The sequence below is a fragment of the Marinilabilia salmonicolor JCM 21150 genome, from assembly GCF_000259075.1.
GTDB classification, from domain to species: domain Bacteria; phylum Bacteroidota; class Bacteroidia; order Bacteroidales; family Marinilabiliaceae; genus Marinilabilia; species Marinilabilia salmonicolor.
In genome coordinates, this window is sequence record NZ_AJKI01000040.1 from 1 (window position 1) to 57671 (window position 57671).

The 57671-nt window shown below is 43.8% G+C and carries 56 protein-coding genes and 1 pseudogene (1 of these 57 running past the window's edge); 38 read left to right on the forward strand and 19 right to left on the reverse strand.

All coding sequences use genetic code 11. The annotated features are described in order from the left end of the window. The first annotated feature begins 75 nt into the window (after positions 1–75). The 10 genes from W7W_RS0116330 to W7W_RS0116375 all read left to right on the forward strand — a co-directional run bounded on the left by W7W_RS0116330 (position 76) and on the right by W7W_RS0116375 (position 8865). Positions 76–1272 (forward strand): DcaP family trimeric outer membrane transporter, encoded by a 1197-nt coding sequence (locus W7W_RS0116330; RefSeq protein ID WP_010664757.1) that lies wholly within the window; start codon positions 76–78, stop codon positions 1270–1272. A gap of 4 nt (positions 1273–1276) precedes the next feature. Then, positions 1277–1453 carry a hypothetical protein gene (locus tag W7W_RS23585; protein WP_157202502.1) on the forward strand — a complete coding sequence of 59 codons (177 nt, stop codon included), beginning with the start codon at positions 1277–1279 and terminating at the stop codon, positions 1451–1453. 413 nt (positions 1454–1866) lie between these two features. Beyond that, the gene (locus tag W7W_RS0116340) at positions 1867–2322 is read left to right on the forward strand and encodes a DUF4268 domain-containing protein (protein ID WP_010664758.1); all 456 of its coding nucleotides are present in this window, start codon (positions 1867–1869) and stop codon (positions 2320–2322) included. Between the two features lie 56 nt (positions 2323–2378). Next, positions 2379–3080: a class I SAM-dependent methyltransferase gene (locus W7W_RS0116345; RefSeq protein WP_010664759.1), complete on the forward strand. Its 702-nt coding sequence runs from the start codon at positions 2379–2381 to the stop codon at positions 3078–3080. Positions 3081–3180: 100 nt separating this feature from the next. Next, a complete protein-coding gene (gene rsgA / locus W7W_RS0116350) occupies positions 3181–4107 on the forward strand; it encodes a ribosome small subunit-dependent GTPase A (RefSeq protein WP_010664760.1) in 927 nt (308 codons plus the stop codon). A 332-nt stretch (positions 4108–4439) separates the two neighbouring features. Beyond that, the gene (locus W7W_RS0116355; protein ID WP_010664761.1) at positions 4440–5591 is read left to right on the forward strand and encodes an ATP-binding protein; all 1152 of its coding nucleotides are present in this window, start codon (positions 4440–4442) and stop codon (positions 5589–5591) included. 372 nt (positions 5592–5963) lie between these two features. Then, the gene (locus tag W7W_RS0116360; RefSeq protein WP_010664762.1) at positions 5964–6542 is read left to right on the forward strand and encodes a YceD family protein; all 579 of its coding nucleotides are present in this window, start codon (positions 5964–5966) and stop codon (positions 6540–6542) included. A gap of 14 nt (positions 6543–6556) precedes the next feature. Continuing rightward, entirely contained in the window at positions 6557–6742 is a 186-nt protein-coding gene (gene rpmF / locus W7W_RS0116365; protein ID WP_010664763.1) for a 50S ribosomal protein L32, read from the forward strand. Positions 6743–7051: 309 nt separating this feature from the next. Beyond that, positions 7052–8056 carry a beta-ketoacyl-ACP synthase III gene (locus W7W_RS0116370; RefSeq protein WP_010664764.1) on the forward strand — a complete coding sequence of 335 codons (1005 nt, stop codon included), beginning with the start codon at positions 7052–7054 and terminating at the stop codon, positions 8054–8056. Between the two features lie 134 nt (positions 8057–8190). Next, positions 8191–8865: a hypothetical protein gene (locus W7W_RS0116375; RefSeq protein WP_010664765.1), complete on the forward strand. Its 675-nt coding sequence runs from the start codon at positions 8191–8193 to the stop codon at positions 8863–8865. 188 nt (positions 8866–9053) lie between these two features. Here the strand turns inward: W7W_RS0116375 and W7W_RS22380 are convergent, their stop codons facing one another. From W7W_RS22380 to W7W_RS0116390, 3 genes are all read right to left on the reverse strand, one after another. Beyond that, positions 9054–9683 (reverse strand): DUF459 domain-containing protein, encoded by a 630-nt coding sequence (locus W7W_RS22380; RefSeq protein ID WP_010664766.1) that lies wholly within the window; start codon positions 9681–9683, stop codon positions 9054–9056. A 25-nt stretch (positions 9684–9708) separates the two neighbouring features. Further along, positions 9709–10803, reverse strand: a complete 1095-nt coding sequence (locus W7W_RS0116385; protein WP_010664767.1) for an acyltransferase family protein — start codon at positions 10801–10803, stop codon at positions 9709–9711. A gap of 308 nt (positions 10804–11111) precedes the next feature. Further along, positions 11112–11600 carry a DUF7004 family protein gene (locus W7W_RS0116390; RefSeq protein ID WP_010664768.1) on the reverse strand — a complete coding sequence of 163 codons (489 nt, stop codon included), beginning with the start codon at positions 11598–11600 and terminating at the stop codon, positions 11112–11114. A gap of 318 nt (positions 11601–11918) precedes the next feature. Here W7W_RS0116390 and W7W_RS0116395 point away from each other — a divergent pair. The 3 genes and pseudogenes from W7W_RS0116395 to W7W_RS22960 form a co-directional block, all read left to right on the forward strand. Beyond that, a pseudogene (locus W7W_RS0116395) lies at positions 11919–12374 on the forward strand (DUF7149 domain-containing protein); the annotation flags it as partial. A gap of 62 nt (positions 12375–12436) precedes the next feature. Continuing rightward, the gene (locus W7W_RS0116400; protein ID WP_010664770.1) at positions 12437–13225 is read left to right on the forward strand and encodes a polysaccharide deacetylase family protein; all 789 of its coding nucleotides are present in this window, start codon (positions 12437–12439) and stop codon (positions 13223–13225) included. 509 nt (positions 13226–13734) lie between these two features. Further along, complete coding sequence (locus tag W7W_RS22960; protein ID WP_029510645.1) at positions 13735–15726, forward strand: tetratricopeptide repeat protein; 1992 nt, start codon at positions 13735–13737, stop codon at positions 15724–15726. On the opposite strand, the gene W7W_RS23930 is transcribed toward W7W_RS22960, so the two are convergent. Further along, positions 15689–16942 (reverse strand): hypothetical protein, encoded by a 1254-nt coding sequence (locus W7W_RS23930; protein ID WP_234408293.1) that lies wholly within the window; start codon positions 16940–16942, stop codon positions 15689–15691. The genes W7W_RS22960 and W7W_RS23930 overlap by 38 nt on opposite strands. Next, a complete protein-coding gene (locus W7W_RS0116415) occupies positions 16929–18251 on the reverse strand; it encodes a DUF4270 family protein (protein WP_010664773.1) in 1323 nt (440 codons plus the stop codon). Before W7W_RS0116415 ends, W7W_RS23930 begins: the two co-directional genes overlap by 14 nt. Before the next feature lie 295 nt (positions 18252–18546). Here W7W_RS0116415 and W7W_RS0116420 point away from each other — a divergent pair, with 295 nt between their 5' ends. From W7W_RS0116420 to W7W_RS0116445, 5 genes are all read left to right on the forward strand, one after another. Beyond that, complete coding sequence (locus tag W7W_RS0116420) at positions 18547–19575, forward strand: Kelch repeat-containing protein (RefSeq protein WP_025006631.1); 1029 nt, start codon at positions 18547–18549, stop codon at positions 19573–19575. Positions 19576–19652: 77 nt separating this feature from the next. Beyond that, positions 19653–20804, forward strand: a complete 1152-nt coding sequence (locus W7W_RS0116425; RefSeq protein ID WP_010664775.1) for a sensor histidine kinase — start codon at positions 19653–19655, stop codon at positions 20802–20804. Then, positions 20801–21523 (forward strand): LytR/AlgR family response regulator transcription factor, encoded by a 723-nt coding sequence (locus W7W_RS0116430; protein WP_010664776.1) that lies wholly within the window; start codon positions 20801–20803, stop codon positions 21521–21523. The genes W7W_RS0116425 and W7W_RS0116430 overlap by 4 nt, the downstream gene beginning before the upstream one ends. Before the next feature lie 364 nt (positions 21524–21887). Further along, positions 21888–22115 (forward strand): hypothetical protein, encoded by a 228-nt coding sequence (locus tag W7W_RS0116440; protein ID WP_010664777.1) that lies wholly within the window; start codon positions 21888–21890, stop codon positions 22113–22115. A 24-nt stretch (positions 22116–22139) separates the two neighbouring features. Beyond that, positions 22140–22508 (forward strand): hypothetical protein, encoded by a 369-nt coding sequence (locus W7W_RS0116445; protein ID WP_010664778.1) that lies wholly within the window; start codon positions 22140–22142, stop codon positions 22506–22508. A 231-nt stretch (positions 22509–22739) separates the two neighbouring features. Here the strand turns inward: W7W_RS0116445 and W7W_RS0116450 are convergent, their stop codons facing one another. Continuing rightward, complete coding sequence (locus W7W_RS0116450; RefSeq protein ID WP_010664779.1) at positions 22740–22931, reverse strand: hypothetical protein; 192 nt, start codon at positions 22929–22931, stop codon at positions 22740–22742. 552 nt (positions 22932–23483) lie between these two features. On the opposite strand from W7W_RS0116450, the gene W7W_RS0116455 reads away from it, so the two are divergent. The 3 genes from W7W_RS0116455 to W7W_RS0116465 all read left to right on the forward strand — a co-directional run bounded on the left by W7W_RS0116455 (position 23484) and on the right by W7W_RS0116465 (position 26429). Further along, positions 23484–24299: a DUF3108 domain-containing protein gene (locus tag W7W_RS0116455; protein ID WP_010664780.1), complete on the forward strand. Its 816-nt coding sequence runs from the start codon at positions 23484–23486 to the stop codon at positions 24297–24299. A gap of 164 nt (positions 24300–24463) precedes the next feature. Further along, positions 24464–25033 (forward strand): elongation factor P, encoded by a 570-nt coding sequence (gene efp, locus W7W_RS0116460; RefSeq protein ID WP_010664781.1) that lies wholly within the window; start codon positions 24464–24466, stop codon positions 25031–25033. Between the two features lie 163 nt (positions 25034–25196). Then, positions 25197–26429, forward strand: coding sequence for a PP2C family protein-serine/threonine phosphatase (locus W7W_RS0116465; RefSeq protein ID WP_010664782.1), 1233 nt, complete (start codon positions 25197–25199; stop codon positions 26427–26429). Between the two features lie 311 nt (positions 26430–26740). On the opposite strand, the gene W7W_RS0116470 is transcribed toward W7W_RS0116465, so the two are convergent. The 6 genes from W7W_RS0116470 to W7W_RS0116495 form a co-directional block, all read right to left on the reverse strand. Then, positions 26741–27274, reverse strand: coding sequence for a hypothetical protein (locus tag W7W_RS0116470; protein WP_010664783.1), 534 nt, complete (start codon positions 27272–27274; stop codon positions 26741–26743). A gap of 61 nt (positions 27275–27335) precedes the next feature. After that, positions 27336–27809: a DUF4252 domain-containing protein gene (locus W7W_RS0116475; RefSeq protein ID WP_010664784.1), complete on the reverse strand. Its 474-nt coding sequence runs from the start codon at positions 27807–27809 to the stop codon at positions 27336–27338. Positions 27810–28169: 360 nt separating this feature from the next. Further along, on the reverse strand, positions 28170–29588 hold the full coding sequence (locus tag W7W_RS0116480; protein WP_010664785.1) for a PspC domain-containing protein: 1419 nt from the start codon (positions 29586–29588) through the stop codon (positions 28170–28172). A gap of 113 nt (positions 29589–29701) precedes the next feature. Then, a complete protein-coding gene (locus W7W_RS0116485) occupies positions 29702–30664 on the reverse strand; it encodes a PspC domain-containing protein (protein ID WP_010664786.1) in 963 nt (320 codons plus the stop codon). Then, the gene (locus W7W_RS0116490; protein WP_010664787.1) at positions 30661–30999 is read right to left on the reverse strand and encodes a PadR family transcriptional regulator; all 339 of its coding nucleotides are present in this window, start codon (positions 30997–30999) and stop codon (positions 30661–30663) included. Before W7W_RS0116490 ends, W7W_RS0116485 begins: the two co-directional genes overlap by 4 nt. A gap of 11 nt (positions 31000–31010) precedes the next feature. Further along, on the reverse strand, positions 31011–31250 hold the full coding sequence (locus W7W_RS0116495) for a hypothetical protein (protein WP_010664788.1): 240 nt from the start codon (positions 31248–31250) through the stop codon (positions 31011–31013). 339 nt (positions 31251–31589) lie between these two features. On the opposite strand from W7W_RS0116495, the gene typA reads away from it, so the two are divergent. Together typA and W7W_RS0116510 are read left to right on the forward strand one after the other, a co-directional pair. Next, complete coding sequence (typA, locus tag W7W_RS0116505) at positions 31590–33392, forward strand: translational GTPase TypA (RefSeq protein WP_010664789.1); 1803 nt, start codon at positions 31590–31592, stop codon at positions 33390–33392. Positions 33393–33827: 435 nt separating this feature from the next. Next, entirely contained in the window at positions 33828–34040 is a 213-nt protein-coding gene (locus W7W_RS0116510) for a YgaP family membrane protein (RefSeq protein ID WP_010664790.1), read from the forward strand. Between the two features lie 17 nt (positions 34041–34057). Here the strand turns inward: W7W_RS0116510 and W7W_RS0116515 are convergent, their stop codons facing one another. After that, entirely contained in the window at positions 34058–36085 is a 2028-nt protein-coding gene (locus W7W_RS0116515) for a thioredoxin domain-containing protein (RefSeq protein ID WP_010664791.1), read from the reverse strand. Between the two features lie 413 nt (positions 36086–36498). Here W7W_RS0116515 and W7W_RS0116525 point away from each other — a divergent pair, with 413 nt between their 5' ends. Next, positions 36499–39855 carry a sensor histidine kinase gene (locus tag W7W_RS0116525; protein ID WP_010664792.1) on the forward strand — a complete coding sequence of 1119 codons (3357 nt, stop codon included), beginning with the start codon at positions 36499–36501 and terminating at the stop codon, positions 39853–39855. Between the two features lie 66 nt (positions 39856–39921). Beyond that, positions 39922–41592, forward strand: a complete 1671-nt coding sequence (locus tag W7W_RS0116530) for a formate--tetrahydrofolate ligase (RefSeq protein WP_010664793.1) — start codon at positions 39922–39924, stop codon at positions 41590–41592. A 161-nt stretch (positions 41593–41753) separates the two neighbouring features. Here W7W_RS0116530 and W7W_RS22970 read toward each other — a convergent pair whose 3' ends face one another. Further along, positions 41754–42344, reverse strand: a complete 591-nt coding sequence (locus W7W_RS22970; protein ID WP_010664794.1) for an FMN-binding protein — start codon at positions 42342–42344, stop codon at positions 41754–41756. Between the two features lie 221 nt (positions 42345–42565). Between W7W_RS22970 and W7W_RS0116540 the strand changes: the two genes are divergently transcribed. Further along, on the forward strand, positions 42566–43870 hold the full coding sequence (locus tag W7W_RS0116540; RefSeq protein ID WP_010664795.1) for an MFS transporter: 1305 nt from the start codon (positions 42566–42568) through the stop codon (positions 43868–43870). Positions 43871–44114: 244 nt separating this feature from the next. Then, on the forward strand, positions 44115–44603 hold the full coding sequence (locus W7W_RS0116545; protein ID WP_025006830.1) for a CAP domain-containing protein: 489 nt from the start codon (positions 44115–44117) through the stop codon (positions 44601–44603). 267 nt (positions 44604–44870) lie between these two features. On the opposite strand, the gene W7W_RS0116550 is transcribed toward W7W_RS0116545, so the two are convergent. Continuing rightward, positions 44871–45314: a YqaA family protein gene (locus tag W7W_RS0116550; protein ID WP_010664797.1), complete on the reverse strand. Its 444-nt coding sequence runs from the start codon at positions 45312–45314 to the stop codon at positions 44871–44873. Between the two features lie 163 nt (positions 45315–45477). On the opposite strand from W7W_RS0116550, the gene W7W_RS0116555 reads away from it, so the two are divergent. The 3 genes from W7W_RS0116555 (at position 45478) to W7W_RS0116565 (ending at position 48534) form a co-directional block, all read left to right on the forward strand. Then, the gene (locus tag W7W_RS0116555) at positions 45478–46275 is read left to right on the forward strand and encodes a cation transporter (protein WP_029510646.1); all 798 of its coding nucleotides are present in this window, start codon (positions 45478–45480) and stop codon (positions 46273–46275) included. A gap of 20 nt (positions 46276–46295) precedes the next feature. After that, the gene (locus tag W7W_RS0116560; protein ID WP_010664799.1) at positions 46296–47177 is read left to right on the forward strand and encodes a cation diffusion facilitator family transporter; all 882 of its coding nucleotides are present in this window, start codon (positions 46296–46298) and stop codon (positions 47175–47177) included. A 214-nt stretch (positions 47178–47391) separates the two neighbouring features. Continuing rightward, entirely contained in the window at positions 47392–48534 is a 1143-nt protein-coding gene (locus tag W7W_RS0116565) for a hypothetical protein (protein WP_010664800.1), read from the forward strand. Positions 48535–49149: 615 nt separating this feature from the next. Here the strand turns inward: W7W_RS0116565 and W7W_RS0116575 are convergent. Next, positions 49150–49668, reverse strand: a complete 519-nt coding sequence (locus tag W7W_RS0116575; protein ID WP_010664801.1) for a DNA-3-methyladenine glycosylase — start codon at positions 49666–49668, stop codon at positions 49150–49152. A gap of 435 nt (positions 49669–50103) precedes the next feature. After that, positions 50104–50574 carry a nucleoside deaminase gene (locus W7W_RS0116580; RefSeq protein ID WP_010664802.1) on the reverse strand — a complete coding sequence of 157 codons (471 nt, stop codon included), beginning with the start codon at positions 50572–50574 and terminating at the stop codon, positions 50104–50106. 483 nt (positions 50575–51057) lie between these two features. On the opposite strand from W7W_RS0116580, the gene rplM reads away from it, so the two are divergent. The 5 genes from rplM (at position 51058) to pyrH (ending at position 54833) form a co-directional block, all read left to right on the forward strand. Further along, positions 51058–51513, forward strand: coding sequence for a 50S ribosomal protein L13 (gene rplM / locus W7W_RS0116585; protein WP_010664803.1), 456 nt, complete (start codon positions 51058–51060; stop codon positions 51511–51513). Between the two features lie 5 nt (positions 51514–51518). Beyond that, positions 51519–51905: a 30S ribosomal protein S9 gene (rpsI, locus tag W7W_RS0116590; RefSeq protein WP_010664804.1), complete on the forward strand. Its 387-nt coding sequence runs from the start codon at positions 51519–51521 to the stop codon at positions 51903–51905. 100 nt (positions 51906–52005) lie between these two features. Continuing rightward, positions 52006–52854 carry a 30S ribosomal protein S2 gene (rpsB, locus tag W7W_RS0116595; RefSeq protein WP_010664805.1) on the forward strand — a complete coding sequence of 283 codons (849 nt, stop codon included), beginning with the start codon at positions 52006–52008 and terminating at the stop codon, positions 52852–52854. Positions 52855–52918: 64 nt separating this feature from the next. Beyond that, positions 52919–53746, forward strand: coding sequence for a translation elongation factor Ts (gene tsf / locus W7W_RS0116600; RefSeq protein ID WP_010664806.1), 828 nt, complete (start codon positions 52919–52921; stop codon positions 53744–53746). Between the two features lie 382 nt (positions 53747–54128). Beyond that, on the forward strand, positions 54129–54833 hold the full coding sequence (gene pyrH / locus W7W_RS0116605; protein WP_010664807.1) for a UMP kinase: 705 nt from the start codon (positions 54129–54131) through the stop codon (positions 54831–54833). A 4-nt stretch (positions 54834–54837) separates the two neighbouring features. On the opposite strand, the gene W7W_RS0116610 is transcribed toward pyrH, so the two are convergent. Further along, the gene (locus tag W7W_RS0116610) at positions 54838–55218 is read right to left on the reverse strand and encodes a hypothetical protein (RefSeq protein WP_010664808.1); all 381 of its coding nucleotides are present in this window, start codon (positions 55216–55218) and stop codon (positions 54838–54840) included. A gap of 299 nt (positions 55219–55517) precedes the next feature. On the opposite strand from W7W_RS0116610, the gene W7W_RS0116615 reads away from it, so the two are divergent. The 3 genes from W7W_RS0116615 (at position 55518) to W7W_RS0116625 (ending at position 57489) form a co-directional block, all read left to right on the forward strand. After that, positions 55518–55898 (forward strand): hypothetical protein, encoded by a 381-nt coding sequence (locus W7W_RS0116615; RefSeq protein WP_010664809.1) that lies wholly within the window; start codon positions 55518–55520, stop codon positions 55896–55898. 216 nt (positions 55899–56114) lie between these two features. Further along, positions 56115–56813 carry a hypothetical protein gene (locus W7W_RS0116620; protein ID WP_025006831.1) on the forward strand — a complete coding sequence of 233 codons (699 nt, stop codon included), beginning with the start codon at positions 56115–56117 and terminating at the stop codon, positions 56811–56813. 82 nt (positions 56814–56895) lie between these two features. Then, the gene (locus W7W_RS0116625; RefSeq protein ID WP_010664811.1) at positions 56896–57489 is read left to right on the forward strand and encodes a TlpA family protein disulfide reductase; all 594 of its coding nucleotides are present in this window, start codon (positions 56896–56898) and stop codon (positions 57487–57489) included. A gap of 38 nt (positions 57490–57527) precedes the next feature. Here the strand turns inward: W7W_RS0116625 and W7W_RS0116630 are convergent, their stop codons facing one another. Next, a protein-coding gene (locus W7W_RS0116630) for a hypothetical protein (protein ID WP_010664812.1) crosses the window boundary here: on the reverse strand, positions 57528–57671 show its 3' end. The gene runs 333 nt beyond the window's last position; the window shows 144 of its 477 coding nt (coding positions 334–477); the start codon falls outside the window, past its right edge — the gene reads right to left on this strand; the stop codon is at positions 57528–57530.

Genomic DNA, 57671 nt, shown 5'->3' on the forward strand with positions numbered 1-57671 from the left:
GTATTTGAGGATTTAGATTTTGAGCAACAACGCAGAAGTTGGACTTTATAGACAAACACTAAATTATTTGTACTCATGAGAAGAGTGTTTTTGGTTCTGGTATTAACGCTTTTTGTTTTGCCGGATGTGGTTTCCCAGGATTTTAAAATTGAATTAAAAGGATATGTGGGAGTGAATGCTTCTGTAAACAGCCGTGTGAGTGCAGAGGCCCGAAACCGTCACATTTACCTCTATCCTTTGCCTGAATCGTTGAATGAGACCGGAGAGGATGAAAATGATAAGTCGCAGTTCGATCTGGATGCCGCTTACAGTCGTTTTGGGCTTCATATTGCCGGTCCCGGATTTAAAGGGTTCAAAACTTCTGCCATGGTGGAGGGCGATTTCCTGGGGAAAGGTAACGGAGATAACAATTTCAGGCTGAGACACGCTTATGTGACCTTTGCAAAAGAGAAGTGGTCGCTGACGGCCGGTCAGACATGGCATCCGCTGTTTTTGCCCGAAAATTGTCCCGGAACGGTCAATGTCAATGCGGGAACACCCTTTCATCCGTTAATCAGAAATCCTCAGATAAGAATTTCCCGGCAACTCTCCTCAAAAACACAGTTGCTTTTCTATTTAGTGGAGCAGAATAATTTCCGAAACAGCGGTTTTGAGGAGTCCGGAACCGAGCATGCTTTGATGCCGGAACTGGATCTTCAGTTGAAATGGAAGGGACAGGGTGTCTGGACTGCTTTTACAGCCGGTTACAAAACGCTGGCTGTTCCCGGTGATTTTACCAATGGTGCCGATGTGGAAAAAGTTTCCGGATTTCATTTTAACGGCTCGTTCAGATATGAATTCCCCTCGGTCACTTTCCGGATGGAAGGAATTTATGGCAGTAACCTGTCCGATTTGGTAATGTTGGGTGGTACCGGCAAATCGGTAAGCGACAATGATTTCGTGGCACTTCATACGGCCTCTGTGTGGACTGATATTCACGGGAACAATACAGAAGGTTTTCAGCCGGGTGTTTTTGCCGGATACACTGCAAATATGGGAGCCCCGGAGGAGGTGACCGTGATTCCAGAGCTGTCAAGAAGTGAGGGACAGGTGGCTTCTGTTTTTGGCGTGTCACCCCGGGTGAAATACATCATGGGAAGTGCCTGGGTGGGACTTGAATATTTGCTTACAGCAGCCCGGTGGGGAAACAATTATGACAGTAATGGTGTTCCTGTCAATACCGAAGAATATATTAATCATCGGATGTTGTTATCTTTACGGTATAATTTTTAAGGATATGAAGACAAAGTTGGGAATTGTTGCTGTTTTGTTTGTAGTAATGGGTTTTGGTATGGTTCATGGCGGTTCTCAGACGATGGAGCGCATCGCCATTGGACTGATGGGAATCGGAATTGCCTATTTGCTTTACCTGCTGTTGTCTCAAGGAAAGAAAGAAGAACAAAAGAATGACTGATGCTCTTTTAGCTGCATTCTACACTTAACTTGACACTAGTAGTGCGATCAAAAAACACTATTTCATATTCCCTTTCTGCATCGTTAAAATTTTTCACCGTAGCTATGGCTATGTCTCAAGATTTTGCCTTGCAGAAAGGGAAAAATGAAAGCAAAATATTTGAAACACTATTTTACGAACGCACTACTAGAGCCTGTTCATTAACTAAGCGTTTTTCACGTGTTTGAGTTATAAATTTCAAATTTAAGGCGGTTGAAAAATCTAAGCCGCAGTCCCGAAGTAGCTTTTGTAAGGTTTTTTGAACAAAAAACCAACAAAAAGCACAATCGGGATGAGGATTTAGATTTTGAGCAACAACGCAGCAATTGGACTTCATAGACAAACACTAATTATTAATCAGATCCGCGACAAATATGTTCAGTAAAGAAGAAGCCAAAGAGTTGCGTCTTGAATTTTGGCAAAAACTTTCCAATCGCACCAGAAGATTACCCGGACAAAAAGGGCGAAAGCGTTTGTGGATAGGTGACAATACCGGTATTAAAGGGTTGGATTTGCGTTTTGATGTGGGGCGCGAAAAAATAATCGTGGCCCTGGAAATCAATAAAAAGAAAGAGGAAGACCGGCTGGCGCTCTATGAAAAGCTGGAGGCAGCCAAAGGTTTGTTTGAGCGGGAGTTTGAGGGCCCCCTGAACTGGGATTTTGCCTATACCAAAGACAATGGTCGGGATGTATGCAGGGTTTATGTGGAGCAGCCCGGCGATATGTATGTCAGGGAAACCTGGCCGGAGATTTTCACATTTATGATCGACCGGATGATCCGTTTGGAGAAAGCTTTTCTGGAGGTAAAGGATTATCTTAAGTATATGTAAAATAACTCTTTATGTACCTGCAATGTCCACTGTGTAATAATTCTAATGAAACGAGCATGGCAACGATTGTTTCAAAAGAGAATGGAAATAATCAACCATGCGAGTTCCATCAGACCAATAGCTTAGACAAATTATTTACTGATGAAGTAAGGTCTGTGAAAGGGCCCCTGAACAGGCACTATTTTCAATGTCCGGAGTGTGATCTTATTTTTGTTTCTTCTGATGATATGCTGACTATTGAGAAGGAGCGCGACAGATACCGGACGCACGAAAATGACATCAGTGATCCCGGATATGTAAAATTTCTTCATCAGGCCATTGATCCGGCTTTGGGTTATCTGGACAGCGGAATGAAAGGGCTTGATTTTGGCAGTGGCCCGGGGCCTGCATTGTCATTATTGCTGGAAAGGCAGGGTTTGCATTGTCAGGATTATGATCCGGTATTTGGGCCCCGGCTTCCTGAGGGTACTTTCGACTTTATTTTCTCCACCGAAGCTTTTGAACATTTCCATCATCCTGTGAAAGAGCTGGAACTCATCAACGACCGGTTGAAGCCGGGTGGGTTTCTAATTATTATGACCATGTGGCACTCAGGAACGGAAAAATTTCTCAATTGGTTTTATGCCCGCGACGACACGCATGTGTTGTTTTTTTCTTTCCGGACATTCAAATATATTGCCCACAGATGGAATTTTGAAATAGTTTGGAATGATGGCAAAAGAGTGGTGATTTTCAAAAAAAAATCCTCTGATCATTAATTTATTTTTTGATGAATGGTGACCGAAGCTGATAAATCATTATTTTTGAATTGTTAGTGAGAAATCCATATTTGAGTGGCACATTACTAAAATCAGACATTTGAAAGAAGGCGTTGTCATAAAATCGACTGGTAGCTGGTACAATGTAAAAACCGATGATGAAGTTCCTGTGTCTTGTAAGATCAAGGGTAAATTTCGTTTGGATGAACTGAAGAGCACCAATCCTGTGGCTGTGGGTGACAGGGTGATGTACAGTGTTGATGAAGCTACCGGAACCGGCGTTATCGAGAAAATAGGTGATCGTCGCAATTTTATTGTCCGTCGTGCCTCCAATTTGTCACGGCAAACACAGATACTGGCTGCCAATATTGATCAGGCCATCATTGTGGCTACCATCAATTATCCGGTTACCACCCCCGTTTTTATCGACCGTCTGCTGGCCACAACAGAGGCTTACGACATTCCCGCAACCGTCATCTTCAATAAAGTGGACCGATACGACCATTTCCACAAGGATCAACTGGCTGATTATAAGGAAATTTACGAGAAAATAGGTTATAAAGTCCTCACCACCTCTGCCAAGCACGATGAAGATCTGGAGTGTGTGAAAGACTTACTTAAAGGGAAAGTATCCCTGCTCGCGGGTCATTCCGGGGTGGGGAAAAGCACTCTGGTGAACCGGGTGGAGCCGGCACTTAATCTTAAGACCGGCCGTATTTCCGACCGTCACCACACCGGTCGGCACACCACTACTTTTGCCGAAATGCACCCCCTCTCCTTCGGGGGATACATCATTGACACTCCCGGTATCCGGGGCTTTGGACTCTTTAATATTGAAAAAGAAGAGCTGGCCCATTATTTCAGAGAGATTTTTAAAGTGGCGTCCGGTTGCCGTTATTACAATTGTACCCACTTGCACGAGCCCGGGTGTGCTGTAAAAGAAGCTGTCGAAAACGGAGAAATTGCCGGTTCGCGATACAACAGCTACGTAAGCATCTATCTAAACCGGGATGAGAAGTACCGGTGAAGGGCGTTTGAGTTGAGCGGTTTGGGTGATGTGTTTTAAATTTTCGCCGATAGTTGAGTACTGGAATAGATTTATAATGTTGTTTCGATTTTAAAAGGCCAAAGGTCTTTCAGCAATAGCCTGGGGCGCTGCCCCAGGCTATTGCTATCAGGCTTTCAGCCTGTTTACATCTCACCTGTCTTATGCATAAGGTAGGTTAGGTTTGTTTCAGAAATATCTTGTTTCTGTTCCCCGATGGATGAATTTTGAAAAGAAGATGATGGACCGGATTATGAGTAGTGATTAATTGGGTTGAGGGGAGAATCCCTGGTTGGAAGTAAAACAATTCATAAATGGAGATTTACAGTCGGAAAAGATGGTGGAAGTTTCTTTTGATGACAGGAGCCCTGATCATTGGAGGGGCTTCGTTGTTTTATACCAGCAAACTTACATCGGAGCTCCGGAGGGAGGAGACACGGAAAATGGAGTTGTGGGCGAAAGCCAACAGGCAGTTTGCCCGTCCCGATCTTGATGAGCAGTCGCTGGAGCTCGTGTTTGAAATTATTCAGAATAACACCACGGTGCCTCTGGTCATAGCCGATAATAAGGATACCATCTATTTTCACAGGAATATTGATTTGCCACAGAAGAACCAGTCTGCTTTTCTTCAGCAGGAACTCCGGCAGATGAAGCAGGGAAGAGAGCCTATTGTGATTGATCTGGGGAATGGGCAGAAACAATATCTTTATTATGCGGATTCCATTATTCTGCGAAAGCTCCGGTGGTTTCCGGTGGTTCAACTCTTTGTGGTAATTGTTTTTGTCTTGCTGGCATACTGGGCATTCAGCGCTGCCCGGCGATGGGAGCAGGATCAGGTGTGGGTAGGCATGGCCAAGGAAACAGCTCATCAGTTAGGAACGCCAACCTCCTCCCTGCTGGGCTGGCTCGAATTGCTGGAGATGAAAAAGGTGGATCCTTCGCTGGTTGGGGAGATGCGGCATGATATTCAACGACTGCAAACCATCACCGCACGTTTTTCGAAAATAGGATCGCGTCCCGAATTAAAAAACGTGGATGTTACAGACATGCTTCATGAGGTGATTGGTTACCTGGAACATCGCATCTCTTCAGGTGTGGAAATCCGGGTAGAGCCTCCTGAGAATATGGATGCTCCTGAGATTCGGGTGAATCGGCCACTTTTTGAGTGGGTGGTGGAGAATATCAGTAAAAACGCAGCCGATGCCATGGAAGGGAAAGGTACACTCACCTTTGCGTGGGGGGGCTTCAAAAATCAAACATTTATTGACATTTCAGATACCGGAAAGGGGATTGCCCGGAAGAATCAGAAAACCATTTTTAAGCCCGGCTATACCACCAAAAAGCGCGGGTGGGGACTCGGATTGACTTTGGTTCGACGTATTGTGGAGGATTATCACAACGGACGTATCTTTGTGAAGGAGTCATCGCCCGGAAAAGGAACAACTTTCCGGATCTTAATTGGATAGGGGGCTTTAAAGGAATGAGGTTTGAGGCGTACGTAGAGACGCACAGTCGTGCGTCTTTACACTATTTGAGAGTTTCGGGTTTAGTTGTTCCGTTGATAAGTGATTTTTGCTGATGTTTTCAGTCTGGTCTATTCATAAGTTTTCGTCATGAGATGTTTAAATGCCAATAAATACGGGCAACCGCAAAGAAAATTGATGAAGGGAATAATAATTTATTTTCAAGTCAATTTTATTGAGGACGCCTTTATTTAGCCGGTAATTGAACATTGTAATAGATAATTTATGAATAGTTCAGATTAGATCAAAATAACTTTTTCTGAAATTATTTTTCCCACACAATGAATATTTTATACCTTTGCGAAGTTTTTACGTATGGCAGCAGAGAAGAAATTGAAAGAGTATGGCATTGCCTTTAAGGGACTTAAGGATGGAGAACACGTCTTTGAGTACCGGTTAAAGGACGCCTTTTTTGAGCTGTTTGAGCAGCCGCAGGTAGAGACAGGTGACCTTTTGGCCACCGTTACGCTCTTGAAAAGCAGCCGTATGCTGGAATTTCGGTTCAGCATTGAGGGTGAAGTTGGCACGGTATGCGATCGGTGTTTGTCGGATGTAAATGTTCCCATCGATTATGAAGGAACACTTTATGTCAATTTTGGAGACGAATATGCCGAACCTACCGAGGAGATTGTGATTATTCCACATGAGGAACACACATTCAACATTGCCAGCTATCTCTACGAATTTATCGTGGTTAGTGTGCCAATCAGGCATATTCATCCCGACAATGAAGACGGTACACCGGGATGTGATCCCGAGATGCTGGAGCGACTGGAAGAATATATGGTGCACGACGATATTTCTGTTTCCGAAGAAGAGGATACGGATGATGATGAACCTGTAGATCCCCGATGGGATGAGTTAAAGAAATTAATAAATAAAAACAACAAGTAAAAAGAGGTTATAAGATGGCACATCCAAAACGAAAAACATCGAAGACGAGAAGAGACAAGAGAAGAACTCACTACAAAGCCAGCATGCCTGCTTTGGGAGTTTGCTCTAACTGTGGCGCTACCATCAAAATGCATACTGTATGTGATGAGTGTGGCCATTACAGAGGAAAACTGGCTGTAGAGAAAGAAGTTACCGCTTAAGTCTCAGTTGATTGAGATGTTCGGGTGTAATAAACGAATCATCGGCCTGCAACTTGTCTCTTTTTTGTGGGACAGTGTGGAAAATGCTATGATTTCTTGGTTGGCACCGACATCCGGTCAGATACTGTTTTTGCAGATTACAAAATCTTAATGATTGAAATATGCCCCTAAGTGATTCATTTAGGGGCAGTTTTGTTTGCAGATAATTGGTTGGTTCCAATCTCTGCCATTATCAGGCCCAAGCCATGGCCCGCCACATTCCGTGACGCACCGGGATACTTACGGCCCTCAAAAATTCTGTTTGCTACAATGGAAAAATTGAATGCAGTTATTACCGCTGTCGGAGGATATGTCCCCGACTATGTTCTTACCAATGAGGAATTAAGTAAAATGGTGGAAACCTCCGATGAGTGGATTACCACCCGCGTGGGGATTAAAGAACGCCGGATATTAAAAGGAGAGGGTAAAGGGACCTCCGACATGGCCATGATGGCTGTAAATCAGGTACTGGAAAAATCAGGCACTTCTCCGGATGAGGTGGACATGCTGATTTGTGCCACCGTTACTCCTGATCATATATTTCCCGCAACCGCCAATATTGTTTCGGACAAATGCGACATTCGCAATGCACATAGTTTTGACATCAATGCCGGTTGCTCCGGTTTCTTATACGCCCTGGATACCGCAGCCAAATTTGTACAGACCGGAAACAAGAAAAAGGTAATTGTGGTGGGTGCCGACAAGATGTCGTCTATCACCGATTATACTGATCGTACTACCTGTGTGCTTTTTGGTGACGGGGCTGGTGCTGTACTGCTTGAACCCACCACCGAGGAAGTGGGAATGCTCGACAGTAAGTTGCAGAGCGACGGGTTTGGTCGTGTCTATCTGCATCAGAAAGCCGGTGGATCCGTAAAACCGCCATCGCACGAAACCATCGACAACCGGGAACACTTCATCTTTCAGGACGGACCACATGTATTTAAACATGCGGTGTCTAAAATGGCCGATGTGGCTGTGGAGGTCATGGAACGTAACAATATTACTTCCGAGACCCTGAACTGGTTGGTGCCTCATCAGGCCAATATGCGTATCATAGAGGGTACTGCCAAGCGTATGGGCATCGAAAAAGAACAGGTGATGATCAATATTCATCGATATGGAAACACCACTGCCGGCACTTTGCCGATCTGCCTTTGGGAATGGGAAGATCAGCTGAAAAAAGGGGATAATATTATTCTGGCGGCCTTTGGTGCAGGATTTACCTGGGGTGCTCTTTATCTGAAATGGGGTTACAACAGCGACAAAAAATAATTTCTACGAAAAAAACCGGATAAATTAATGCCCGGCACCGATTGAAGATTCAATTGGTGTCGGGTTTTTTGTAGAATCTTTTACAACAATCCGCCGTCTCATAGGTTACCCTTAAGAACAGAAAATGATCGTTTATGCAATTTCATGTTAAGATTAATGAGGTAAAAAACACCGACCAACTGGAAGATGCCTGGTCGCTGGCCGATTACAAAGAACTCATGACCCGCTTTGAGGTTCCGGATGCCGAAACGGTCCCGGATGGCGAAGTCAAAGATTTTCTTTTTATGGCCATTAATGAGTTTGAGCCCCGGGAAGCTGCCGCTATTGTGCTTGATTACAAGCTGTCGGCTCAACTGTCGGAGGGGCAGATTGATAATATTTCACTGGAAATGCTCAGTGAAAAGCTGGCTGAAAAATATACGGAGATTGATCTTCACAAACCTTTGTTTGAAGTCAATCAACTGCTTTACAAAGCCTATAACGGAAAGTTCCCACATATTCAAATCAATGTGATTGATCTGGAACTAAGCACCAATGAAGAAGGTGTTGAAATGAATAAAGAGGTGATTTTAAAGGCTTTTAGTCAGGGGTTGTCGGACAATAACCTGCTTCATCGCCTGTTTGGAGATCAACTGGAAGGAAAGGTTCCTTTTCCAGAGGCAGAAGGAATCATTTGGGAACTAAAGGAGAAAGGAAATGACCAATACCAGGTGATTACGTCAGAAAAATGGCTGGCCAAAGATGAATTTGTCAGGACCGAATTTGATGCAGTGGTAACACTCTATGATGAGAATGCGGCAGAGGCTTAATGACTTGTTTAAGCGCATGGGGTTTGGAGCCTGGAGCCTTGCGAGGGATGAGAGATGAGATTTGAATGTCTGCTTTACGCTGAGGCTGGATTCTAAGATGGACCAGCCCCGGCGGGGCGACAGTTTGGTAGCAATGGGTATGCAATGAATGGTAAAAGCCCCGGCAGGGGTGACACCTTGATTAAAATCTATAATATTTCTCCTGCAATAATCTCTGCCATTGCAGCCAGCCCCGTGGCATCCGGATGTATGCTGTCGAAAAACATTTCGCCTTTGTCCAGCATGGGGGTGTATAGATCAAGGACAGAGAGGTTGTTGCGTTGAGCAATTTTTTTCACTATTGGGATGACTCCATTGACCACCGTAGAATCGTTGATGCCCCATTTTGTTTTGAAAACCGGTACGGGGAGACATACATAGATTTCCGGATTAGATGGGATGGTCTTAAAATTATCAATCATTGCCTGATAGCTGCTTTCATAGCTGTGTTCATCCCAGTTGACAGGCTTGGTATCGTTGGTTCCGAGCTTTAGGATAATTACATCAGGCTCATATGCAAAAACATTGGAGAACTCCTTGGCTGTATGATAGGGGAAATTGCCGTCATAGCGCATCGTGGTGGAGGTGCGACCAAGATTCATCACAGAATATTGATTGCCCAGAAGGCTATCCAGAATAACGGGATAGGCCAATTTACTCTGGGGCGAAATCATGAACCCTTCAGTTATGCTGTCGCCTACGCAGGCAACCTTTATTTTTTCCTGTATGCAGGAGGAAAGGGCAGTAATAAGCAGTACGGAAAATAAAATCTTTTTCATTTATGTGACTTTTAACAAAGACGCATTAATTCTTTAGCAATTTCTCTTTTCTTTTTCTGGTAAGGTATTTGCGCACAGGTGTTTCAATAAATTGCATGACCAGCCACGCAAAAAAGATCATGAGCGCCGTTCCTATTACGATGATCCACGTAAGTTGCTCTTCCGTAGGATTCCGAGTGGTAAAATAGTGACCAAACATCCAAATGGCTGCATAATGAGTCATGTATAACGGATAGGATATTTTGCCCAGAAAGATGCTTGTTTCTTTTAGAACTCCGGAAAGTGCAGAACCTGCTCCAAGAGCAACGATAAAAGGGAAGTAAAGAAGAACTATAAGGGATTCGGTAATCCAGTTTTGAGAGTGCCATGGCATGAAAAAGGCGGCGGACAGCATTAGCGCCAATGGGACAAATCCCAGTTTGTTTTTGATAATCCATCCGGAACGAAAGATGAGTAGTCCTGCCAGAAATGAATAGGACATTCTTACCCCGCCGTGCAAAAAGGTGTTGCCATCCCAGCCTCCCAGAAGGTTGCCTGCACTGTAGCTTACCCATACCAGAGCTATGGCTGCCGGAATAAGCAAGACCCACAGAGTTTTGCGCGAAAGTCGGATCAAAACAAATGCATAAAGTATATTGGCGATGTATTCCCAGAAGAGTGACCACGAGGGAGCATTCAGCCCAAAAAGATTAAAGCCTCTCTCTTCCATTACGGGGAGTGGAATCATCAACATGGAGGCAAGGAAAATCAGAGCCATTGCCGCCAATGAATAGCCTTCTGCATGGCTGGCAAAGGGGTCAGCCAGAAATGCAATCAAGCCAAGAATGGAACCGATAATTACCAATGGATGTAATCTTATCAGGCGGGAGATAAAGAAATCTTTACGCCTCATTTTGGGCAACCGATTGTCGTATGCATAGGCAATTACAAAACCTGAAAGGCATAGGAAAAAATCTACCGCAAGAAATCCATGTCCGATAAAGTTTTGACTGATGTCGGGCTTTTCCCATTCCATAAAATGAAAAATTACCACCGCAATGGCAGCAATTCCTCTTAATCCGTCCAGGAGATGAAAATGTTTTTTGCTTTTTAATATTACAGCTTCCGGAGTGTGACTCATTATTCTTTTGTTTAACAGGTTAAATATATTTCAGCATATAAGTGAATTAATATCCAATTTTTGGGGTAGAAGGTTTCTCAGAATGGGACTGCCATTGCTTTCACAAAATGTCAAATTCTTCGGTGTCTGGTGTTATATGGTTCGGGGTGTTCTTCGATGTCACAAAACATTGCTGTGCTTAAAGAAACAGGTGTTACACAGGAAGGAGTTTTGTAAGAATGGAATAATCACTTTTTACGCTGAAGTTGCAAACATAATCACTTTTTACAAACAGGTAACGGAAGGCTGTGTAGATTGTATGAAGCAGCTTAAAAACCCAAAGGTTCCATAATGACATCCAACTCCGATGCATGTTTCCCTTTGCTGAAATTTACGGCTTTGGCAGCCGGCATCCCTAAAATCAGCACCTGATACAGGGCCAGCCTTATTGTTCGTTTTTTTAATATAGCGGCTTTTTCATTTTCTCCTGCAATGAGTTCGGCGTAGATCACCGAAAACCATTGCTCTACTATCTTTTGGTCGCCGTGAAGATAAGACCCCGTAATTGAGTCAATCAGACTCAATACACTTGTGCTGATGTTGTAGGAGGTACGTTCGTAAATCTCTACAAAATCATTGTATAGTTTTTGAGGTGCGTAGGTTTTTGAGATTTTATAGAGGTCTGTCAGGTATTCTTCGTCACGGAGTACCTTTCGGGTACCATCTGCCTCTACAATCCATACATTTCGGTTGTCAAAAGCTCCCTGATCATAAACGACTTTTCTGTTATTCTTTAGATTTTTTACCAGTTTGTTCATAATTGCTGCTTAGCATTGTATTCAAGAGTGATATTTGTGGATGTTTTCGCAGTTCCTGAAGGTTGGATGATTGGGGAGCCTGTTCGGTACATTCAACAGATCAAATGTAGTGTAAATTTTTGAAAGAGGGATTTGAACATGTGGTGATCAGAAGGGAAATTGCCTTATGTGCATACCTCCCCATCGGTTACTGTCATCGGAGGTCAGCCTGCCGGTGCTTTCTGTCCCTAAACGGATATTTTTGTTATTTTTATGCTAACAAAAGCCTATTGCTTCATGGAACTGAATCTTCTGAATCCCCGATAATCATTAAACCGCGCATTTCGAAAAGTAAAACCTGAACGCCGGCAAATTGAGCAGTTCAAACATAACTTGCTGCAATTGCTCGACAGCTGCAACGATATTGAGTCAGAAGAGCACCACAAAAATCTGGTCATTGCCTTTCTTAAAAAGACCTATTATGATCCCGACCATTTTGTGAATACCAAAGGGCGCACAGACCTGGTAATCCATAACGGCGATAAAGGGACTTCTTCGGTTGGGGTTATTGTGGAGACCAAGAAACCCGGCAATCGACACGAAATGATTCGTGAAGGAAAGGTTAATGTTAAGGCATTTCAGGAACTGCCTCTCTCCTCCCCTGCGGTGTGGTGTTGTGATTGCGAGGGTTTATCCCGCAGCAATCTCAGTAAGCAAGAGGTTCCGTTATTAAATGGTTTGCTCCCAAACAATCCCATCAGTAGAGCGGTGTCCGCATCAACTTCCGGTTATTGAATGAAATTTGCGATATTTGTTACCAGTCATATCTTCATTCAAAAAATACAAACAACCGAACTATGAACAAATTTTCAACGATTTTTCTTGTTTCTCTGGTGCTTGGTGCGATGGGCTGCCACGCGCAAACCGACCAAAAAGAAGGTCCCTGGAATAATCACAAAGCAGCAGTGGTGCTTACCTACGATGATGCCCTGAATGTGCATCTCGACAATGTGGTGCCTGCTCTTGATGCTGCCGGCATGAAAGGAACGTTTTATGTTCCCGGAAATGCATTGCCGCTGGTGGAGCGCATGGACGAATGGCGGACAATAGCCCAAAACGGACATGAGTTGGGCAACCACACCTTGTTTCATCCATGCGATGGCAGTTTGCCCGGCCGTGACTGGATTCAACCTGATCAGGATCTCTCTAAGTATTCGTTTTCCCGGATGACCGAAGAGATACGGGTGGGCAATGCCTTCCTAAAAGCCATTGACGGGAAAGATCAGCGTACATTTGCTTATACCTGTGGTGACAAAATTGTCCAGGATTCTTCTTTCGTGAAGGCCATTTCCGGCTGGTTTACGGCAGCGCGGGATGTCGTTTTTCGTATTGAGCATCAGGGCGAGCTTAACCCGATGGAAGTGGGTTCTTTTGTCGCTATGAATCAGACCGGGGACGAGCTGATTGCTCAGGTTGAGAGGGTGCGTAAGGAAGGTGGTTTGCTGGTCTTTCTTTTTCACGGTGTTGGTGGTGAACACAATATGAATGTTTCCAGGGAAGCTCACAATCAGTTGGTGGAATACCTTCAGACTCATGAGGATGAGATATGGGTCGCTCCTTTGGTGGAGGTGGCACAGTTTTTTTAGGAAGAAAAGGAAAACCCAATTGATTGAAGACCTCAATCCCGATAACAAAGGTTGTTCTATGATTTAGCAGTTTGCCCCGGAGCAAGCCCAATTTGAGCTGTATTGTTTAAGGTATACCCCGAAGCAAACTCAGCAACAGTTACATTTGCGGGTTTATTCTCCTATTTAGTGTCCGTCTATAAACTAAGCAAAATTTGTTTCTTGTCATGTGTTTGTCAAGAAAGTGCCAGTTACAAGGCTTGCGAAGCCCGAAAATACGAAGTTTACTTGAGTAAATGAGGAATTTTCGGGCAAGCGTAACGCAGTAAATGGTACTTTATGGACAAACACTTTTTACTTTTCTTAACAATCAGAGCTTTATGGTTTTCTCTTCCCGGTAATAAAGAGCTGTTTATCCTGTATTTTGGGGTGTTCGTCAAAATTTAGAATTGCTTTATCCTGAATTACAATCTTTTACACTTTTGCATCGTAACAAGAGATAGAATATGCAGAGGGGAAAGAAGATGAACATGAGTTACTTACATACCGGTTTTCAGAAGGCAGTAGTTTTTATCCTGTTGTTTTTTATCGTAATTCCAGCAGACGCAGGGAGGAACGATTTGCATATGCGTACGTTTAAAAAAGCATTTGCAGCTGCCGGAGATAAGAATTATGAAGAGGCCATTGCTTTGTATTCAGAAATTCTGGAGCAAAATCCGTATCATGTGGATGCCCTGACTCAGTTGGGAATATGCTATGTGCATACCAACCAGGAGCTTGATTCGGCTCTGACACTCTTTCATAAAGCGATGAGTATCATTCCTGCTACTGACAGATTTTCTCCTTTTGGAGTGGATTTGCAGCAAACCATTGCACGTACTTATCATCTGAATCAGCAACCCCGGGAGGCTTTGTCGGTGTTCAAAAGTCTTTGTGATTCAGTGGACGATGAGCAGTTGAAAAATGAGTTTGCACGGGAGATGAAGCAAATCCGGAATTCAGCAATTTTGTTGAAAAACCCCGTTCCTCTTCAAATTACCAATCTGGGTAATTTGTTTAATTCTGAATTTGACGATCACAGCCCTTTGGTTTCCTTTACAGGGGATCGCATATTTTTCACTTCCCGTCGCCCCTCCGGCCATGGTCCGGAACTGCCTGACGGACAATATCCGGAGAAAGTCTTTTTTGCCGAGAGAACTCAAAAAGGATGGAGTAAACCCCGCGTGCTGGGTGAATTCTTTTCACGTTCCGAGCACAAATCCATATTGTCGTTGTCGCCTGATGGCAATCGCCTTTTTCTTTTTAAAAACGACAGGGAAGGTAAAAGCATATATGTAAGTCAATATCTGAACGGAGAATGGCAGGAACCTGAAAAAATGCCGCACCCCATAAATTCGCAGTGGGATGAGACGCATGCTGCGTTGTCTCCCGATCAGAGTACGCTCTATTTTACCAGCAACCGGCCTGGAGGATTCGGTGGACTTGATGTTTATATGAGTCGGCTCGATGCTTATGGACAGTGGGGAGAGCCTGTCAATATGGGACCGGTGATTAATTCGGAACTGGATGAAGAAACACCTATGTTACATCCCGACGGACAAACGCTTTATTTTGCTTCTGAGGGGCATACGTCAATGGGGCGGTTTGATGTTTTTTACAGTCAGATGCAGGACGATGAAACCTGGACACAGCCTGTGAATATGGGACATCCCATTAATACTCCCGATGATGACTTTTTCTTTGTTCCCACACTCGATAAAAGTCGGGCTTATTATGCATCTTACCGGTTTTCCGAAAATGTGGGTCGTTCGGATATCTATAAAGTAGAGTTTGACTCTCTGTACAACGGATCTCTCGCAGTGATTGAGGGAACCATACAAAATTCGAAAAATCTTCCCGTGGAACAGATCAGACTTCTTGTTTCGAGAGATTCGGACAACAGGCAGGTGGGCGATTACCGTCCCAACCCGGCTACCGGTCGTTACCTTTTATTTCTGGAGTCGGGAGAGAATTATACCATTAAAGAGGTGACTCCCGAATCGGAAGAACAACCTTTGAATATTCATGTATCAGAACAATTATCGTACAACAAAACGGAGCAGATAGTGATGTTACAGGATCCACGTATGGCAGCTCCTCTAAAACCGGGGTTGATGCCGACACCAACGGATTACCGGCAGTTGGCTGAAATACCCCGCAACTCCGGGAGACTTCAGGCTCAGGCGGAGGACACCACTTTTACCATTCAGGTGCTGGCACTCAGGCATTACTCCGAAGTTGGCTTCTGGTTCTTCCGGGGGCTGGATATTGAATCTGTAAATGCACTGGAAGGAAGAGACGGCTACCTGAGATATGTAACGGGGCGTTTCCGCAACCGGGAGGAAGCAGAAAAACACCGAAACCGTATTCAACAGAATGGGCGTTTTAGTGATGCCTGGATTCGGCCATGGGAACCACTGGAAGAACTATCTGAGCCGGAGAATTCTAATAAAATTTCTGCTTTGCAAACCAATGTTCAATAATGGAGAAACTGAGTTTGAATTTGTGATAGCGTTCTTCGATGAGTCTGTTGTCTGCAGTCCCTTTTATCGAGTATTGGTACGATAAATGGAGCCTGTTTCCCCGATCGCTTACCGGAACAGAAAATCCTGCACTAAATCCTCTTTCATCAATGCGCGTCCCATTGATGCTGATAAGTCCGTCGGTATAAAAAGCTCCTGCCTGCCAATTCATCTGATTAATGCGTTTGTGTTTGTTTTTAGGATTAGCCCAGGATACTCCAGCACCAAAGGTTTGTGAATCATGGAAAGCACCGTTCAGCGTGCTGCTTTGGTTCAACAGAGACCATTCTGCCAATGAGTAATCAGCTGCTATTTGCCATCCGGAGTTCCATTGGGCTGCCAACCCGATGTTGTAGATGTTGGGTAGCCACACATCATCAGCCGACTGGTCTTCATCGTAATAGGTGGTGCTTTCATCCTGTTCGATGGTTTGGTTGAATGTTGCATAAATATTGGTCTCTGGTTGCCAGGTGGCACCGGCATGCAGACTTCCGTTTTTGAGCCGTGTCTTGTATTGCAAACCATATTTCAGATAAAGGTTGTTGAAATACCATTTTCTGGTGTTGCTGATGGTCATTCCACTTAGTGAGGAATAATCTGCTGTCTCCATAATGTCGGTGGAGCCCCAGAGGAAAGAAAAGTCTATACCAGCCGACAGTTTTTCCCATAGCTTAACTCCATTGGACATGGTTATCCGCGAAAGGCCTCCACCTCCTTCATAAACAATGGGGTATTCGGATGTTGACCCCAGTATGTCACTTTGGGCGTTAATCTCGTAACCCACACTTGAGAAGGGGTATAAACCCACCGACATTCCCCACCAGGGAGTGATCCGGAAGCCCATAGAAAGAATATCAAAATTGGAATCAAAATTGGTTTGTTCCTTTCCCGACATTAAAAATTTGTTGGAAGTTCCCTGTGCCTGGAAATTGAAATAAAAGGACAGGGAATCAAGATTGCTGAGTGATGCAGGATTCAACGTATTTAGAAACTGTTCGGAGGGTAAAGCCACCCCGCTGTTCCCCATGCCGCTGTTATGGGCATGTGCTGCTGTTTCCAGGACCCCAAACCCAAAAACAGAATAAGGGGATGAGGTATTGTTTTGGGCATTTATTTGACCAATGCAGTTGATGGCAAAAAGGGCAATTAAGAAAAATTTCAGTCTATTCTTTGTCATAATTGTAGTAAAAAACATTTAATCTGGTTTCTGCCGAAGGGTCGGTATATCCTTTAAACTCCACTCTGTCCACGCTACTTTGAAGGTCTTCTTCCGGAAGTGCCAGTACAATGCCGGTGCCTTCGGTGGTGACTTCTTCGTTGATGAGTGCATTCAGAAAATAAGTGATGTCGAAAGTGTAGGTATAGGATTCTTCGTAAAGAGAGGTTGTTTTACTGAGAGTACCGGTTACCGAATAATCACTGCTGTTCACTATGTAGGAGGAGAGCTGATTGATTTTGTCAGCCTCCAGCAAGTACAAAGTCGTTGGTGGTGTCTGGGTTGGGTGATTTACCGTATTGACACCTACCTGCAAAGTGGCTTTTACAATCTGCCCTTGCTGTTGCAGTGCTTTCATGGATGAGAGTCCGGGAAGGTCTATTCGGGTAAAGAAACCTGTACCTCCCTGTAAAATGGCTGATTGATTCAGTTGAGATTCGGTGGCTTTTTGTTTGTAGGAGGTCAATGATTGCAATGCTTCTTCATTGGTGATGCTTACAATATTGTTGAATTGAAGATAGGTTTCTGTTAGCGGGAAATCATGGCTGAGTTCTGTCTTCTCCAGATCAACTTTATGGGTATACAATCGAAGGTTGATACTTCCTTCGTTTGCCTCATAACCCAGGATGGCTTCCGAAAAGGTTGAATCGGGAACCAGTGCAAGACCATGGAGGACCTCTTCAAAGTCTAAAGCTGTGAGTGTTGTATTGCTTTGCAGCGTATCCAGCAGCATCTGACCAAATGAATCGTCTATCCTGATAAGTAACTCCTTTTCTTCTGTGGTGTTGGGTTCAGGATAATAAGTTACCTGCCCGACAGGCCCTTTTGCATAGGTGAAAAAATTATCAGCACAAAGCGTCCCTGCATCGTTGGCAGTAATTTCTTCCTGCAGGAGATGCACACTAAGACCAAAGATTCGGGCAGTATCACCCAGGTAATATCCGGAATGTTGTAAAACCAGGCAGAGCGAATCGAACTTCTCATTTTTGCTGATGTTATCGGAAGTTCGTTCGATGTTGAAATAACCGGTTGACTTTGTTTCGTTTGTCTCGCTATAGCCGCATAGGGCAATTCCTGTTCCGGATGTTTCCACGCTGTCCATGCGGAAGGTGGAAAGGTTCAGGGAAAAAGTATCTGTAATCGCTGTATAGGTCTCGGTATCTACAAAATCATCTCCAATGGAGAAGTTCCCCTCTGAGCAGGAAGCTAAGAGGGAGATTCCGGTATACAAAAGAATCTGAAGAAGAAGTAATGTGGTTTTCTTATTCATAGGTAGTTATTTTTCCTGACCGCGAATGTAGGACAGGGGCAGCTCTGCAGTCTCATTTTTTCAACAAGAAGGTACAAACAGCCTGCAAGCAAAGGATTATTTTCAATGAATGTATTGGGCATTCCGGTAATAGATAAAACCTGGCTGTTGAAAGAGTCTGCTCTCCTGTTGGTTGAAAAATGATGGTAGAGAGTGAGTTTATTTGTCTTTTTGTGGTCAGTCCGATCCGTTGACATTCGTTATCAACGAGAAGCGTGAGAAGAAAAAAGTTAGGAATATTAAATGGTAATATCTTATGCAATTATCTAAAATGTTATGGTGGATTTTATTATCCACAATTTTGCTGTTTGCAGCATGCGATGATGACGACGATGAAGAACTTTTAGGCAACTGGGTTGAAATGGGAGCCTTCGAAGGTATTCCCCGTACCGATGCCGTGGTTTTTGTAATTGGCGACTATGCTTATCTTGGTACCGGCTACAATGGTGAGGAAGATGAGCGCCTGAGAGATTTTTGGCGTTATGATGCAGCCAGTGATAGTTGGCAAGAGGTGGCCTCTCTTCCTTCCGAAGCTCCTGCCCGAAATGGTGCCGTAGCTTTTTCTGCCAACGGGAAAGGCTATGTGGGGACCGGTTATGATGGCGACAACAAGTTGAAAGATTTTTGGGAATTTGATCCTGCACAAGGCGATAACGGCCAATGGACGCAAATTGCCGATTTTCCAGGAACAGCCCGTTATTCATCCATTGGGTTTGGTATCAACAACCAGGGATATGTGGGTACCGGCTATGATGGAAACCGTCTCAAGGATTTTTATCGGTATGATGCTTTGAGTGGTGACTGGACGCAGATTACCAGCATTGGGGGCTCCAAACGCAGAGATGCAGCCGTCTTTGTGTTGGAAGGTAAGGCTTATGTGTTTACAGGGGTTGACAACAGTACCTATGTTACAGATGCCTGGATGTATGATCCGGAAAGCGACAGCTGGACAGAAAAGCGAGAGATTACGAGTAACACAAATGATGATGAATCGTATGATGATGATTACAGTCTGGTCGGGAGCAACATTGTAACTTTTACAATGGATGGATGTGGTTACCTCACAACCGGAGGAGCCGGATATGCAGGCAATTCTACCTGGGAGTACAATCCGATTACTGATTTCTGGGAGGAAAAGACTAATTTTGAGGGATCTTCCAGGAGTGATGCCTTGGGTTTCACCATCAATGATATCCCTTATGTGGCAACCGGTAACAGTTCGGCCTATTATTTCGATGATGTGTGGACTTTCCGCCCGGATGAGGAACAAAATGACAATGACTAAATGGTATAATTCAAAGCATTATATTTATATTGACAGCAGTGTTAGAGAAGCGCTCTTAAAAAAAAGTGCAGACAGTCATGGTTAGGAAGATGTTTAGGTTTATTTACAGAGAATACAATCAGCTTGGCTGGTGGCATGTCTTTTTATGGATTGGCTTTTCCACGGCTTTTCTGTACGGGCCTGTTGTTTTCTTTGACAATCAGACGGCATTTCTTTTTTTTATACGCACTCTGGGCATTAATGCCCTGATTTTTTATCTGAACGTTCTTATACTGCTTCCATTTCTGTTGGGCCGCAACAGAATAATAACCTACATTCTTTCTGTTATAGTTTTGTTAGGTCTTGTTTCTTTTTCTTTAGAATTCACTGACCCTGTAACCCCTGAAAAATGGGAACAGCTCAGGCAAAACATGGAGCCGGAACGGGGTGATTCAATATTGATCGATGGTGAGAGGATTCAGAGAGAAAGCACGAATGTTCGGACAGGACTTCCTTTGCGACCAAAGCGAAGAGAGCAGGAATTGATACCGCGAAGGTTGTTGTTTCATTTGTTTCCTTCTTTTGGAATTTTATTTATAAGTACTTTGTTTTGGGTGGTACTGGAATCCAAAAGGAAAGAGAAGGCACAACTGTCGCTTACCAATCAGAATCTGGAAACAGAGATGAAGTTTCTCAAATCCCAGATGAATCCTCATTTCTTGTTTAATGCTTTGAATAATATTTATGCACTGTCTCAGCAGGGGCATACAAAAACATCGCAATTGATATTGAAACTATCCTCGATGCTTCGGTTTATTGTTTATGAAACCGATGGCCGAAAGATTCCCATTGGACAGGAGGTTGATTATATCAATGACTTTATTGAATTTCAAAAGATAAAACTTGATTTTGATCCCAATCTTGAGGTGACTCTTACCGATGTTGATTATCAGACACGCATTGAACCGATGTTGATTTTTCCTTTTGTGGAAAATGCGTTTAAACATGGGAATATCGACGATCACCGCTATGGATGGGTTAAAATGAAGTTGAAAGCCTCCGGGGGGTTGATATTTTTTCAGATATCCAACAGTAAACCCTTGCAACCGGTCTCAAAGGATCGCTTACGGGGCATCGGTATTGAGAATGTCAGAAAACGACTCTCGGTTCTCTACGATAACCGATATCAGTTGGATATTTCTGAAACAAAAGATGTTTTTGAAGTGAAACTCTTTATCGACACCTTATGACTATTAACTGTGTAATAATAGATGATGAATTTCCGGCCAGGACTCTTTTAAAGGGATATATTGCAAGAATTCCTAATATGGAACTGATTGGAAGCTATAAATCACCTTTAGAGGCAGTGCCCCTTTTACAGGCCGGAGAAGCAGATCTGGTTTTTCTGGATATTCAGATGCCAGAGATGTCGGGGATGGAATTTCTTAAGGCTTTTCAGTTAAAAAATACAATGGTTGTTATCACCTCTGCTTATTCTCAGTATGCACTTGAAGGCTATCAACTGGATGTTATTGATTATTTGTTGAAACCTTTTGATTTCGAGCGTTTTGTTCAAACCATTCAAAAAGCAGGCAATCGCCTTTTTAAGGAAGCTGTTACCGGCAAGAGTAAATTTCCAGATTCTTCTCACCAATCTTTTCTGGTGATAAAGGCGGATCATAAAACTTACAGAGTCAGGTTAGAGGATATCCTTTTTATTGAGAGTCTTCGTGAGTATGTCGCTTTTCACTGTGTCAACCAAAAGCTGGTTTCTCTTGATTCATTGAAAAACCTCACTGAGAACCTTCCGTCCGATCGTTTTATGCGCGTTCATAAATCTTTTATTGTTAATCGTGATCAGGTGAAGGCCCTTTATGGCAATCAACTTCAGCTTCACATCTCCGAAAAAGTAGTGCCCATCGGTCAATCTTACCGGGAAGAGGTAAAAAAGCGCCTGTTTGGCCTTTAAAATTCCTGGATTAGTCAACGCTTTGGGGGCGAAAGTCAAGGTGGGCGGATAAACTTACTCGAACAAATATGAGGCACACAACTCTCCCGTATTAGAGGTCCTGCGTCTATGCTTTTATAGGGAATAATGAGTTGATGCAAGGCGATTATACTCAAAAAATCGTTGATTATAGAGGAAAAATGCCTGTTGGATGAAAAAAATTTCACTGCGTTTATGGCCACTTTATCTTTGAGCAATATTGATACATTAAACTGGGTATTTAGTATTGACTGGGTGTTTAACAGTACTTTGAATCACCTTTGGTACTGAGTCATTGGATCCCAATTATAAACTGCTGAATGGTTCGATAGGTAAAAAAATATTTATGAATCGATCGGGTGAAATTAAGTTTGGTGTGTATGATGTGCTCAATGAGAAACAACGTCACTCCTGGAGTCTGACAGAAACAAATGAAGAACAAAGTCGCTCACTGGTGATAGAGCGCTACGCCATGCTGTCTTTTACCTGGAGCTTTAGAGATTTTATCGGCGGAGCAATGCAGGATGCTTCGCGGAAGCGTGAAAACAAAATGTATCCTGGAAGACCATTTTAATTTTTAAACTTAAAAACTGTTACTATGAAAAAGTTGATGTTGGTTGTTTTGACCATGACCATTTGTTTGACAGGATTTGCTCAACAGGGTCGGGGACAGAGGTCTTTACCTGAAGAGAATGATCAGAGGCTGGAAAAATTGAAAGAAAAGCTGAATCTGACGGAAGAGCAATCGGTGAAGATTCAATCATTTTTGGAGCAGCGCAGTGAGGCACTGAAGGATTTAAAGGAGAAGGAGACTGCAAGAGAGGAAAAAATGAAGAAATTGCAGGAAATAAAAGAGACTTATGAGAAGAAAATCAAGGCTGAGCTTACCGAAGAACAAGCATTAAAATATGATGAAATGCTTAAAGAGGCTCGTCAGAAGCCAACGCGACATCACCGCCAAAAATGAGGGTGAATAATCCGAAAATCACACTTAAAAGAACGGAGAATTTAGCACTCTAAAATTCATGTTTGTTTCATCTGGAATTAGTTCGCCATTCCCTTTCACAGGCTTACCTGTGAATTCTTCAATCTTTTGGCATCCGGGGGTTTTAATAATCCCCAAAGCCGGTAATGAGCAATAAAAAAAGCCCGGAAGAAAATTCTCCCGGGCTTTTGATTATTCACAACAAATTGAAGATTACTTCTTTTCCTTGTCACATTCTGCCTTCTCGGCTTTCTTGTCACATTCTGCTTTTTCTTTCTTACAACATTCTTTCTTTTGCTCACACTCTTTCTTTTCGGGTTCCTGAATCATTGCTTCAGACATAACAGGGGCAGAAAGTGCCAGTGTGAATACAAATAGAAATGATAATGCTAATTTACGTTTCATAGCGCTATTGTTTATTAGGTTAAAAATTCATTTTGATTTTATACAAGTTTAGATTGAATCTTAATAAAGATGGGTTAATGTAATGTTATTTCACGTTAACAAGATGTTAATGGTTTTCGGCCTGGATAAAAAATACAGAGCAGTGTCTTTAGCCGGGTATATTTATGAAATGTTCAGTTGCCAGTAAATATTGACACCCGCAAAGAAAATTGATGAAGGAAATAGTAAGCTATTTGCAAATTATTTTTATTGAGGATGCCTGTTTTTAGCAGGTAATTGAACATTGCAATAGGTAATTTATGAATAATTCAGGTTAGAGTTTATGGCTTAAAAATGGTGGGAGATGAGATCAATTAATTGTTTTTCGATGCTGTTGGTCGTTTTTTTCGTGATAGTTAGAAAACCTTATTTGTAATTAATGTATAATCAGCGGTTTAGCTCACGATTGGAGGCTCTTGTTAATAAAACGGCCCCAAAATTGTAACAATTAGGGAAACAAATCCATAAAAAGGCTTGTAAGTGGCTGCTTTATGGCCCAAAACCGTAATTGTTATGAAACGTTTTATATTTATATCTGTGCTGATGTGGCTGACTTTGAATGGGGTAAATGCCACGAACGATAGCGCATCGGCAGATGGAACTGATAATTCAGGTCAGCCTTCCGTTTATCAGGGGGGAGAAGAGTTGATGTATTCTTTGAAATACGGATTTATTAAAGGAGGGGAAGCCAATCTTACGGTAAAAGACACTGTGCTGAAAGGTGAGCGTGTGCATCATGTGATTGCAAGCGGGAAAACTGTTGGCCTGGCGGATGCCATTTATAAGGTGCGCGACCGTTATGAGAGTTTTATCCATCCGCAGACGGATCTACCGGTTAAATCTGTTCGCAGTATTCGTGAAGGAAGCTATCGGTATTACAATGAGGTGGAATATGAGCATTATCATGTCGATTCAGCGTTGGTGCTGAGTCAGAAGTCCGGGAAACACTGGGTGCCCGAAAATATCCAGGACATCTTATCGGCATTTTATTTTGCCCGAAAGCACAAATTTAATGATAATCTGCGCAAAGGTGAGATGATTGAAATAATGACCTGGTTTTCGGATGAGCTGTTTCCTTTGCGAATTCGTTATCAGGGCATCGAAACCATCGAAACCCCTTTGGGCAAACTGGAGTGTTACAAATTTGTACCTGTTACGGAGGTGGGACGTGCCTTTAAAAATGAAGATGATATGCAGGTCTGGATATCCCGGGATAAAAACCGGGTGCCGGTGCGCATCAGGTTTGAACTCCGCGTGGGTGCTTTTACCTGTAATCTTGAGCAATTCAGGGGGTTGCAAAATCCTTTTTCCAGTTTTCATCTTGATTGAAGGGTTCAGAGTTTGGAGTTCAGAGTTGACCCCGAACTCAGAACTCAGAACCCCGAACTCAGCCCCCCCCGAACACATAAACTCTAAAATATTGTGTCGTTTCAATTGATTTACACTATTTTTGCAGCGCAAAAAAATACACACCACATTTAAGAACAGATAAAATGGCAACAACCGCAGATTTTAGAAACGGAATGTGCATAGAATTCAACGGACAGTTGTTTTTCATTATTCAGTTTCAGCACGTGAAGCCCGGAAAAGGGCCCGCCTTTGTGCGTACAAAGCTTAAAAATGTATCCACCGGAAAGGTGATTGACAATACTTTTTCATCGGGGGTTAAAGTGACCGAAGCCCGGGTGGAAAGACGTCCTCACCAGTTCCTTTACAAGGACGATTTGGGATATCACTTCATGAACAGTGAAACTTTTGAGCAAATTAATCTTGCTGAAGATTTGGTGGACAGTTCCCATTTGCTGAAAGAGGGTTTGGAGGTTGAAATTGTTTACCATGCGGATACTGAAACGCCTCTGATGATGAACCTTCCACAGTTTATCAATTATGAGGTTACCTATACAGAACCCGGTGTACGTGGAGATACTTCTTCCACCAATTCACTGAAGCCTGCCACTGTGGATACGGGAGCCACCATTATGGTGCCGCTGTTTGTAAATACAGGTGACAATATTAAGGTAGATACCCGCGATCAGTCCTACGTGGAACGGGTTAAAGAATAACACTTTACTGAAAATACATGAACCCGTCAGATTTCTTTTATGAAAAAGAGATCTGACGGGTTCTTTTTTTTGCGAGTGAGGGTAGGTGAGATCCTGCGAACAAATGTTCGCATATAAAAATTTTATTTTGTACATTTAGGCTTGTTGTTATATATATTTATTCATGATTACGCAGGTAAAAAAGAAAAGACTTCGCCTTTATAAAGACAGGCTCAACATATTACTCGACATTGCCCAGACTATCAATCAGGATCATACGGTTGAGGATTTGCTGGGCGAGTTCGAGATATTGTTGCGTGAGGAGTTGGAGGTAGGGAAGATTCTGGTGTTTACCAATTCTGATGGTGAGTGGAAAAACCTGCTGATCTCCGGAGTTTCTGCCGCTGAAGTAGAAAAGATTGATGTGGAACATGATCTTCTTCAGTTTAAGTCCATAGAAAACATCACGCTGGCCCCCCCTGAACCTTTGCAGGGTTTTGATGCTGTTATTCCGCTTTTTCACCGATACAGGGCCATTGGTTATGTGCTTATTGGTGATGTGGAAGAGGAACATCAGGGCATCAGTCCCACCATTAAGCATCTGAAACTGATTCAGATTATCTCCAATCTGATCATCGTTTTTATTGAGAACAAACGGATGCAGGAGACCATCCTGGAACAGGAAGCTTTGAAAAAAGAGATGGAGGTGGCATCCCGTATCCAGACGCAATTAATTCCGGGGGAAGATGAGTTGCCCAAACACCGGAAATTGTCGCTTCACTCTTTTTATCATCCGCATTGGGGAGTAGGGGGTGATTATTACGACATTATTCCGCTTTCAAAATCATCTGTCGGGTTTTGTGTGGCCGATGTTTCAGGAAAAGGGATTGCTGCAGCTTTGCTGATGTCCAACTTTCAGGCTGTTATACGGACCCTTTTTACTTCCGGAATTAATCTGAAGAAGCTTGTGCATCAGCTGAATGTCAGAGTGAATAACAGCGCCAATAATGAGAAATTTATCACCATGTTTATCGGGAAATATAACCTTCGTAGCAGGCGCCTCACTTATGTAAATGCAGGTCATTTGCCGCCTTTGCTTTTCGATTCCCGGAAATCTCATCTTTCGTCTCTTGACAAAGGATGTATCGGGCTGGGAATGCTGGATGTAAATCCCTCAGTGGAACTGGGAAAGGTAATCATCCCTAAAAATGCAAAGATGATGGCGTTTACGGATGGTTTGATTGAATTGGAGAGGGACAATGAAGTTCATTCGGGCTTAACCAAAATTGAAAAGATAATCAGCAATGGTCACGATATGGAGACCAATATGGAGGAGGCAAAAGCGCTGGTTAGCAGATACATTGAGTCGGGTGCCGTTTTTGATGACATTTCACTCATAGGGATGGAGTTTAAGTAGTGTTTGTCTATAAAGTCCAACTTCTGCGTTGTTGCTCAAAATCTAAATCCTCAAATGCATTAGTATTCTGCGGTTTAGATTTTTTACACGCCTTGAATTTGAACTTTTTATCTCAAACACGTGAAAAACGCTTAGTTTATAGACAGACTCTAAGTAGTGCCCGTATATAAAGTCGGGAAAAATGGTAATTGGAGCTGTGTCGGTTCAGAAAGTTCTGTTTTCTACATCTCAACCTCAAGGTAATATTCTTAGAAAAAGACAAATTTCCTTTGGCCAAAGTTGGAAAGCATTATAGAACTACGGTATTAATTTTACTCTTCCTGGCTAACTTTTAGCCACATATCACGGATTTCGGAACAATAGGTTTTTACTATCTGTAAATTTGATTCCCCCACACTTTCCTGCAATTTCTTTTTGTTCTGGCCCAATTCCTTATTGAGAATCCGAATGTTGATGCGTTTTTGATCGTCAGAGATGTATGGATTTTCGGTGAGATGCTCTTCATTGGACATGAGAATTTGTTGGCGCTGAGTAATCAGTGAGTCATAATGAAGGCAAAACCATGTCTTGCAGAAAGTCTTGAGTGCTTCCAGACGTAAAGCATCGTAGCCGTAATCTTTCAGCAGAACTTCGCCTCTTGCATCCAGCGATGCATTGCGCGGCCAGATGTAATAAGCCTCGTTGACGGTTACATCTGCTTCCCTCAACTGTGGTATCATGCGTGGAAGAGTGCGCAGGAAATGGGTGATGTCGGCATCGTTTAATTCCTTTATCTGACCCGAAGAAGGTTGATTGGAGATTATCCAAAACAATGCGAAAAAGAAAAACGTTATTTTACTTAACATGGTCCTGAACAGTTTGGGCGTTACCCGTTATTCAGAACCAAGTTAGTAAAATATTGTTTGATTATTTCATCTCTGAAGCTTTATTTGTCAGATCGTTAATGTCTTCAATTTTGAAGTCGCCGTAAAAAGAGAAGACAATCAGCGTTTCATCCTCTTTGCTGAGCAGATGACATTCCTTTACTTTGCGCCCGTTTCTGATGACAAAGATGCGACCGTCATTGTCGTGATCTTCGTCTTCAATTTCGGAAAAGGGATGCTTTTCAAAAGTGCGCACTACGTCGCGACTGATTTTATCATCCGGTCCTTTACAAATCATCATTTTTACTTTTCTCAATTCACCGCTGACTTCCCGGTTTTCATCCTCATCTACAAAAATATTGGCCAACTCTATGGCATTTTGGGAAAAGGAGAGGATGGTAATGCCCTCAGCACCGTCGAGTTGAGCATATAGCTTGTCTGACGGACTGTTTTGACCTGCCAGGGTCATCCCGGAGACCAAAACTATCAAAATGGTAAACAGTGTTTTTGCTTTCATGAGTTTTATTTTTTATTTACCCTGGTTTATTGACTTCTTCGAACTTCGTAATAGATAATTTATGAATAATCCAGTCCTCCAAAAAGCGGGGCTTTTCCTATTAGGGAAATGCATAATTCCACTTTGACAAGATTTAGGCTGTGTTTTTTTAAGGCCGAAGGTCTTTAAGCAATAGCCTGGGGCAACGTCCCAGGAAAATTGTAATACCTCTCCCCCCACGGTTTATTGGGCGCGTCGCGACAAATAAACCGTGGGGCTGGGTGGAAAACTGCAACCCCATGGCGTTGTCCTGGGCTATTGCTTTCAGGTTTTCAGCCTGTTTCCGTACTGCTTGCTATATTGTTTTGTGTATAAGGCAGGTTAAAAACTTTTCTCTTCATTGGACACATTCACGATGTATTTCAGGTCATCTGCCACTTTCAGTTCTTTACCTTCAGGGAGATTTATATCCACAATTACTTTTTGATTTCGGATGAGGGCTGGTTTTTGGATGCTAAAGTAGCGGTCCAGCATCAATACAGAGTCATCCTGAAGGTAAAAAAACTCAATTGCGGATGCGTTTTCCAGGGCTGTTTCACCGGTCTTTCCCCGTGCTTGTTTTCGAATGCTTATTTCAAAAGCATCTGCATTTTTTGTTACATTAATATCGGGGGTTCCGATGAGGTTGAGCTGGTTGTCAACCTTGCGAACCGACAGCCCTTTGTGGCTGAACAGGAAATCTCCTTTGCCCAGGGGCAGGGATGACTTGTTTGCATCAATGTATATGGTGTCGGAAGGATATAGGTCAAGGAGAGTCGTTTCCTCAAGGCTCTCGCGGTTGGAAAACTCCGAAGCAACATTGAGTGCTGTGTAAACAACCAGACCAATGCCTGCCAGCCAGAGAATCAGTGCTGTTACAAGGAATGCAGGACCTCCTTTTTTAAATTGGAAAATCAGGTACATACCCAGGTAGAACAACACCAGCAGTGGTATTCCGGCAGTTAATGCCAACCCCAGAAATGCAGTGAATCGCTGATCCGGCATCAGAAACAGAGCGTCTAGCTGTCCAATCCAGATTTCATCTCCCGGGAAAAGACCAAACAATACATCGGTCATGGTGAAGGTGATGATGAGGCCGGTAAGGGAAACAAAGGAAGCCAGAATCAGGAAAATGCCAAAAACAACCGCAATTGCCCGGAGAACGCCGTTGCCGGAACTGGTTGTCACAGGTCGGTTTGTTTGTCGTCTGCGCCATGATTCGCTACTGCGGTTTCCGCCTGTCATCATGATCCGTTGTTGTACGGTAACTGCCTTTGGTATGGCAATCCACAATACCAGGTAGGCCAGAAACGATGTTCCGTACAATATGGTTGCCAGAACAAAAAGTAAGCGGAAGAGAATGGGATCAAGACCAAAATAATTACCCAGTCCACTGCAAACGCCCCCCAATACCCGGTTGTCTGGATCCCGGAAGAGTTGTTTTTTATAAGGTGGCTCAAAAGTAGTGCGTTCCTGAGTGGTTTCTTCCGGATCGTCAGGAGTTTCATAATCTCCGGGATCCCCCAGCGTCTTAATTATCTCTTCCACATCATTTATCGTGATGGCAGAAGAGGCATCTGAATGAACGCCACGAAAAAGTTCTGCGATGCGAAGATTGATGTCTTCAAGTGTCTCCTGCGCCTCTTCGTGATTGCCAAGTTTGGCCTCAACGGCTTGCAGATAGGCATCCAGTCTTTCGTACGCATCTTCATCTATGCTGAATGCATGACCTGCCAGGTTGATATGTACGGTTTTCTTCATAATTCGTCTTGTTTAATATTTTCTTATAATCCGAGATTCGGAGTTGGGATAATTAGGGATTATACAAATAGGAAATCAGGAGTTACCCAAACTCAAAACTCAAAACTCTTCAGCTATAAAAAGCTGTGCATCACGTGCGGCCAAACCACAAATCCCAATACCCGGAAGAGAATCGCTGCTGCAATGATTACGCCAATAAGGATTAAAAAACCTTTCATAGCAGAGCGAAATGCCAGTCCCAGAATCAGTAAAATCAGAATAAGAGGAAAGATTCCCGGAAAGCCCAGCCCGGCCAAAGGCATGTTCATGTGAAGTGCGGGCCCGAACCCCATGTGAAAAGGGATACTGATGAGGTTGGAAAGTAGAATGACACCCACAATTACGGCCGCGATGATGAATACGTTGCGATCGCGTTTCTGAAACCGACTCAGGTAATCTTCTCCTTTTTTGAATGCTGATGATTTCTGAAATCTTTCTTTTACATCATTGTATTCATTTTTGATGTTTTTTTCAATGTTGGAGATGGTTACATCATCTCCCCTCATTTCCAGTCGTTGGGAGGAGGTCAGGGCAGGGGGGATGGCAATCCATAAAATAATGTACACCGGCAGTGCGGTACCAAAACTCAGAAAAGCCAGCAGGGCAAACAGGACTCTTACTACCACTCTGTCGATGTTGAAATAGGCGGCAATTCCGGAACAAACCCCGCCAAAGACTTTATCTTCCATGTCCCTGTACAATCGCCGGCGACGCGGGCCTTTGGCTGTCGTTGTATAATCTGTCGAAGAACCGGTTTCTTTTTCAGTATTGCCATCCTCGGTAAACTCTTCCGGTTCGCCCATTGTCGCAATAATTTCACTGACAATCTCCAGGGTAATCACCCCTGTGGATGGATTGATTTTTTCTTCCAGAAGTTCCCGGATGCGCCCCTCTATGTCGCTGAGAATTTCACGACCTTCCTCCTTGTCTTCCGACCAGTGCTCCAGTCTTTTCAGGTATTGTTCCAGTCGTGCGTAGGCGTCTTCGTCGATGTAAAAGGAGCGACCTGCTATATTGATGGTCATTACTTTCTTCATGATTGCGGATTTTTGGAGTGGATAAACTGAACAGAATCTACCAATTCGTGCCATGATTTGTCAAGTTCCTGCAGGAATTCCCTGCCACGATCGGTTAGTTCGTAATACTTCCGGGGAGGACCCTGAGTGGATTCTTCCCACCTGTAGGAGAGTAACCCTGCATTTTTCAGTCGCGTGAGCAACGGATAAAGGGTTCCCTCAACTACAATGATACGCGCCTCTTTCATATCATGGATGATGTCAGACGCATAGGCATCGCCCCGCGAAAGGACGGAAAGAATGCAATATTCCAGCACTCCCTTCCGCATCTGGGCTTTAGCATTTTCTATTTTCATACTCTTTGGTTTTAAAACGGTAAGCCAATCATGAAAGCTGATGTAGCCTTCATGTTTGATTTATCGGTGCCCGAATCGGGTTCGGAACATGGTTCAACATCCTGCCTGAAGAGCTCTTCATTTTGTGTGGCAATGCTTTCACACGGGAAAAGGTCGCAATGCTGCTTTCCCGAAAGCGATACAAAGAGAATGAGGCCGATGAAAACAATCGGTGCTATTTCTCTTTTATGCCTGATTCTTAAGGTCTTCATTTCCTTTTCTGTTTAACCAAAACATTGAAAGTAATTTCAGGGTACTATCCATTACCCTGAATAGTGTAATGCAAATATATGAATAAAATTTAGTACCATGCAATACAAAGTACCATGTTTTTTTTATTTTTCTGCTGTTTTTTTTGTTGTGTTGACTGAGTCTCATGTTTTTAAAACGTGTGGGGGTGCGTTGCGGCTGCTGTGCGAATGGGTGCGTTGTTTTTTTTCAAAAAAAATTTACTTTCTCTCGTTAAGCATATTTAACACGATTAAAACCATGTAACAGCGTTGATTGTTATTAATAAACAGTACTTTTGCACGCTCTTTTAAGAAAAAATTATGCAGTCAATCAGAAATGTTGCGATCATTGCCCACGTTGACCATGGCAAAACCACGCTGGTGGATGAAATGCTGAAGGCCGGAAAGCTTTTCAGCGAGCATCAGCGTCCCGGTGAACTTATCATGGACAGCAATGATCTTGAAAAAGAACGAGGCATTACCATCCTTTCCAAAAATGCCTCAATGGTTTGGAACGATCACAAAATTAATATTATAGATACTCCTGGTCACTCCGATTTCGGAGGAGAGGTGGAGCGCGTGCTCAATATGGCTGACGGAGTTTTGTTGTTGGTGGATGCCTTTGAGGGGCCTATGCCGCAGACTCGTTTTGTGTTGCAGAAAGCGCTCGCATTGGGACTGAAGCCTATTGTGGTTATAAACAAAGTGGACAAACCCAACTGCCGGCCCGAAGAGGTTCAGGAGATGGTCTTTGATCTGATGTTCAGCCTTAATGCTACCGAGGATCAATTGGATTTTCCTACAGTTTATGGCTCTGCGCGTGACGGGTGGATGTCCACTGACTGGAAACAACAGACTGGAGATATTTCGGCCGTGATGGATGCCATTATAGAATACATCCCGGTTCCGGAAGAGCGTAAGGGAACGCCGCAAATGCTCATCACATCTCTGGAATACTCACCTTATGTTGGCCGGATTGCCATTGGTCGAATGCACCGCGGAACATTGAAAACCGGTCAGGAAGTGGCTGTGGTCAGCCGCGAAGGTAAAGTGAGTAAAACCCGGATCAAGGAACTGAATATTTTTGACGGACTCGGGCGTGCAAAGACTGATGTTTTACCCAACGGAGAACTGGGTGCTATCATCGGACTTGAACAATTTGATATCGGAGACAGCATCTGTGACCCGGAGAATCCGGAACCCCTGGATCCCATCGCTATTGATGAGCCCACCATGAGTATGTTGTTTACCATTAACAATTCTCCATTTTTCGGGAAAGACGGTAAATATGTGACCTCCCGCCACATCAAGGATCGTTTGGATAAAGAGTTGGAGCGAAACCTTGCACTTCGCGTAGAGGAGACCAACTCAGCCGATGCATGGAATGTTTACGGACGTGGAGTGTTGCATTTGTCGGTGTTGATAGAAACCATGCGACGCGAAGGATATGAGTTACAGGTGGGTCAGCCTCGTGTAATAATCAAGGAAGTTGGCGGAGAGAAGCATGAACCGGTTGAAGAGCTCACCATTGATCTGCCGGATGAGTATAGTGGACGTGCCATTGAAATGGTCACCCAGCGTAAAGGTGAGTTGCTGTCAATGGAGCGCAAAGGAGAACGTGTGGTGCTGGAATTTAATATCCCGTCGCGCGGAATTATAGGATTGCGCAACAATATGTTGACAGCCACAGCAGGAGAAGCCATTATGGCCCATCGCTTTGTGGAATTTCAGGCTTGGAAAGGCGAAATAACCAAGCGTCAGAACGGATCTTTGATTGCCATGGAGTCTGGTAAAGCCATCGCTTATGCACTGGATAAGTTACAGGACAGGGGTAAGTTTTTTGTTCATCCGATGGAGGAGGTTTACCTGGGACAGGTAATTGGAGAAAACAGTCGCGATGGAGACATGACGGTGAATGTTACCAAAGAGAAAAAACTGACCAATATGCGGACTTCAGGCTCAGACGAGAAAGCCAGGCTGGTTCCCCCGATTATTTTCAGTCTTGAAGAGGCTCTTGAATATATTCAGGGAGATGAGTATGTGGAAGTCACCCCCAAAAGTATTCGCCTTAGGAAAATCCTGCTTCAGGAACATGAGCGGAAGAGACTGGCCAAGAATAGTTAGTGTTTGTCTATAAAGTCCAACTTCCGCGTTGTTGCTCAAAATCTAAATCCTCAAATACATTAGTATTCTGCGGTTTAGATTTTTCACACGCCTTGAATTTGAACTTTCTAGTTCAAACACTTGAAAAACGCTTAGTTTATGGACGGGCACTAGTTAGCAACCTTATCAACAATATAGAACAAAACCCACTTGCGATAACAGCAGGTGGGTTTTTTGTTTTTAATCTGCTTAATTGACTTGGTCGTCTCTATATTGGTCGCAACGCGACCAATATAGAGACGGGGGGGCCAACACTAAGCCCAGGACGTTGCCCTGGGCTATTGCTTTCAGGCTTTCAGCCTGTTTACACCAAATCTGTTTTATGTATAAGGAAGGTTAAAACTAAAAATCAGTTAGTTTGTTCATTTATTAATAAACCATCTTAAAACTATAGCAATGAAAGCAAATGTTGGAAACATTGACCGACTGATTAGAATTGTACTTGCAGCTATTCTTGCAGGGCTTTACCTGGCAGAGGTGGTTTCCGGTATCCTGGGAACCGTATTTTTAATTGTTGCGATTGTATTATTAGTTACTTCCTTGTTCCGGTTCTGCGGGGCATACGCCTTGTTCGGCGTGAACACCTGCAAAAACAAACCTGAAAAGTAAAAATCAGGTTTTTTTAGTCAGGTAAGGAGGTGCTGTGCCTCTTCCACAGAGTGTACCGGCAACTGACAGGCTCCCTGAGCGCAAACGTAGATAGTGATTTCTTCATCTGATTTGCGGTTTTTTGTAATGTTCAATTCTCCCGGGCTTTCCGGCTTTAAAGGTGCCCAGATGACGTTTGGACGGTATTGTTTTTGCAATCTCTGTAGTGCCTGCACGGTTTTGGAACCAGCTACCACCACTTCAAAAGAGGGTTTGTGAATCATCAGCATCAGACTGCCCCAATGCGCAAAACCCCATGGATAATTTTTGAATTGCAGCAGCATCTGATTCAACATTTTCTCAGCGGTTTCGCGATAATGCTGATCGCCGGTCAATGCCGCCAGTTTGAAAAGAGCATGCCCCATCATGGAGTTTGCTGATGGGATTACATTGTCCTGCGTATCAAAATGGTTGGCCGGTAATTCAGTCTGGTTTTTTTCCATATAATGAAATTGTCCTGTTGCTTTATCATAAAAGGCTTTTTCTGCATAATCAGCCAACCTGGACGATTGCTCAATCCATTTTTCATCACCGGTTATTTCATACAGCCCGATAAAAGCGGAGATTACCGATGCATAATCTTCCATAAATCCGGTAACAGATGCCCGACCGTCTTTCCAGGTACGGAAGAGGCTGCCGTCTTTTGAAATCAGAGAGTGACAGATAAATTCACCGTTTTTGAGCGCCAGTTTCCGAAAATGACTGTCACTGACCGCCTTGTGTGCTTCTACAAGGCCTTTGGTCATCAGGGCATTCCAAGAGGTGATGGTCTTATCGTCAAGCCCCGGTCGTATCCGTTTTTTCCGGCGATTGACCAGGTCTTTTTTCCAAACAGATACTCTCTTTTCCACCTCTTCCAGAGTCATCTTATGCTTATGAGCAAATTCTTCATCAGATCCGGTTCGCAGCAGAATGTAATTTCCGTTTTCCCAATGACCGTTTTCATTTACGTTGAAATAATCAGCAAAGAGGGGGAAATCTCTCCCAAAGATGTTTAAGAGCTCTTCCTCTGTCCAAACATAATATTTTCCCTCTTCGCCTTCACTGTCTGCGTCCAGGGCAGAAAAGAACGCTCCTGATGGGTGCATTAGTTTATTTTCCACAAAAGCGATGGTTTCTTTTACCACATCCCGGTATTCTTTTATTCCAGAATGGGCATAGGCGTGACTGTAAAGCTCGATGAGTTGGGCATTGTCATAAAGCATCTTTTCAAAGTGGGGAACTTTCCAGAACTCATCTACCGAGTACCGTGCAAAACCTCCGCCGGCCTGGTCATAAATACCTCCCCGGGCCATTTGCTGAAGTGTTGTGTTGAGGAAATCGGAAAACATCTTTTGTGGATGGTGGAAATGAAGATGAAGCAAAAACTCCAGGTTCACCGGCATGGGGAATTTGGGTTTCCCCAGTGATCCTCCAAGTTGCAAATCCCATTGTGCCGACCAACGCTCCAATGCTTCATTGATGACTTCCGACAGGTCGGGAACCTCAGACTGCTCCGATGAGATCATGGATGTCTGTTGGATCCCCGTGGTTAGCTGGTGTGCATGGTGCGTCAGTTTTTCACGGTCGGAGTGAAATAATTTATTGATCTTGATTAAAATTTCTTTCCACTGATCTTTGGGGAAATAGGTGCCCCCCCAAAAGGGTTGTCCATCTGGCAGCGTAACCACATTAAGCGGCCAGCCCCCCTGGGCTCCCATTAACTGAACGGCCGTAATGAAAAAGTTATCAACATCAGGCCGTTCCTCCCGATCCACCTTGATGCAGATGAAATGTTCGTTCATAAGACGGGCCGTTTCTTCGTCCTCGAAACATTCATGCGCCATGACATGGCACCAGTGGCATGCCGAATATCCAATGCTTACCAGCATGAGTTTATCTTGTGCTCTTGCTTTGTCCAAGGTCTCCTCGTTCCACGGGTGCCAGTCCACCGGATTGTGCGCATGTTGCAGCAAATAAGGGGATGTGGAGTGGATGAGGTGGTTGGTGTCTTGATTTGTAGTCATAAACAGTTGTTTATAATGTGTTGATACAGAAAACAGAATGGTGCTATTGTTTGTTTTGTAAATTATGTGATTAATTAATCGAAAGGCTATAGTTCATCCAGTACAATGTCATTTGGAGGGCAACGCCCGAAGCAATCTCTAATTGCAAAAACGTTATTTTAAATTATAGCCAATCGAAATGAAACGAGCTCCGAATATTCGGGACGAATTTCTTCCGACCCTGATAAACAAATTTTATACTGATAAAATGGCAACTTTATTGAATCTATCCCGTATCTTGAAAAGATTTGTTGTGTTTTTTTTACAGAACGGATTTTTTTTTAACAAAAATGGGTGGAGTTTTGCATTTTTGTTTTAGAGGGTATTTGCATTAAACCCGTTGTCTCCGCGGGTTGAAGAAAATGAGAAGACTTATGCTTAGGAGTTTATTTTTGATACTTCTATCTTTCTGTCTGTTTCAGTCCGGGGCTCAAAGTCCCAATCTGAAATTCAAACATATTACCTCCAAAGACGGGCTGGTGCAAAATAATGTTCTAAGTATTCTGCAAGATTCCAGGGGGTTCATGTGGTTTGGAACCCGTGATGGGCTGAATCGCTTTGATGGCTATAATTTCAGGTTGTTTCAGAATGATCCCAAAGACACTCTGTCAATAAGTAATAATTTTGTGCGTAGTCTTTGCGAAGACCGGGAGGGATACATCTGGGTAGGAACATCAGGAGGAGGGTTGGAACGGCTTGATGTGGAGAAAGAGGAATTCACAAGCTTCAACTACATCAAGGATAGTGAAACCCGGCTTCCCGATTTAGTGGTTAATTCAATCGTTGAAGACCAGCAAGGGAACTTATGGATTGGCACCGGTGGAGGACTGGCCAGATTGAATAAGTCCAGAACCCGCTTTACGATTTTTAAACATGACCCGAAGGATGATCAAAGCATTAAAAATGACAATGTAAGGGCTTTGATGGCCGATAGTGATGGTAACATCTGGGTGGGGTTTTGGCCGGTAAGAGGCGTTAATAAATACGATCAGAGGACTGGTATTCTTAAATCGTATGATCGTGATTCCCTGACCAGAGCATCAGGGGTGTCTGATTTTGTCCGGGCCTTTTATGAAAGTGAGGATGGTTACATCTATATAGGCACAGATGGCGGAGGCATGAGTCGTTATGATCCGGAAAACGAAAGGTTTGTAAATTTCAAATACTCCCCGGACAATCCTCAATCCATCAGCCACAACGTGGTATCTGCTATCTCGGAAGATGATCGGGGGAATATTTGGATCGGTACTGAGAATGGAGGTTTGTGTTTGTTTGATCCGACAGAAAAAACCTTTGTAAGATACTATCAGGATGATATAGATACAGAGGGCATTAACAATAATTCCATCTACTCCCTTTACAAAGATTCTGAAGGAAATATTTGGGCAGGAACTTATACCGGGGGTGTGAATGTGTTTTTTGAAAGTTACAATACTTTTGAACATTACAGGAAAAAAAGGAATGAAAGCAGCCTGAGTCACAATAACGTTTTGAGTTTTGAAGAAGACCATCTGGGCAACATCTGGGTGGGAACCGATGGAGGTGGGCTCAATCTGTTTGATCCCGTTAATAAGACGTTTAAGTGGTTTCGGCAGGATAAAAAGGATTCCGAATCCATTAGTTCTGACTTTGTGGTGAGTCTGCTACAGGATTCCCGGCTTAACCTGTGGGCCGGAACATGGAGAGGCGGACTGAATTTATATAATCCCCGTAATCAGTCATTCAGCAGGTTCTCAAACACCGTTGATTCCATGATGAATTCTGACCGGATATGGGTCACCTATGAAGACCATCTGGGAAAATTCTGGATTGGGACTTTTTATGATGGTCTGTATCAATACGATTTTGAATCCGGGGAGCTCTTGCATTTTGTTATGGAAGACTCACTATCCATCAGTCAACAAGATATCACGGTCATTATTGAAGATAAATATAACCGGCTTTGGGTGGGGACCGATCAAGCGGGCTTAAATCTGTACAATAGAGAAAATCAGACCTTTTATCAGTTTACAAAGGATGCAGAAAAGGATTGTGGGTTAAGTGACAATAATATTTTTTGTGCCTTCAAAGATTATAAAGGGGACCTCTGGTTTGGCACCAATAAAGGACTGCATTTTTTAGATGCAGACAAGCTTACATTTAAAAAAATCCGGGCATTTGATGGATTCGGCAACGATATGATTCTTGGGATACAGGAAGATAATGCCCATAATCTTTGGATCAGTAGCAACAAAGGCATTGCCAGATTTAATCCACAAACCGGAACCTCCAGGTTTTTTACCAAAGCACACGGGCTTCAGGATGTGGAATTTAAAAGAGGCGCCTCTTTTAAAGACAGCCAAGGTTTTTTGTATTTTGGGGGTATCAACGGATTTAACCGGTTTCATCCAGACAGTATTCGTTTCAATCATGCTGAAACGCCCGTAAAAATAGTCGATTTACGAGTCAACAGCCATTCTGTTAAAATTGGTGCGGGCGATTCGTTGTTGAGCAAATCCATCACCGCCCTGGAAGAAATTCAAATTCCCATAAAATATAATGTTTTTTCCCTGCATTACGCTGCCTTAAGTTACAATTTTTCTGCTGAAACGGAATATGCTTATCTGCTCGAAAATTTCGATACGGAATGGCATTATGTGGGCAAAAGCAGGAATGCTACCTACACGAACCTTTATCCCGGAGAATACATTTTTAAAGTGAAGTGTTTGATTGACGGAAAATGGGAAGCAGAACAAACGCTCTTAAATATTGTAATACCGCCACCATTTTGGCAACAATTATGGTTTGTAATTTTGATGGGGATAGTGGTGATTATTGCATTCGTCGGGTTCTTTTACTGGCGGGTACAAAAAATTCACCGTAAAAATCAGAAACTTTCTGCATTAATAGAGGAGCGTACTTCTCAGATTGCAAAGAAAAATGCCATTCTGAAAGATCAAAAGCTAAAGCTTTCACGTGTCAATAAAGAGTTGAAACAACGACAGCGGCAAATTACCTTGCAGACCAGGCAGTTGATGGAACACCGTTCCAAGCTGGAACAGACCAATGCCACTAAGGATAAGTTCTTCTCCATCATTGGCCATGATCTTAGAAATCCTTTCCATACTATTTTGGGTTTTTCCGAGTTGTTGCTGGTGAATTTAAAGGAGTATCGTGAAGAGGAACTTGAGCGGTACATCAGGCATATTCATCAGACGGCTGAGCAGACCTATAATTTATTTGAGGATTTGTTGTTATGGGCTAATGCACAATCAGAACATTTAACCGCTGATTTTCAGAACCTGGATCTTTATACTGTTTGTGCTGAAGTTGTTCAGTTAATGCAAAATCAGGGTCGAAGGAAAGGGGTGGAAGTTTCTCTTTCAGAACAGAAGCAAATTACTGTGAGAGCCGATTTCTTTATGCTTAAGACGATAATTAGAAATCTTCTTTCCAATGCAATAAAGTTTACCGGCAAAGGAGGCCAGGTAAGAGTGATGGCCGAAAAAAGGGAGGACAAAGCAATTATTACCGTATCTGATAGTGGCGTAGGGATTGAAAAAGAGGGGCCGCAGAAACTTTGGGAGGCTCTTGGGAATTCATCCCGCAATGGAACGGATGAAGAGAAAGGAAGCGGGCTAGGGTTGTTGTTATGTAAAGAATTTGTGGAAGAACAGGGAGGAGATATTTGGGTGGAAAGTGAACCTGGCAAAGGGAGTGATTTTATTTTCTCTTTGCCCTTGGGCAGCTGATTTGTTTTGACACTTCAAGAATTCTATATATCTTCATGTTTCTTTCAAATTTCAATACTTCAGATTATGGCAAGTGACATAGAAATAGCACGTAACGCAGGCATCAAACCCATTGCAGAGATTGCGGAAAAACTGAAAATCCCCTTTGATAAACTTGAATTATACGGGAGGTACAAGGCCAAACTCCCACTGGATCTTATTGCTTCCGGGAAAAGGGAAAACAGTAAACTTGTTTTGGTTTCGGCCATATCTCCTACCCCGGCCGGGGAGGGGAAAACAACCATTTCCATAGGATTGAGTGAGGGGCTTAACCGCATCGGTAAACAAACTACCGTTGTGCTCCGCGAACCCAGTTTGGGCCCTGTCTTTGGCATTAAAGGCGGAGCCACAGGCGGAGGTTATTCCCAGGTAATTCCCATGGAGGACATCAACCTGCATTTCACCGGAGACTTTGCAGCTATAGAAAAAGCCAATAACTTGTTGGCCGCCCTGATCGATAACAATATCCAAAACAATGGTCGCTCCCTGAATATCGATCCCCGCACCGTTCACTGGAAACGTGTGATGGATATGAATGACCGCTCTCTGAGGAATATAATAGTGGGGCTGGGTGGTACCACCTCAGGTATTCCACGTGAAACCGGGTTTAACATCACCGCAGCTTCCGAAATTATGGCCATTCTTTGTTTGGCTGAGGATTTTCACGACCTGAAGGAGCGAATCGGAAACATTTTTGTTGGATATACTTTTGATAAAAAACCTGTTTTTGCGCGTGATCTGAATGCGCAGGGGGCTATGGCTGCCCTGTTGAAGGAGGCCATTAAGCCCAACCTGGTTCAGACATTGGAAGGTAATCCGGCTATTATTCATGGCGGCCCCTTTGCCAATATAGCCCAGGGAACAAACTCGGTGCTGGCGACCAAAATGGGACTATCTCTTTCCGACTATGTGGTTACCGAAGCCGGATTTGGCTTTGATCTTGGAGCAGAGAAGTTTTTGGACATCAAATGTGTGTCTGCCGGCTTGAAGCCCCAGGCTGCCGTGTTGGTGGCCACCGTCAGAGCCCTGAAATATCATGGAGAAGTTCCTGTGGCTGATCTGAACAGTCCCAATGTGGATGCTGTGAAACAAGGATTGGAAAATTTGGAGAAGCATGTGGAAAATATGCGGAAATTCAATGTATGTCCGGTGGTGGCCATCAATCGTTTTGTATCGGATACCGATGAGGAAATTGCTGTGGTGAAAGAGAAATGTAAGGAGCTGGGCGTAAAAGTGGCTGTAGCCGATGTGTGGGCCAAAGGAGGAGAAGGTGCGGAGGAGTTGGCGCATCTGGTGGCAGAGGCGGCCGAGAGTTGCACTTCCGAAATGACTCCCCTGTATGATTGGAACTGGTCCGTAGAGAAGAAGATAGAAACCATTGCCAAAGAGATTTACGGAGCCAAAGCTATTGATTATACGGCTCAGGCAAAAAAAGACCTGAAGGTGGTTGAAGAACTGGGGCTGGGTAACAAGGCTGTCTGCATTGCCAAGACCCAAAAGTCGCTCTCCGATAATCCCAAACTGCTCGGAAGACCCGAAAATTTTGTGGTTACCGTGCGTGAAATTGAGATTGCCGCAGGGGCAGGATTTATTGTTCCCATTACCGGTAATATTATGCGTATGCCGGGATTGCCGGGGACTCCTGCTGCCGAGAATATTGACATTGATGATGATGGCGTAATCTCAGGACTTTTTTAGGAAAGACTGATTGGATTGGGCAGAGAGGCTGGTGCATGGAGGAAAGTGCAGGGAATGCAGATGGCATGAGGGGATGTGATAGCTGTTAGCTGTTAGCTCTTGGTTCTTAGTTGTTAGGGCAAAACCATTGTTCCCAGACTGTCGCCCCCGCGGGGCTGGCTCTATCTCTTGTTATGCTCAATTCTTGCCTTAATTAATGCTATGGTTAATGCATACCGCATGCGGTAAAGCGAATAGGTTGCTCCCGACACTGCATCAATATGCATCATGTCTTGTTTTTCCAATAGTTGTTTTTCCATAATAGGATAGGCGATAGCCGGCGTGGTACCGGCAGGTTCCATCTCGTGGCAATAGGCAGCATCTTCCTGTTTGCCTTTCCCTGTTGGCTTGGTTTCATTGTAGTCCACGCCGACTATTTTTTCATCTTTTACCGTGATGGTGATCACGTGTTGGTAGTCAAAGGCATCTGCCGGAGAGGCGGCACTGTAAGTGCCATCAGGAACTCCTTTGGCAGAGGCGGGGAGCTGGTATGCATCAATGATCTGTTGAAATGTGCTGTCCACATTGTCGATGGGCGATGTTTCGATGATAAAGTGGAGACTCATCAATGAAGACTTGAAATATTTGTCTTCGGGGTGGAATTTTTTAATGATATCCAAATCATCCTGACGAGGTGTCTGACAAGATGCTATTATCAGGGTGGAGATAGCAAGGGTTAGTATTTTGATGGAGTTTGTGGCTGATGGGTTCATTAGTAATGAAGCTTTTTGTCAATATCACTATACAATCAAGACAACGGAATTTGAAGATACCCTTATCCGAGGCTTTATTTTTTTGTTCAACCCAATAATGCCTTTAGAATTAGATTTTGTGCCTATGAGAAATGCACCGTAAGAGGTTTTAGACATTTTTAAAAGCCTTTAGTGGTCTCTTTGCAAATCATTTGTTCGGTAATTGGTAACTTTGCCGGATTATGAAAAGCAAAACAAGACATTTTCAGTTTCCTTTTTTTTATGGCTATGTGCTGATGGTGATTGGTACCATTGGTATATGGGCCAGCGTCCCCGGTCAGACCATCGGGGTATCCACTTTTACCGATCCGGTGAAGGATGCGCTTGGGTTGACGCGTGATCAGTTCAGCGCAGCCTACATGGTAGGTACATTCCTGAGTTCACTGATGCTGGGGTGGGCAGGCCGCTGGTTCGATCGCCGCGGAGCAAGAGTGGTAGCTGTCTCTGCAGCCGGATTGTTAGGTGTTACGCTTTTACTGAGTTCAGTTTCCAATGAGTTGAGTAAAGGCTTGATGACCATTACCGGCTTTCACCATTGGAGTATGCCATTTTCCATTATGATTGTCTTGTTTTTCATGCTGCGATTTAGCGGACAGGGAGTCCTTACCATGGCCTCACGCAATATGATCATGAAGTGGTTTGATCGTTACCGCGGACGGGTCAATGCCTTTGTAAGCATCAGTATTTCTCTGGGGTTCTCCAGTTCTCCACTGGTTTTTGATGCCCTGATAAAAGAGTGGGACTGGAGCGGTGCCTGGCGGATTTTGGCCATCAGTGTGCTGGTGATTGGTGTTTTGATGTGGATCTTTTACCGTGATAATCCCGAAGAAATGGGGCTGGTTCCCGACGGCAAGTCCGGAAGCCGTAAAACCAAAGACAAACCGCTTCCGAAGCTGAAGCAATTTCTGCCCAAAGAAGCCTTTGCCACCAGGGCTTTTTGGATGTATGCCCTGATGATGTCGTTCAATTCCTTTTTTATTACAGGATTGTCCTTTCATATGGTGGACCTATTTACTTCTGCCGGTCTTGACAGGGAAGAGGCAGTGGCTGTCTTCTTACCAATATCCATTATTAATGTGGGGATCTCTTTTTTCTTTAATTTCCTGAGTGATATGATGCCATTGAAGAAGTTGCTCTTTATTATGTTAGGCGGAGCTTCCGTTTGGGTTATTGGCCTTATTGGATTGTCCGGTGGTTGGGGACTTTGGCTAATCATCGTGGGTGCCGGAGTCAGTGGAGGGTTGTTTGCCGTACTCAATTCGGTTTCCTGGCCTAAGTTGTTCGGACGCAAGCATCTGGGAGCCATATCCGGACGAGCTATGTCCATGCTTGTTTTTGCCAGTGCCTTGGCACCTTTTTTCTTCAGTTTGTCTAAAACTTATCTGAAGAGTTACACTTCTATGGGTTGGTTGGGACTGGCTTTTGTGATCTTTATGTTTATTGGTTCGCTGAAAGCCGATGACCCGCAACCAAAGGTTGTTGAATAGTTTTGCGAATTAATCGGTCCTCCTGAAAGCCAGGCATTTTTCTTTTAGGGAAATACATAGGGGCTATAGTTTAAAGTAACGTTTTTGCAATTAGAGATTGCTTCGGGCAAGGCCCTCTTCCATATCCTGTTTTATGCATAAAGCAGGTTAATTGACCTCCAGTGATTTCTTATCCAATGTTTATGCACTTAACAAAAATGGTTTGTTTTTTGTTAGGAGTGTAATCGCACTTAATAATCAAACTATGCAAAATATATTTATTTCTCTCTTTTTCTTAATTGGATTGTTCGGAACAGCTCAAACGCCAGACTATTCTGATGTGGAATTTGATCAAAAGGAAATGCTGCAACTCGTTAACGAGGCTCGCATGACCAAACGACGTTGCGGAGGGAAAAAGCATGATGCAGTAGCGCCTCTTCAGTGGAGTGAGAAACTTGCAAAGGCTGCTCAAAAACATGCTGATGACATGGCCGATAACGACTTTTTTGATCATACCGGATCCGATGAGTCAACAGTTGTTGTGCGGGTGGAGCGTGAGAGATATGTCTGGAGAGCAGTTGGAGAAAATGTGGCCATGGGGCCGCGATCAGTTGCCCAGGCAGTGGAAGGCTGGCTCGATAGCCCCGGGCATTGCAGCAATATTATGAATGGTGATTTCACTCAGATGGGGGCAGCCCTTTCGCACAGCGGGCAGTATTGGGTTCAGGTATTTGCAGCACCGAGGGGGGAATAGAGTTATTGCGAGTAATATCGCCGTACGGCGGTGAAAGAGAGGTAGTTTACATTCCTTATGGGAGAGTCATTGCGCCTCCTCTCAATTCGCGACGAAAACCGTTAAACCAATCTTCCTTTTTAACAAAGTGTCACCCCTGCCGGGGCTTTATCCAGTTATAATACTCATTGCTACCATACTGCCGCCCCGCCGGGGCTGATCCATTATAGCTTGAAATATAGCATCCGAAATGACTGATTGTATTCCCTGCCCTTTGCCTGTTTCCTCTCATAATCGCTCAATAACCTCAAGTGTAATCAGCCCCCAAACTACATAACGCAAAGCCTTTCCCACAAACATGCCAATGGCTGAAACCCAAAAATTGCTTTTGAGAAGACCCAGAATGACAGCAATGATGTCGCCCACACCGGGAAGCCAGCAAAAGAGGCTGATCCACCACTCTTTCCCTGCCACTTTTCTGTGCCATGTTTCCAGTTTGTCCCGGGGGATGCGCAGATATTTTTCAATCCATTCAAATTTTCCTATCCATCCTATCCAGAAAGAAGTCAGCCCGCCCAGCCAGTTGCCCAGCGTGGCGGTAGCCAGACTCAACACCGGATCTCCCCCCGCAGCCAACAGGCCGCTAAGGACAAATTCGGAGCTGAAAGGAAGAATGGTTGCTGCTAAAAAGCTGGCCAGAAAAAGGCCCAGATATCCGAGGTCGATCCACATGGGTCAAAGATAGTAAGTTTGCATTCTTGCTGCAATTTTACACTTCTGCCTTCTATCTGATTAACTTCTGCCTGAAAATAATGAATCCCCATTTGTTGGTATTTTTAAACCAAGACGGGGTGATGTTGGTTTTCTTTAGTTGTTTGTTTCTATTTTTGATGTCATGAAGAAGATTTGTTATCATATTCCCGGAATGGATTGTCCCTCCGAAGAACGGATTATCCGAATGAAGCTGGATGGTGTAGAGGGGCTGGAAGCTTTGGATTTTGACCTGGAAGGCCGTAAACTGGATGTCTTTCATTCAGGAGAGGTAGAAGAGATTACCCCGCTGATTGAATCCCTCAACATGGGAGGATCTGTAAGTCTGGTTTCAGAAGTGGATGAGTTGCCTGATGAGGCGGTTGATCATTCTCGAGAGCGCAAAATGCTTTGGGCGGTATTGATCATCAATGCGGTCTTTTTTGTGGGAGAGATGATTGCAGGATGGCTTTCAGGTTCTATGGGACTGGTAGCCGATTCGCTGGATATGTTGGCCGATGCCCTGGTGTACGGACTCAGTCTTTGGGCGGTAGGTGCTTTGGTGGTTCGTAAAAAAAGGGTGGCCGCGGTCAGTGGTTATTTGCAGTTGGCACTTGCAGCCATGGGACTGATGGAGGTTATCAGAAGGGTTACCGGAGCAGAGATTTTTCCCGACTTCAGGACGATGATTGTGGTTTCAGTTCTGGCATTGGCGGCCAATTCGCTTAGTCTGTATTTGCTGCAAAAATCCAAAAGCAAAGGGCAGCACGTCAAAGCAAGTATGATCTGTACCTCCAATGATGTTATTATTAATGCAGGTATTATTGTTTCAGCAGGGCTGGTTTACTGGACAGGCTCGGCCATTCCTGACCTGGTAACTGGAACCGTTGTTTTCGGTCTTGTTGTTTGGGGCGCCATACGTATTATTAAATTATCCAGATAAAAATAAAATACTTTGTTGAAATGTCACATACTCATCATCATGTTACCAGTGGACGAGCTTTTGCAATAGGAATCACACTGAATATCGTGTTTGTAGGCGTTGAAGTTTTTTACGGCCTTGTGGCTAACTCTTCGGCGCTTCTTGCCGATGCGGGGCATAATGCCAGTGATGTATTAGGGCTTTTCTTTGCCTGGGGAGCATTTCGTCTGGCCAACAGGAAACCTAAGGGGAAATATACCTACGGCTTACAACGCAGTACCATTCTGTCATCAATACTCAATGCGGTACTGCTTTTTATAGCTGTTTTTTTTATCGCAAAAGATGCCATTGTAAAACTGGATGATCCACAACCGGTGGGAGGAACCAGCGTGATGATTGTGGCAGGTATCGGGGTCGTGATTAATACCATAACGGCTTTACTTTTTGTGAAAGGTCAGAAGCACGATCTGAATATCAAAGGAGCATTTCTGCACATGGCTGCCGATGCTGCTGTATCAGTGGGCGTTGTTGTTGCCGGGTTGCTCATCAATACAACAGGCTATCAGTGGATCGATCCGGTGGTGAGCTTCGTGATTATAGCGGTGGTACTTTACGGTACCTGGGGACTCTTTGTGGATTCCGTAAATCTCGCATTGGATGCCGTGCCCAAAAATATCAATATAGCCGAAGTGAGGAATGCCCTTAACAATTGTCCCGGAGTGCAAGACGCGCACGACCTGCATGTGTGGGCCCTTAGCACCAATCAAACGGCTATTTCGGTGCATTTGGTGGTCCCCGCAGGGGGGAGTGATGATTTCCTGGCCAAAGTTCAGCAAATGCTCGATGACCAGTTCAATATTTCGCATGCGACCATTCAGGTGGAAACAAATGTGGATAACGGAATTGAGTGCAATCATGCGTGATTTGTGTATGGCAGACGTTTGAAAGGCAGATGGCAGAAGAGGCGCCTCAAAATTAGTGTCTTTGAAAAAGTGAGTAGCTTGGTAGCAATGGCTATTCACAACATATTGAGAGTTTCTTGAGTATTAATTAACCACGATTCAAAAACTTTTTCGGGGAATCACAGTAAAAAGAGAAATATTCCTTTTTATTTTGGAGAAAAATTATTGCCCGGAGATGATTAAACAGCCGATACGACCATTTATTTTATTCTTCCTTTTTCTTTTTGTCCCTGTTTTTTCAGGAGCTCAGATTAATAATGAATCCCGGTACTATTACCCGGAGTTTGAGGAGGAGCGAACGCATCAGCTGTTGCTGCATCTGGCCAACATCAACTTTGTAAAGAACAACGAGTACAAAAACAAGTTTGCCTGGGGACATACACTTATTGGTTATGGTATTCAGCCAACTTTAATGTATTATGCCGGGGAACACCTGAGGTTGAGGGCTGGGGTATTTTTGCAGCAGTACAGTGGTCTCAATTATTACAGTGAAGTTCGTCCGGTCTTGTCTGCTCACCTTAGAGTCAGCCCTTCGTTCGATCTTATTATGGGGTCGCTGAAAGGACATATTCATCATGATGTTATAGAACCGCTTTTTGATACTGAACGGCAATACAAACGTCCGGTGGAGAACGGCATTCAGTTCCTAATTGACCGCCCATGGCTCGATATGGATGTGTGGGTTGACTGGGAGCAGTTTGTACAGGTGGGAGATGATTTTCCGGAGTGGTTTACGGCCGGCGTGAGTGCCACTCTTCAGCCAACCGATACTACCGGACGTTTGTGGCAACTGAATATTCCGTTGAACATGATGGCAGTGCATCGGGGAGGAGAAGTAAGCAATTATCCCGAACGGGTACAGACATCTATGAATCTTGCAGCCGGCGTCCTGCTGAACAGAAAATTGGAGGGGACTTTGAAAAATGCCGGTATCTTCGCGTATGCAATGAACTACGGTAACCTGAATGATGCCGGACAATTGGGTGTCAACAGCGGATATGCATGGTATGGGGGAATTACTGCCAATACCCGGCGAACAAATCTGATGGTTGGCTATTTTTACGGGCACGACTTTGTTGCCCTGCGAGGAGGGGGGATGTTTCAGTCAGTGTCCCCTATTCGCAACAATGTTTATATTCCCACGCGACAGTTGGTAACCATGAAAATTGGTTACAATCGTGTTTTCCTGAAGAAAATAAAGTTCTCTTTCCTTTTTGAGGGCTATTACGATATTCCCGATGCCCGTTTTGATTTTGCGCCCGGCATTCAATTGGTGTTTTCACCAAGTTTCTTTTTGACGGAGGCTGAGTTCTTTTAGCTGGCATTACTGCATGTTAACGATGCCGTAAGCACTCCCGGTATCAATACCGATATGGAAGATCAGGGCGCTTACAATCCCAACAATGCAGCATCGTGGAACTAACGATACGATGCCATGGGACGCATCATCAGCAACAGGCGCGACGGCATAGACCGCATAGAGTACAACGCCTGCAACAAGTGTCTTGTCATGTATAAAATGCGGTATAAGTTGAAAATGAAAACTAAGTAAGTCTCCACTTGAAAAGGTAAATGATCAACATCTTACTGGTCAAAAGCATGTTTTATGTTTGAAGGAGTTTTGCTGGGCAAACGGCGCGGTGGTCCGTCCGCTTTCCGGGCCGGCGGATGGCGGGAAGCCCAAATGGGCGACTTTCACAGCCTTGTGTTATGGCCGGAAATTTTGGTTTTCGCGCGGGGATAGGGTTAAGCGGACTAGACCTTTTTGGTTCCGTTTTTGGGGCAATGCAAAAAAGAACAAATGAACAAACTCATCACCATACCGCCGACAACAACACCATCCCCCCTCCCGTCCGGTCAATCACGAACTCCTTCGGCGTCACTTGGAATTCCTTTACCTGAGGGGGGAACTGTGAGAATGATTGTGTCGTTTTTACCACCTTCCTTTAAACCGCCAGTGCTTTCCGGCCCAGTGTTTTCCGGCATAGTCGATGCCAATCCTGGGTGAAGTGATGATTTTCGGTTCTTTCTGGTTAATTGAGTTGCTTTCGACCCAAAGCTTTTCTGAGTAGATTAAATCTTCTCCGTAGAAGGATTTGTCAAGGTTGAGAGCGCGTCCGATGCGTCCCGGTCCTTCGACATCTTTGGTTCCTCTGATTAAAACCGCCTGAGGGTGACCTTCAGTGCCGGTGGTGAAATTGAGCAGCCAGTACATTCCGTAGATGAGGTAAACATATACCAAACCTCCCTTGTGATACATCACCTCCGTGCGCGGGGTACGTCCTTTGCTGGCGTGGCATCCCAGATCTTCTTCGCCCCGGTATGCTTCCACTTCTTTGATGGTGAGCCTGAGTTCGTGGCCATCATCAAATCGTCGCACCAGAATTTTTCCCAATAGTTCGGGTGCTACTTCCAGTACATCGCGGGAGAAGAAATTGCGGGGTAATCTCATATATTAGAGTTTGTCTAAGAAGTTAAGCAAAATTTGTTCTTAGTTATATGACTGGTCAGAAAGTGTCAATTGCAAGGCTTGTGACCGCGTGCCGCCTAAAGCTTTAGCGCCGTGCCGTCGGCAAGCCTTTGGCGACCGATGGGTGGCGCAAGCCGCCAAAAACTGAGTCCCGAAGTAGCTTTTGTAAGGTTTTTTGAACAAAAAACCAACAAAAAGCACAATTGGGATGAGTATTTTGGCGGCAAGCGTAACGCAGCAAGTCGTGCTTTATGGACAGACTAATTAGCCTTCATAAACTAAGTGTTTTTCACGTGTTTGATATAGAAAGTTCAAATTCAAGGGGTGCGAAAAATCTAAACCGCAGAATACTAATGTATTTGAGGATTTAGATTTTGAGCAACAACGCAGAAGTTGGACTTTATAGGCAAACACTAATTAGTATTCTTGTTTGTCGTCGATTTTTGCCCAATGCTCAAAGGCATGTTTAATGTTTTCCGTCACAATCTGTTGCGTTGGGATGGAACGTTGATCAATGGGTTTCTCCAGTTCGTGGTAGATAAATTCATCATCGAATCCAATAGAAGCTGCATCCTTTCTGGTATTGCCAAAGAAGAGTTGGTCTAGTCGTGCCCAGTAAATGGCACCTAAACACATTGGGCAGGGCTCGCAACTGGCATAAATGGAGCAGCCACTCAGGTCGTGTGTGCTCAGTTTTTTTGTGGCTTTACGAATGGCTTCTATTTCTGCATGAGCTGTGGGATCGTGCTTGTCGGTTACTCGGTTGCATCCGGTGGCTATCACTTCGCCGTCTTTCACAATGACAGCAGAGAAGGGGCCTCCGCCTTTCAGGACGTTCTCCCTGGCCAGGTCGGCAGCCATTTTCATATATTCTTTATGTGCGTTCATGCTTTTTGTTTTATACTTACAAAGATGCAGAAATCTTGTGGTTTGAGGAAATTGAGGTGAGTTCAGAGTTTTGTGTTTCGTGTTTTGAGTTTTTGTTGAGGCGTCCTGACATTGGTTGACTTTCCGTTTCATAAAGCTTTGTTTTGCTGGGTTTTGCTTCAAATGTCTTTTAGGACAAGTCACTTCCGGCTATTTGTCTGTGAGCTGAGAGTCAATAGGGAAGAGCCTTTTGTTCCCTGCTTCCAGCCCTTTGCTCCATGCCCTAAGCTCGCTTCAAATTTTCTCCCTAAAAGATTGGTGATTAATAAAATTAGCCGTACTTTTGCGGCCGATTATTATCCGTGCTAAACGACACAAGTGATTGTATTGCAGATGATTTGTTGCTGTTGCTGTTTGCCCGACGTCAATGGCAGCAAGAGATACAGCTATGTGTTGTGTGAATTTATTTTTTAATGTAGGTCTAATTTTCAAAAGAGGAAGACTGTGGATACTTTAAGTTACAAAACAAAATCGGCCTCACAAGCTACCATTAACAAAGAGTGGGTTGTAGTAGATGCCACCGATATGGTGCTGGGTCGTTTGGGTACCCGCGTAGCGAAATTGCTTCGTGGAAAATACAAGCCCAATTATACGCCTCACCTGGATTGTGGCGATAATGTCATTATTATCAATGCCGACAAGGTGAAGCTTACCGGAAAAAAATGGACCGATCGTGTGTTCTTTTCACACAGTGGTTATCCCGGTGGTCAGCGCGAAACAACTCCTGCCGAGATGTTTGCCAAAGACCCCACCAAGCTGGTTCAGCATACCATCAAAGGGATGTTGCCAAAGAATAAGCTGGGAAACAAGCTGTTCAAAAACCTTTTCGTATATGTAGGTAGCGAGCACAAACATGAGGCCCAGAAACCAAAGGTAATTGATATTAATACCATTAAATAAGCAGTATGGAAGTGATTAATGCAATTGGACGAAGGAAAGAGGCCATTGCCCGTATCTATGTAAGTGAGGGAAAAGGTCAGATTACCGTCAACAAAAGAGACTTGGCTCAGTATTTCCCCACCCCCACACTTCAGTATATCGTTAAGCAACCATTGAATACCATCAATGTTGCCGGTGAATACGATATCAAAGTGACGCTCACAGGTGGTGGTATCAAAGGACAAGCTGAAGCTACCCGCCTGGCTATTGCCAGAGCACTCGTAAAAATCAACGAAGAAAACAAACCTGCTTTGCGTGCAGAAGGTTTTCTTACCCGCGACTCCCGTGTTGTGGAACGTAAGAAGCCCGGTCAGCCAAAAGCAAGGAAACAATTCCAGTTTAGCAAGCGTTAATAATCGTCTGGTACGTTTAGTATCTAAACTGTTAAGATTCCGCGTAAAGGACTACTTGATGGTTGCTTTAAACAGAATGTAAACGAAAAAAACAAAGAAAATGCCCAGAACTAATTTTGATCAATTATTAGAGGCCGGAGTACATTTCGGTCACCTCAAAAGAAAGTGGAACCCCGCTATGGCTCCTTATGTATTCATGGAGCGTAACGGAATCCACATTATAGACCTGCACAAAACAGCTGCTAAAATTGAAGAAGCTGCTGATGCTTTAAAACAAATCGCCAAGTCGGGCCGCAAAATTCTTTTCGTTGCTACCAAAAAGCAGGCAAAAGATATTATTGCTGATAAAGTTGGCGCAATCAATATGCCTTATGTTACCGAGCGTTGGTCGGGTGGTATGCTTACCAACTTCCCAACTGTGCGTAAGGCCGTTAAAAAAATGGGTTCTATCGATAAACTGATGGGCGACGATGCCTGGAACCGTCTCTCCAAGCGTGAGAAGTTGCAGATTACCCGTCAGCGTGCCAAACTGGAAAAAACTTTGGGTTCTATCAAAGATTTGAATCGTCTTCCTGCTGCTATGTTCGTGGTAGATGTGATGAAAGAACACATCGCCGTGAGAGAGGCCCAAAAGTTGAATATCCCTGTTTTTGGTATGGTTGATACCAACTCAGATCCCAATAAAGTGGACTTTGTAATTCCTGCCAACGATGATGCTTCCAATTCTATCGAGCTGATCCTGGACATTATGACTCAGGCCATCAAAGAAGGTTTGGCTGAGCGCAAGGCTGAGAAAGATAAAGAGCCTCAGGGTGACAAAAAAGGTGGTAACAAAGGTGAAGGTCGCAAAACACGTGCCCGCAAAGAGGACACTGCTGACAAACAACCGGTTGCCTCTTCCTCTGACGAAGCGAAAACTTCTGACGAAGAAACCAAAAAAGAAGAGTAGTATTGTTTGAGGGGTTCGTTTTTTAGCGAACCCACTCTTATTAATAACCTTTAAACTATATATCATGGCTATTACTGCTGCTGATGTAAGCAAACTCAGACAAATGACCGGCGCCGGTATGATGGACTGCAAAAAAGCCCTTCAGGAAGCCGACGGCGATTTCGATAAAGCTGTTGAAGGAATTCGTAAAAAAGGCATGGCTGTTGCCAATAAGCGTGCCGACCGTGAGGCTACTGAAGGTGTAGTGCTTTCAAAAGTTACCGATGATGCCAAAAAAGGTGCTTTGGTTGTTTTGAATTGCGAAACCGACTTTGTGGCTAAAAACGAAAGCTTCGTAGCTCTTGCTCAGTCTATTCTTGATCTCGGACTTAGTCAGGGAGCCAAAACGCTTGCTGAACTGAACGAGCTGGAATTGGATGGAGTTGCTGTTAAAGATGTGATTACCGAGCAAATCGGTGTGATTGGGGAGAAACTGGAATTGGCTGCGTTCAACGTGGTTGATGCTGAAAAAGTGGTTGCCTATATTCACCCCGGAAATAAACTTGCTACTCTCGTTGGTTTTAATAAAGCTGATGTGGAAGAGCAAATGGGTAGGGATGTGGCTATGCAGGTTGCTGCTATGGCTCCCGTTGCTGTGGATAAAGATTCTGTTCCACAGGATGTAATCGAGAAAGAACTGGAGATTGGTAAAGAAATGGCCCGCAACGAAGGAAAACCCGAAGCTATGCTCGACAAAATTGCTCAGGGACGTTTGGGGAAATTCTTCAAAGAAAGCACTCTGTTGCAGCAGGCTTTTGTGAAAGACAACAAGATGTCTATTGAGCAATACCTGAAAGGTGCTGACAAAGAGTTGACTGTTACCGCTTTTGAGCGTTACTCTTTGAGCAACTAATTCATTGCTGATAATTTTTCGCAATATATTGGAAGCCCGGTCATTTAATTGATCGGGCTTTTTTTAGTTTTAGATGTTTTATGCTTCAACCTTTTGTGGTGGTGATTTTTTTATGCGGTCATTGCGAGGGCTGTGCCCGAAGCAATCTCAATTTTCTATAAATCCTTGTCATTTGGATTTATGCCTTCTCTCTATTTTTTCTTCTTACGGAAGCCCGTTTTTATCTTTTTCTCTCTGACTATGGCAGCATTCATATCAAAGGTTGATAGGAATTTGGGCTCACTTTTTCCTGGCCAACCTTCTTCCCCAAAGACTATTGGCCAAAAAATGAAAACCCCTGAATTTATTTGTATTTTTGTGTCCGGAAAACAAACAAACCATTATGCAATACAAACGAATTCTTCTAAAACTTTCCGGGGAGTCGCTCATGGGCGAACAGGGACATGGCATTGACTCCGGAAGATTGAATGACTATGCCGAACAGATAAGTGAACTGGTTAAAGCCGGTGTTCAGGTGGCCGTTGTCATAGGTGGCGGCAATATTTTTCGAGGGCTCAGTGGTGCAGCTCAGGGGTTTGACAGGTACAAAGGGGATCAGATGGGGATGCTGGCAACCGTAATCAATAGTCTGGCACTTGCTTCGGCCCTTGACGCGATGGGAACACGAACCCGTGTGATGACTTCCATCAGGATGGAGCCTGTAGGGGAGTTGTATGCCCAGCCCAAAGCACTGGATGCTTTGAACAATGGAGAGGTGGTTATTATTTCAGGAGGTACGGGCAATCCCTATTTTACTACTGATACGGCCTCTGCGTTGCGCGGAATTGAAGTGAAGGCCGATGTGATGCTGAAAGGCACCCGGGTGGATGGGGTTTACACTGCTGATCCGGAGAAAGATCCTTCCGCCACGCGTTTTGATACCATTTCGTTTGATGAGGTTTACAATCGTGGCCTGAAAGTGATGGATCTGACCGCTACTACTATGTGTAAAGAGAATTCGTTGCCCGTAATGGTGTTTAATATGGATGTGAAAGGCAACCTGATGAAGGTGATGAAAGGGGAGAAAATAGGCACTCTGGTGAAGTAAAAGCTTAGGCCCTCTGACGTTTTAAAATGGTCAGAGCTTCTTCGCGAACATCCAGAGGCAACTTAATCCCCCTGGCCATCATACTCCGAAGCCAGGTATTTACTTCATGTGAATGCATGGTCAGCAGTACTTCACGAAACTGTGCTGCTTCATCGGGGGTGTATTGATCGGGAGCTTTACCTTTATACTGGTCAAGCTCTTCATCATTGAAATAGATGATTTCGCCATGCGTATGCGCAATGAGAGATTCTTTGTCGCATACCTCATGGGCCCCGCAACAATCAGCCGGTGGAGTCTCTTTAGATTCCTCCTTTGTATAAGTTAGTTTGTTGACAACCAGGGCTACAATGAGCGCAGCGGTAATGCTTAATATTAAAATCCACATGGTGCAAAAATAATAAATAGAGCGGTCAATCTGAGCATTTTAATCTTTTTTAGTACGTTCTCTCTATCGTAGGTGTTTTTTCAGTAGATTATGTCTACTTTGTTAGATTATTAATTTTGCAGGCTGAAAAGCTGAATGCGATAGCCTGGGGCAACGCCCCGGAAAAGTTTTTTCAATAGCCAATAAAGAGAAGAGGGAGAGAAATATACATACCAGAGGCAACGCCATGGACTATTACTATCTGTGAAGGTAGCTTTTGAATATCAATATCAATTGAAAATAAAAAATATTAGCAGAATATGGGGAAAAAAAGGGAGATGAATGATGAAGAGTTGCACTTTCTTGGCATTAAGGCGGTGTATAAAGATTTAGTGGACAAAGGGTATGAGGTATTGAATGTACGAAAGGAGAAAGATGTTGACCCTCAGATTCTGGCCCGGAATGAGGGACAAATGCTTTTTATAGTTGTTCGAACTGCTCGTTTTCCAGACATGGGTATTTTAAAACCCCGCACTGCCGCTCGTGTTATGATGCATGCTAATAAACATAAAGCCATTTGTTATTTTGCCAGTGTGGGTATTGCCAATGCAGACGGAGAAACTGATGAGGAGATGGGGAAACCTGAAGTGGATGGGGAGTATTTCATCAACTACAAAGGGTTGCAGTCTTTTCCACAGTAAATAAAAGGGGGGTGACTCTACTTTTTTACTCTGTGTTGCGGGATGCCGCGATCAACCCGCGCTTATGACTTGTTTTGGGTTAATCTCCAGGTATCGCGCTGTTTATATGATCCGGGGCATTATACAAAAATGAGGATTCAAAGAATGGGCTCAACGAAGAAGTTGGCAAAATCGGCCTTTTCGGTGTGGGCTCAAAAACTTAAACCATCAGTTTTCATGAGACAATTCGATTTTCAATTATTTTGGCGAAAATACGGGAAATTCATTCTGGGGGGATTGTTTTTTTTATTCCTGATTAATTATTGTAACCAACAGCCCCGAAATCAGAAGTCTGTTGATAATGAGCAGGAAGAACGCGTGAAATCCCAACCGGTGCAGGAGGATGAAATTACTACTCTGAAAACCTATGAGGAACTTGTGACAAAGAGGCAGTTGCAGGAAAATGAAGGGCCCGGAAGTTTTCTGACGATGTTTTTGTTGTTGACTTTTGCCTTTGGCCTGGTTTGGTTGCTTCAGCAAAAAAAAGTGCAGCAGTCTGTTCGGAAGTGGCTGCCCCAAAGAGTGTTGTTTCAGGTAAGAAAAGGACGTGATTCGGTTACAGGGCGTCGTATCTTAAAAATTGTAATTGTCAATAAAACAGATGAAGGGCTTACTTTTCTTCCACCGAACCTGGTCTTCAGAAATTGGGGAAAAGTGAGAATATTCAGGCTTAAGGGCAGTAATCAGGAGGATATGTTTCCTTTAACACTGACGCCTGGGACAAGTCATCGGCTGGTATTGGATCTGGAACAGTTCTATGAAAAGCTACCCGATCTTAAAAACAGTAACAGAGTAGGTGCTTCCGTGGAGACGACGGATGATAAAAAATACAGTGCATATGCATTGCCTTCATGGCTGTCATGGTTGGAAGGGTAGCAGCTTGAGGTTCACCGGGGCATGAACCCGGAGGCTTTAAAATTGTATTAAATCAATTCAGTGACCATTAAAACAGACCGATATGCTAAGAAAATTCTGGGAAAAATACAGCAGGAAAAAACGTTGGTGGACCATTGCACTTGATTTTATCTTTGCGGGACTTCTGATTGCCATGTTGTTTCCGGCAACAAGGAAACCGTTGTCTGCATTTCTTATCAGGCAGACTTTATTCTCTCCGTCCGAACAGGAGCATGTTGTTTATCTGTCTGACAAAGACTGGTCAATGCAGTTGGCATCAGAGGGGGAGGAAGGTGTTATGAGTCTTGCCCAATTTCAGGGAAAGCCTGTCTTTTTGAACTTCTGGGCTACGTGGTGTCCTCCCTGTATTGCTGAAATGCCATCGATTCAGGAGTTGTATGATGAGTATAGGAATGAAGTGGCTTTCGTGTTGGTGAGCAATGAGTCGGTTGACGTGATAAAAAGTTACTTTGAAAAGCATGGTTATTCTTTTCCAATATATATACTTCGCAGCGGGGTTCCTGCGGTTTTTGAAACTTCAACCATTCCGTCCACCTATCTTATTGGGTCCAATGGCCGGTTGCTGATTAGCAAAACAGGTGCTGCAAAATGGAACTCTTCAAAAATGAAATCATTGCTGGATGATCTTATAAATTAAAAAAAGCGGTTTTCACCGCTTTTTTTAATTTAATTATTTTAGAATCTGTATCGTATCGAAAGTGCCAGTCCGAATCCAAACGGATCGTCGGGCGGATTTACAAACGACAGTTCAGGTCGGGTGTCAATGGCAACTTGTAGCGGTACTTCCGAGAAATTGTATTCAATACCAGCGTTTAATGC

Bases quoted from the DNA above. Each gene is read 5' to 3' on its own strand.
- W7W_RS0116625 (WP_010664811.1), top strand. From the start codon at position 56,896: ATGCTAAGAAAATTCTGGGAAAAATACAGCAGGAAAAAACGTTGGTGG.
- W7W_RS0116620 (WP_025006831.1), top strand. From the start codon at position 56,115: ATGAGACAATTCGATTTTCAATTATTTTGGCGAAAATACGGGAAATTC.
- W7W_RS0116330 (WP_010664757.1), top strand. From the start codon at position 76: ATGAGAAGAGTGTTTTTGGTTCTGGTATTAACGCTTTTTGTTTTGCCG.
- W7W_RS23585 (WP_157202502.1), top strand. From the start codon at position 1,277: ATGAAGACAAAGTTGGGAATTGTTGCTGTTTTGTTTGTAGTAATGGGT.
- W7W_RS0116465 (WP_010664782.1), top strand. From the start codon at position 25,197: ATGATTACGCAGGTAAAAAAGAAAAGACTTCGCCTTTATAAAGACAGG.
- W7W_RS0116530 (WP_010664793.1), top strand. From the start codon at position 39,922: ATGGCAAGTGACATAGAAATAGCACGTAACGCAGGCATCAAACCCATT.
- W7W_RS0116565 (WP_010664800.1), top strand. From the start codon at position 47,392: ATGATTAAACAGCCGATACGACCATTTATTTTATTCTTCCTTTTTCTT.
- W7W_RS0116510 (WP_010664790.1), top strand. From the start codon at position 33,828: ATGAAAGCAAATGTTGGAAACATTGACCGACTGATTAGAATTGTACTT.
- W7W_RS0116340 (WP_010664758.1), top strand. From the start codon at position 1,867: ATGTTCAGTAAAGAAGAAGCCAAAGAGTTGCGTCTTGAATTTTGGCAA.
- W7W_RS0116495 (WP_010664788.1), bottom strand. From the start codon at position 31,250: ATGAAGACCTTAAGAATCAGGCATAAAAGAGAAATAGCACCGATTGTT.
- W7W_RS0116390 (WP_010664768.1), bottom strand. From the start codon at position 11,600: ATGAACAAACTGGTAAAAAATCTAAAGAATAACAGAAAAGTCGTTTAT.
- W7W_RS0116550 (WP_010664797.1), bottom strand. From the start codon at position 45,314: ATGTGGATCGACCTCGGATATCTGGGCCTTTTTCTGGCCAGCTTTTTA.
- W7W_RS0116580 (WP_010664802.1), bottom strand. From the start codon at position 50,574: ATGAACGCACATAAAGAATATATGAAAATGGCTGCCGACCTGGCCAGG.
- typA (WP_010664789.1), top strand. From the start codon at position 31,590: ATGCAGTCAATCAGAAATGTTGCGATCATTGCCCACGTTGACCATGGC.
- efp (WP_010664781.1), top strand. From the start codon at position 24,464: ATGGCAACAACCGCAGATTTTAGAAACGGAATGTGCATAGAATTCAAC.
- W7W_RS0116490 (WP_010664787.1), bottom strand. From the start codon at position 30,999: ATGAAAATAGAAAATGCTAAAGCCCAGATGCGGAAGGGAGTGCTGGAA.
- W7W_RS0116455 (WP_010664780.1), top strand. From the start codon at position 23,484: ATGAAACGTTTTATATTTATATCTGTGCTGATGTGGCTGACTTTGAAT.
- W7W_RS0116575 (WP_010664801.1), bottom strand. From the start codon at position 49,668: ATGAGATTACCCCGCAATTTCTTCTCCCGCGATGTACTGGAAGTAGCA.
- rpsB (WP_010664805.1), top strand. From the start codon at position 52,006: ATGCCCAGAACTAATTTTGATCAATTATTAGAGGCCGGAGTACATTTC.
- W7W_RS0116415 (WP_010664773.1), bottom strand. From the start codon at position 18,251: ATGAATAAGAAAACCACATTACTTCTTCTTCAGATTCTTTTGTATACC.
- W7W_RS0116545 (WP_025006830.1), top strand. From the start codon at position 44,115: ATGCAAAATATATTTATTTCTCTCTTTTTCTTAATTGGATTGTTCGGA.
- W7W_RS0116375 (WP_010664765.1), top strand. From the start codon at position 8,191: ATGCAATTTCATGTTAAGATTAATGAGGTAAAAAACACCGACCAACTG.
- W7W_RS0116480 (WP_010664785.1), bottom strand. From the start codon at position 29,588: ATGAAGAAAACCGTACATATCAACCTGGCAGGTCATGCATTCAGCATA.
- W7W_RS0116430 (WP_010664776.1), top strand. From the start codon at position 20,801: ATGACTATTAACTGTGTAATAATAGATGATGAATTTCCGGCCAGGACT.
- W7W_RS0116560 (WP_010664799.1), top strand. From the start codon at position 46,296: ATGTCACATACTCATCATCATGTTACCAGTGGACGAGCTTTTGCAATA.
- W7W_RS22960 (WP_029510645.1), top strand. From the start codon at position 13,735: ATGAGTTACTTACATACCGGTTTTCAGAAGGCAGTAGTTTTTATCCTG.
- W7W_RS0116360 (WP_010664762.1), top strand. From the start codon at position 5,964: ATGGCAGCAGAGAAGAAATTGAAAGAGTATGGCATTGCCTTTAAGGGA.
- W7W_RS0116385 (WP_010664767.1), bottom strand. From the start codon at position 10,803: ATGAGTCACACTCCGGAAGCTGTAATATTAAAAAGCAAAAAACATTTT.
- W7W_RS22970 (WP_010664794.1), bottom strand. From the start codon at position 42,344: ATGAACCCATCAGCCACAAACTCCATCAAAATACTAACCCTTGCTATC.
- W7W_RS0116440 (WP_010664777.1), top strand. From the start codon at position 21,888: ATGAATCGATCGGGTGAAATTAAGTTTGGTGTGTATGATGTGCTCAAT.
- W7W_RS0116355 (WP_010664761.1), top strand. From the start codon at position 4,440: ATGGAGATTTACAGTCGGAAAAGATGGTGGAAGTTTCTTTTGATGACA.
- W7W_RS0116420 (WP_025006631.1), top strand. From the start codon at position 18,547: ATGCAATTATCTAAAATGTTATGGTGGATTTTATTATCCACAATTTTG.
- W7W_RS0116445 (WP_010664778.1), top strand. From the start codon at position 22,140: ATGAAAAAGTTGATGTTGGTTGTTTTGACCATGACCATTTGTTTGACA.
- W7W_RS0116525 (WP_010664792.1), top strand. From the start codon at position 36,499: ATGCTTAGGAGTTTATTTTTGATACTTCTATCTTTCTGTCTGTTTCAG.
- W7W_RS0116475 (WP_010664784.1), bottom strand. From the start codon at position 27,809: ATGAAAGCAAAAACACTGTTTACCATTTTGATAGTTTTGGTCTCCGGG.
- W7W_RS22380 (WP_010664766.1), bottom strand. From the start codon at position 9,683: ATGAAAAAGATTTTATTTTCCGTACTGCTTATTACTGCCCTTTCCTCC.
- W7W_RS0116515 (WP_010664791.1), bottom strand. From the start codon at position 36,085: ATGACTACAAATCAAGACACCAACCACCTCATCCACTCCACATCCCCT.
- W7W_RS0116615 (WP_010664809.1), top strand. From the start codon at position 55,518: ATGGGGAAAAAAAGGGAGATGAATGATGAAGAGTTGCACTTTCTTGGC.
- W7W_RS0116370 (WP_010664764.1), top strand. From the start codon at position 7,052: ATGGAAAAATTGAATGCAGTTATTACCGCTGTCGGAGGATATGTCCCC.
- W7W_RS0116555 (WP_029510646.1), top strand. From the start codon at position 45,478: ATGAAGAAGATTTGTTATCATATTCCCGGAATGGATTGTCCCTCCGAA.
- W7W_RS23930 (WP_234408293.1), bottom strand. From the start codon at position 16,942: ATGACAAAGAATAGACTGAAATTTTTCTTAATTGCCCTTTTTGCCATC.
- W7W_RS0116400 (WP_010664770.1), top strand. From the start codon at position 12,437: ATGAACAAATTTTCAACGATTTTTCTTGTTTCTCTGGTGCTTGGTGCG.
- pyrH (WP_010664807.1), top strand. From the start codon at position 54,129: ATGCAATACAAACGAATTCTTCTAAAACTTTCCGGGGAGTCGCTCATG.
- W7W_RS0116610 (WP_010664808.1), bottom strand. From the start codon at position 55,218: ATGTGGATTTTAATATTAAGCATTACCGCTGCGCTCATTGTAGCCCTG.
- W7W_RS0116450 (WP_010664779.1), bottom strand. From the start codon at position 22,931: ATGAAACGTAAATTAGCATTATCATTTCTATTTGTATTCACACTGGCA.
- W7W_RS0116485 (WP_010664786.1), bottom strand. From the start codon at position 30,664: ATGAAGAAAGTAATGACCATCAATATAGCAGGTCGCTCCTTTTACATC.
- W7W_RS0116425 (WP_010664775.1), top strand. From the start codon at position 19,653: ATGGTTAGGAAGATGTTTAGGTTTATTTACAGAGAATACAATCAGCTT.
- rpmF (WP_010664763.1), top strand. From the start codon at position 6,557: ATGGCACATCCAAAACGAAAAACATCGAAGACGAGAAGAGACAAGAGA.
- tsf (WP_010664806.1), top strand. From the start codon at position 52,919: ATGGCTATTACTGCTGCTGATGTAAGCAAACTCAGACAAATGACCGGC.
- W7W_RS0116345 (WP_010664759.1), top strand. From the start codon at position 2,379: ATGGCAACGATTGTTTCAAAAGAGAATGGAAATAATCAACCATGCGAG.
- W7W_RS0116470 (WP_010664783.1), bottom strand. From the start codon at position 27,274: ATGTTAAGTAAAATAACGTTTTTCTTTTTCGCATTGTTTTGGATAATC.
- W7W_RS0116540 (WP_010664795.1), top strand. From the start codon at position 42,566: ATGAAAAGCAAAACAAGACATTTTCAGTTTCCTTTTTTTTATGGCTAT.
- rpsI (WP_010664804.1), top strand. From the start codon at position 51,519: ATGGAAGTGATTAATGCAATTGGACGAAGGAAAGAGGCCATTGCCCGT.